This window comes from Magnetococcales bacterium (genome assembly GCA_015231755.1).
In the GTDB taxonomy this organism is placed as follows: Bacteria; Pseudomonadota; Magnetococcia; order Magnetococcales; family Magnetaquicoccaceae; genus Magnetaquiglobus.
Genome location: JADGAZ010000024.1, coordinates 1 through 57,671, shown reverse-complemented (window position 1 = coordinate 57,671; position 57,671 = coordinate 1). Strand labels below are relative to the sequence as shown.

Genomic DNA, 57,671 nt, shown 5'->3' with positions numbered 1-57,671 from the left:
TCGGTCCCGGCTTCGATCACCGCCCGGGCCACCACCCGGATGTCGGTGACATTGGGGGACAACTTGGTGATGATCGGCTTGTTCGTGGCCCGCCGTACCCCTGCCACCACCCGTGCCGCCATCACCGGATCCGAACCGAAGGCCACCCCTCCCTCTTTCACATTGGGACAGGAGATGTTGATCTCGATGGCCGCCACTCCCGTGGCGTCGAACACCCGCGCCACCTCGGCGTACTCCTCCACCGTGGAACCGGCGATGTTGGCGATGAAACGGGTGGGCCAATGCTGAATGCGGGGCCAGATCACCTCCGCCACATGCCGCGCGCCGGGATTTTGCAAACCGATGGCGTTGAGCATGCCCGCGGGAGTTTCCGCCACCCGCGGGGGAGGATTGCCTTCTTTGGGATTGAGGGTGGTCCCCTTCAGACAGATGGCCCCCACCTGGGAGAAATCGAAACCCTCCACCCCCGCCAGTTCTTCTCCGAACCCTGCGCAGCCGGACAGCAACACCACCGGATTGGCCAGGGTCAGACCCGCCAGCGTCACCTCCAGACCGGACATCACCCCCCCGCCTCGATTCACGCGGGTTTCCATGCCGGGAAAGCGACCCCTTCCGCGGCCAGCAGACCCGCCAGATCTGTCAGAATGGCCATCAGCCGCTCCTGACTTTGCGCTTCGGCCCGGGCCACCAGAATCGGTTGCGTGTTGGAAACACGCAGCAACCACCAGCCGTCCGCCACCCGTACCCGGGCGCCGTCGATGTCGTTCAGATCCGCCCCCGCATCCCGCAACCGGACCAGAATCCGCTCCATGATGGCGAATTTCTGTTCGTCGGGGCAGGGAATGCGCAACTCCGGCGAGGCGAAGGTCTCCGGCAGGTCCGCCAGTTCGTCCATCAACGCCCCGTTCCGGGCCACGGCCAACTCCAAAAGCCGCATGGCCGCATACAAGGCGTCGTCGAATCCATGATAGCGATCCGCGAAAAACAGATGGCCGCTCATCTCACCCGCCAGCGGCGCGCCGGTTTCCCGCATTTTGTTCTTGATCAGGGAGTGACCGGTCTTCCACATGATCGGCTCGCCCCCGGCCTTGGCCACCGCGTCGAACAGCCGTTGGGAACATTTCACATCCCCGATCACCGCCGCTCCCGGATCCTTCGCCAGAATGTCCCGGGCGAACAGGATCATCAGCATGTCCCCCCACAGAATGCGACCCTTGGCATCCATGGCCCCGATCCGATCCCCGTCACCGTCGAAGGCGATGCCCAGTTCCGCCCCCGTGGCCCGCATGCGCTCCGCCATGGCCACCAGATTTTTCGGCTCCGTGGGATCCGGATGATGATTAGGAAAGGTGCCGTCGATTTCCGCGAACAGCACTTCCCCATGCACCCCGGGAAGACGTCGCAAAATTTCTTCGGCCACCACGCCGGTGGCACCGTTGCCACAGTCCAGAATCACCTTCAAGGGACGACCCGGCTGGAAATCCCCGGTGATCCGCTCCACATAGGTGGCCAGAACATCATGTTTTTCCTGGCTTCCTCCCGGCAGAACCGGATGATCCCCGGCCTCCAGACGCCGTTTCAACGCCTGGATTTCCGCCCCGAACACCGCCTTTCCGGCCCGCATCATCTTGATGCCGTTATGATCCGACGGATTGTGACTGCCGGTGATCATGATGCCCGCGTCGGTTTTCAGGTGATAGGTGGCGAAATACAGCGCCGGCGTGGGCGCCAACCCGATGTCGATGGCCCGCATGCCGCCTTCCACCAATCCCTCAATCAATCCCTGCGCCAAGGCGGGAGACGACAGACGTCCATCCCGTCCCACCGCCACGGACAGCCCTTCCCGATGGCTTTCTGCCCGCAGATGGGCCGCGAACGTGCGACCGAGATCCCGGAACAGCGCCACCGACAGATCCCGGCCCATGACGCCCCGAATGTCGTATTCCCGAAAAATGAACGGATTGATCGTGCTCATGCTCAACGCCCCACACAGACGTAATGAAATCCCGCCCGGCGCATCGGCTCGGGATCGTAGATGTTGCGAAAATCGCAAAACAGATACCGTCCATCCGGTCGCGCCCGCATGCCGGAACGGATGGACGCCAGATCCAGATTGCGGAACTGGTTCCACTCGGTGAGAATCAACACCAAATCGACCTCGCGACAGGCGGTATAGGCGTCGGTGGCGAAGGTGACTCCCGCGGGGAAGTGGTCCTTGGCCTGACCACGGATTTCCGGATCAAAGGCGATCACCGTGGCTCCCAGCCGTACCAGCTCCGGCAGGATCACCAGGGATGGGGCGTCCCGCATGTCGTCGGTATTGGGTTTGAAGGTCAGACCCAGCACGCCGACCGTCAAGCCTGTCAGGTCGCCTCCCGCGGCCCGGAGAATTTTTTCCACCATGCGTCTTTTTTGACGGGCGTTGGCCGCCACCACCGCCTCGACGATGGTGATCGGCTCCTGGTGTTCTTCGGAGGTGTGGACCAGGGCCTGGGTATCCTTGGGAAAACACGATCCCCCGTATCCCGGACCCGGATGCAGGAACTTGCCACCGATGCGCCGGTCCAGCCCCATGCCCCGCGCCACGTGATGCACATCCGCGCCCACGGATTCGCACAGATTGGCGATCTGGTTGATGAACATGATCTTGGTGGCCAGAAAGGCGTTGGAGGCGTATTTGGTCAGTTCGGCGGTGGGAATGTTGGTGATCAGGATCGGGGTTTCGATCAGGTAGAGGGGACGGTAGAGGCTTTTGAGCACCTCGATGGCCCGTGAATCCTCCACACCGATCACCACCCGGTCCGGTCGCATGAAATCCTCGATGGCGGACCCTTCCCGCAGAAACTCCGGATTGGAGGCCATGGCGAAATCGGCCTCGGGGTTTTCCGCCCGGATGGTTTCGGCGATACGGGCTCCGGTGCCCACCGGCACCGTGGATTTGGTCACCACCACGGTGAATCCTTTGAGGTGACGTGCGATCTGACGGGCCGCCGCAAAGACATATTGCAGATCCGCCGCGCCATCGCCACGCCGTTCCGGGGTGCCCACGGCGATGAAGACCGCTTCGCTCTTTTCGACCGCGGAGGCCAGATCGGTGGTGAACTCCAACCGACCCGCCTGGGCGTTGCGCAGCACCAGTCGATCCAGTCCCGGTTCGTAAATCGGGATGATTCCCTGGCGCAGACGGTTGATCTTCTCTTCGTCGGAATCGACGCAGATGACCTGCACCCCGAACTCGGAAAAGCAGGCTCCGGAAACCAAGCCCACATATCCGGCACCGATCATGGTGATGCGCATGTGTGTGTGAATCCTTTTTTATGGCCGAGGGGATGAACGCTCTTGGGCAAGCAGTTCGCCAAGAAAGGGCAACAGACGTTCCCGGATCTGGGGGCGTTGCAAGGAGAGGGCGACATTGGCCATCTGGAAGCCCACCTTGTCTCCGCAGTCGAAGCGGGTGCCCTGGAAACGATAGGCGTATACCGCCTGTTTTTCCAGCAGCGCGGCGATGGCGTCGGTCAACTGCACCTCGCCTCCCACCCCCTGATGACGGCGTTCCAGGTAGTGGAAGATTTCCGGCATCAGGATGTAGCGACCGATCACCGCCAGATTGGACGGGGCGGCTTCCGCCAGGGGTTTTTCCACCAGTCCTTCCACTTGAATGCAGCGACTGGCTTCGGCGGTGGTATCCACATCCCGGTTCAAAGGTGCCACGATGCCGTATTTGCTGGTCTGTTCCGCGTCCACGGGCATCACCGCCACGATGGAGGCCTGACGCCGCTCGAATTCCCGGGCCATCTGGGCCAGAACCGGTTCGTGGTTGCCGGTATCGATCAGGTCGTCCGGCAGGATCACCGCGAAGGGTTCATCTCCCACCACGTTGCGACCGCACCACACCGCGTGACCCAATCCCAGGGGCCGGTTCTGACGGGTATACAGCAAGGTGCCTGCCGCCTCCGGAATGGTGGAACGGGCTTCGGCCAGCAGATCGTCCTTGCCCCGGGAGATGAGGGTCTCCTCCAGTTCCGGAGAGTGATCAAAATGATCTTCGAGGATTTTCTTGCCCCGTCCGGTGACAAAGACGATCCGTTCCATTCCGGCTGCCCAGGCCTCTTCCACCGCATACTGGATGAGGGGTTTGTCCACCACCGGAAGCATTTCTTTGGGAAGGGTCTTGGTGGCGGGCAGAAAACGGGTTCCCAGGCCCGCCACGGGAATGACGACCGTGCGCAGTTTCATTAGTCGTTTTTGGCTCCCTGGTTGACCCAATTGCGCAGAATTTCGATTTCGCAGGCGGTGAGCCGTTTACGGTTGTGGGGCATGCGGATGCCGGCCCGACCTTCCACCAACACGTTCAGATTGCTGACCATGGCATTGCCCGGCACCACCACCGGTCCGAAACGGGTACCCCGCATCAAACCTTCATAGTTTTCCAGGTTCAGGCCGGAGAAGGCCACACCCGGGGCGCCGGTCTTGTGACATTCCAGGCAACGGTTTTGCAGAATGGGGAACACATCCTCCGAGAAGGTCACGCGTCCAGCAGGAGCGGGAGCGGGGTTGGCTGCCCATCCCTGGTCCGCGGCCAGCGTCAGACCAATCCCCAGCAGGGCACCGACCGACCAGAGGGTGAATCGAGAACGATTGCGCATGTTTTTTGTCCCTTTCTTTGCTGTTGTTGAGGTGCCTCTGTTGGCCCTTGTGTCGGGTTTCGTTTCAAGCATGTGATCCGGATTTTAGCAGGTTTTCCGCCCGCGCGCGACGGCAATCATGCGTATGCGGCAGGTGAATTCCTGTCGGTGCGGATTCACGGATCGTCGAGTCGGGGAGCCTCCTGCAACAGTCGGGTGAAGGCTTCGGTTTCCAGCGGACGGCTGAACAGATACCCCTGAAACTGGTCACACCCCTCCCGACGCAGAAAAGCCAACTGGTCCGGGGTTTCCACCCCTTCCGCCACCACTTTCAGACGCAGACTGCGGCCCAGTGCCAGAATTGCCGTGACAATGGCGGCATCGTCGGAGTCCAGGGTCAGATCCCGCACGAACGATTGGTCGATCTTCAACACATCGATGGGGAGTTTTTTCAGATAGGTCAAGGAGGAGTGACCCACCCCGAAGTCGTCCACCGCCACGCTCGGTCCCATGGCCTTCAGACGGGTCAGAATGGCGACGATGTCGTCGAGATTTTCCATCATCAGGGTTTCGGTCACTTCCAGTTCCAGGGCGTTCGGGTGCAATCCGCTCTCTTCCAGGGCGGTTTGCACCTCCTTGAGCAGATCGGCCTGGCGGAACTGCCGGATGGAGAGATTTACCGCCACCTTCAGTTCGGCAAAGCCCGCGTCGTGCCATTTGCGGGTTTGCAGGCAGGCCATTTTGAGGATCCGCGCCCCCAGGGGCAGAATCAGACCACTCTCTTCCGCCACGGGGATGAACTCCACCGGCGACACCATCCCGTCCCGGGGATGACGCCAGCGCACCAGCGCCTCCATGCCGGTGATTCGACCGGTGCGCAGTTCCACCTTGGGCTGGTAGAACAGCAGAAATTCATCCCGTTCCAGTCCCTGTCTCAGATCGTGTTCCAGCAGCAGTCGGCGTTCCGCCTCCGCGCCCATGGCCGGCGCGTAGTAGTGACAGGTATCCCGACCCGCCAGTTTGGCCCGGGAGACCGCCATGTCGGCGTTGCGGATCAGCAGATCCGCGTCCTCTCCGTCATCCGGATACAGGGTCACCCCCATGCTGGCGCTGACGAACAGTTCCTGGTCGTCCACGTAGAACGGCTTGGACAAGGCGTCCGCCAGCTTGCGCACCACCACCCCCACATCCTGGGAGGAACGGATCTCCCGCAGGATGAAACCGAAGGTGTCCCCCCCCAGACGGCTCACCGTATCCCCTTCCCGCACGAAGTGGCGCAACCGGTCGGCCACCCCCTTGAGGATCCGGTCTCCCACGGTGTGGCCCAAGCTGTTGTTGACGTTCTTGAACAGATCCAGGTCGAAGATCAACACCAGCACCTTGTCGTCGGTGCGTCCCGCCTGTCCGATGGCCTGACGCAGACGGTCTTGAAACAGCGCCCGGTTGGGCAGTCCGGTGAGACTGTCGTGATAGGTGCGGAACAGCAAAGCCTCTTCGCTGCGCTTGATGGCGGTCAGATCCTGAAACACCGCGACAAAATGGATGATGGCGTTGTTGCGGTCCCGGATCGTGGTGATGGTCTCCCATACCGGATGGGCTTCACCGTTTTTGCGCCGGTTCCAGATTTCCCCCCGCCAGGCGCCGACTTCCCCGAGAATGTCGTTCCAGATGGCGGAGTAGAAGGTCTCGTCGTGAATGCCGGAGCGCAGAATGCCCGGAGTCTTCCCCAACGCCTCTTCGGATTCGTAGCCGGTGATCACCGAGAAGGCCGGATTGATGGAGTGGATTACCCCTTTGCGATCCGTGACCATCACCCCTTCCACGGCGTTTTCAAACACCTTGGTGGTGAGCAGCATGCGGGCTTCCGCTTCTTCCATGGCGCCCTCAAAGACCGTGGCGGCGATCTTCAGACGGGTTTCCGCCTCCCGTTGCTCGGTGAGATCGTGCATGGTGCCCACCACCCGCAGGGTCTTGCCATTGGGATCCTTCACCACTTCGCCCATTTCGTGGATCCAGCGCACCTGACCATCGGGACGGGTCACCCGGTGATCGAACTCGAAGGGCAGATGATCCGACAAGGCTTTCCGGATGGCCTGTTCCACCTTGTCCCGGTCTTCGGGATGGGTGATGGCCAGAAAGGTCGCCAGCGCCCCGTTGATGTCGGTCTCTTCCGAGTGTCCGGCGATGCGTCGCGCCTCTTCCGAACAGATCATCCGGTCCTGGAGAATGTCCCACTCCCAGTTGCCCAGATGGGCGATGCGTTGCGCCCGGGCCAGACTTTCCCGTTCCCGGCGCAGGCTGGTGACCAGATGCTCGATGGTTTTCAGATCCCGCCAAGCCCTCAGCGCCACCGTGACGGCGGTGATGAGTTTTTGGCTGGTGAGGTCGCTTTTGTCCCGGTAGTCGTTGATGTCGTATTCGGTGATGACCCGGGGTTCCGGCGCCTGTCCCGCCTGTCCGGTGCGCAGAATGATGCGCACGAAGCGGTTGTGCATGGTATCGCGTACCTGACGCACCAGATCGAGTCCGGCCTGATCGGTCTCCATGACCACGTCGAGGAGCATCACGGCGATGTCGGGGTTGGCGGCGAGTATCGGGATGGCTTCCGCCGCCGAATAGGCGCTCAGAAAGGTCACCCCCATGCCGGCGAACACCAGATCCCGCAACACCATGCGGGTGAGGGTGTGGACATCCTGGTCGTCGTCCACGATCAAAATGGTCCAGGGGCCGGCGGTCGGACAGGTGCCATGTTCTTCGGCGCAGGGCGCGTCGTGGTGGTTGGCCGCGACGGAATCCGACGTAAAAAGAAGGGGATGCCGGTTGCTCATGGGTTTTTGGTCAACCTTGAGACAGGTGCGCCCCGTGGTGCGGCTTGCGGGCCATGCCAGAGCGTGAATGGGAGAAACCGTTCACAACCAAAATAATGTTCATGTGTGACAATTTGATGAATGTACATTCCGTCATCGTCCATGACAAGTTATTTTGATTGGGTCATGCAATTTCGTCTCGGATTTCAAGAGCTTCTCTTGACCGACCGTTGCTGTTTTTTACAAATTTCGTTTGACTTTGGCAAGAGTTTGCGGGATGATTTCCGATAATTCCCAAGATCAAACGATCTTTCCCTTCAGGTGCCGACTCGATTTCATCGTTTGGAGAATCTTCCATGACCAGCTCTTGTTCTGTCAAGCACGGCTTTCGTCGTTGCGTTCGTTCGTGGTCTGTTTCCCTTCTGGCCGCGCTTGTGATCACGCCTCTGGTCTCCGGATGCATGGAGAACCGGGCGCAGCAGGGGGCCGGCATCGGCGCCCTGGGGGGTGGATTGGCGGGCAGTCTGCTTGGTCCTTCCAAAAACAAGGAACAAAACGCCCTGATCGGTGCCGCCATCGGTGGCGTGATCGGCTACACCGTCGGCAACGAAATGGACAAGAACGACCGGGCCAGACTCAACAACGCCTTCGAGACCGTGCCGTCCCGCCAGACCACCACCTGGGTCAACCCCGATACCCGCGCCGAATACGCCGTCACCCCCCAACCGGTCTATCAGTCCGAGGGTCGGGAGTGCCGTCAGGCCGAGATCGCCTCGGTGATCAACGGCAGACGCGAAACCGTGATGAAAACCGCCTGCCGTCGCTCGGATGGACGCTGGGAGATGTAACCGCCGTTTGTGTGATCGGCCACAAAAAAACCGTGTCTTCCCAAGGAAGGCACGGTTTTTTTGTGGGGATGAAACCGGATGCAAAGCGAACGGCTACCGGGAGGAGGCGATGCGGCAGGTCTCCGAGCAGAACAGACGTTCTCCCCGGGTGATGGCGGAGTCGGGGGGAATCAGGGTGGCGCATTGGGCGCAACGCACCAACGGGGTGGCGGATCCTCCCCGGGGCAACTCCTGCGACCGGGGACGGGGCAGCAGGCTCCGGACCAGTCGATAGAACAGGTAGGCTGTGGCCAGCAGCAGAAGCAGTCGGAGCAGGAACATGGAACCTCTTGGCAATCGTCTGGAATGCTTTAAAACACCATGAAGCGGGGAGGGGCTGTGGCGGATTGATGCGGGACCGGATCCGGCAGGGCGGGGGGCGCGTCTGATCCGGCCCTGCGCCCCCTGCCAACCATCCGGAATTTAGCGCCAGCCCGCCCGTTTTTCGCACTCTCTCACCACATGGGGGTGAGCGCTTTCCCACGCGCTGAGGGAGCGTCTTTCGTTGTCGGGCATTTTATCGCTCACACATTCGCAATAAAGTTCCACGGTTCTGCGGGGTTGTCCCTCCCGTTTGTTTTCCCGGACGCACTGTTTGTACTGGGCGCGATCATTGGCGCGGTTTTCCCGCACTTCGGGGGGAGGCGTGTCACGATCCCGCCGTGGTTGGTCACCCCGCACGCGACCTTCGTTTTCGTAGCGCGCTTGATCGTGGCGCAGTGGAGGGGTGTCGTATTGGGTGCAGCCTGCGGTCAGAACGAGCGCGCCAAGCAGCAGAGGGAAGATTTTATTCATGGTTGTCTCTCCGGACCGTGGGTCAATGGAGCGTGAATAATAAACAAAAATTGCATGGGAGTCGAATCAAAAAAAAAGGGGAGCCGCATGTCCGGTTCCCCCTTTTTTTGATGCATCAGGCGCGCATCCACCAGGATCGGTGGATGCGACTGGCTTACTTCCAGCCCGCTTCCTTCTCGCACTGGGCCATTTCTTTCGGATGCGACTTCTCCCACGCGGTGATGGAGAGGGTTTCGCCTTCCGACATCTGATTGTTCATGCAGGAACAATAGATGGCCACGGTCGCTTCGGATTGGCCTTCACGATTGTTGTCTTTAATGCACTTCGACACCCATGCCACATCATCGGCACCGGCCATTGCCGATCCACTGGCGAAAGTCAAAGCCATGGTCATGGCACCAAGAACCATTGCAGCGCGCAGCATTTTCATGAATTGGGATCTCCTTGACGGTTTTTATGGGTGATAGGGTTGTGTTGTACTGAGGGATGGATGATCCGCTCGTGTGATACAGGCATGATTTCTTTTGATGGCTTGCAATCAGAGTCAAACGATCAAACCGGCATGAACGTCAGAAAGTTCTGACAGCATCCGATTTTTTTAAAAGTGGAACTCTGTGCCTGAACACGAAAGGGAAGATAATGTTACAGGCTGGCAAAGTCAACCGTGTGAAACGATGTTGGAGTGTTTTTTGTTAAGTCGGAGTTAAGGGCGGTGTGTGTGGCGTTCTTTGTCGTCATGCCGCGAATTATGGCGTGGGCACATTGCCGGGAAAGCAACAGGGTGAATGATTGTCCATTTTTACGACACCCCGTTTTTTTCAGGGAAGGATCCGATCCGGGGCGTGTGATGCGGCCCCGGATCGGGATGGGTGTCATTCGTTCGGTTTGGTCTTCGGCTCCTGGCGGGGTTGGAAATCCTCTGCCAGCACCGCCACCAGGGAGTCGGCGAGCTGGTTCATGGCTTCGGTTTCGGCGCGCATGCGGGCGGCGCGGCTGGCGGTGCCGGAACTGGGTTCGTAATAGGTGGCCATTCCCTTGACCAAAGGATAACCCGGCTTCTGGGGCTTGCCATCCACTTCCAGTTCGGGACGGGCGGTGATGGTCACCCGATACTGGTTGGCGCGACCGGAACTGTCCTCCAGGATCAGATCCCGGGTGATCGCATTCAGACGCACCCGCAAACGTCGGGGATCCGTCACCGAACGTCCGGTGGCGAAGGGACCCATCCGGGTCACCAGGATTTCGTCGAGCAGGCGGGTCAGCACCGCGTCTGCTCGCACCCCTTTTTGCACCCCTTCGACGGTCAGTACCGTCTTTCCCCAGCGGCCATGTTCCTGGTTGTCGGACATCCGGTCGGCGGGAAAACGATAGCCGCAGCCGGAGACCAGCAAAAGCAGCAACACCCCGCTCAGGCCGGCACGGGTCATCAGTCGATGGGTGGTCATGGGCGCTCCCGGATTGTCAAGAGGAAGGGGGTCATGTTACGAACGGACCACGATGTTGACCAGTTTGCCAGGAATGGTCACCATCTTGACCACGCTCTTGTCCGCCAGATGCTGCTGAATGTTGGCGTCGTTCAGGGCCATCTGCTCCTGCATGGCCGCCGGGGCGTCGGCGGGCACGGTGATCCGCGCTCGGAGCTTGCCGTTGACCTGCACCACCACCGTCAGCTCCGCCCGTACCAAAGCCGCGGGATCGGCCTGGGGCCAGCGGGCCGCGTGCAGCCGGTCCGGCATGCCGAGCGCCTCTTGCCACAACTCCGCCGTGATGTGGGGGGCAAAGGGATTCATCACCACCACCACGGTTTCCGCCAGCTCCCGCAGGGTGGCCGCCTCCTCGCCGCTCAACACCTCGGTTTGCGCCTGATTCAAATGGGCGCTGGCCGCGTTGATCAGCTCCATGACTGCCGAAATGGCGGTGTTGAACTGATGGCGGGTCATGTCCCGGGTCAGCTTGTCGATGGTTTCGTGGGTCTTGCCCCGCAGCGTCCGCAAGGCGGGAGCCTCCGGCATGGAGCAAGCCGCCGCCGCGCCGGGAGTCCGTTCGACGATCTGATGGACCAGACGCCACAACCGGTTGAGAAAACGCCACGCCCCGTCCACTCCGGTGTCGCTCCACTCCAGATCCTGTTCCGGCGGGGCCGCGAACAGCATGAAGACGCGGGCGGTATCCGCCCCGTATCCCTGGATGATCTCGTTGGGATCCACCACGTTGTGTTTGCTTTTGGACATCTTTTCGTTGCGGCCCACCTGGATGGGCGATCCGCAGTCGGCGCAGAGCAGTTTGCCGTCTCGTTCCGTGCTTTCATAAGGATAGCGCCAGCCGTGTTGCGGGCAGCGGTGGGTATCCTTGCGCACCATGCCCTGGGTCAGCAGACGGGTGAACGGTTCGTCGCAGCCCACCTGATCCACATCCCGCAGCGCCTTGTGAAAGAAGCGCGCGTACAAAAGATGCAGGACCGCGTGTTCCACTCCGCCGACATATTGATCCACCGGCATCCAGTGATCCACCCGCTCCCGGTCCAGGGGAGCGGTTTTCAGATCCGGAGAGCAGTAACGCAGAAAATACCACGACGACTCCATGAAGGTGTCCATGGTGTCGGTTTCCCGTCGGGCCGGCTCCCGGCACACCGGGCAGGAGACGGTTTTCCAGGTGGGATGGCGGTCCAGAGGGTTGCCCGGCTGACCGAACAACTCCAGCACATCCTCCGGCAGCCGTACCGGCAGATCCGGGACCGGCACCGGCACCACGCCGCAGTGGGGACAGTGGATGAAGGGAATCGGATTGCCCCAGTAACGTTGCCGGGAGATGCCCCAGTCCCGCAACCGGTACTGGATTTTGGCTTGACCGATCCCCAGAGAGGCGAAACGTTCCGCCACCTGTTTTTTGGCGGTTTCGTTGTCCAGACCGTTGAAGGGGCCGGAGGCGGTCAGGATGCCGGGGCCGGTGTAGGCTTCGTTCATGGTGGCCGGATCAAGGGTCGTCCCGGCGGGCTGAATCACCACCCGGATGGGCAATCCATGGGAGCGGGCAAACTCGAAATCCCGTTGATCGTGGGCCGGTACCGCCATCACCGCGCCGGTTCCGTAGCTCATCAGCACGAAGTTGGCGATGAAGATGGGAATCTGCTCTCCGGTCAGAGGATGGATGGCCAGCAGACCGGTGGGATATCCTTTTTTTTCCAGCCGTTCCAGGGTCTCTTCGCTGGTGCCGCTCTGTTGGCATTCCCGGATGAAGGCCTCGGCCGCCGGATCCCGGGCCGCCACCTGGGTGGCCAGGGGATGCTCCGGGGCGATGGAACAAAACGTCACCCCCATGATGGTGTCGGGGCGGGTGGTGTAGACCGGCAGGGTGGCGCTTTCCCCCTCGATGGCGAACGCGAACTCCACCCCGTGGCTTTTGCCGATCCAGTGGGTCTGCATGGTGCGCACCGTATCCGGCCAGCCCGTGAGGGTGTCGATTCCAGCCAGCAGTTCATCCGCGTAGTGGGTGATCTTGAGAAACCATTGGGACAGCTCTTTGCGTTGCACCGTTGCGCCGCTGCGCCATCCCTTGCCGTCGATGACCTGCTCGTTGGCCAGCACGGTATGATCCACCGGATCCCAGTTGACCAGGGACTGCTTGCGGTAGATGAGTCCCTTTTCGTACAGCTTGAGAAACAGCATCTGCTCCCAGTGGGCGTAATCCGGATCGCAGGTGGCAAACTCCCGCGTCCAGTCGTAGGCTAGTCCCATGGACTTGAGTTCCCGCCGCATGGCGGCGATGTTGTCGTAGGTCCAGGATTGGGGATGTTTCTTTTGAGAGATGGCGGCATTTTCCGCCGGCATGCCGAAGGCGTCCCACCCCATGGGTTGCAGCACGGCGTGTCCCAGCAGCCGCTTCTGACGGGCGATGGCGTCGCCGATGGCGTAGTTGCGCACATGCCCCATATGGATCCGCCCCGAAGGGTAGGGAAACATCACCAGAAGGTAGAATTTTTCACCGCTTCCGTTTTCGTCAGCCCGGAAGCTCTGCTCTTCCTCCCAGATCCGTTGCCATTTGGCTTCCACTGCTTGGGGATTGTATTTTTTCATCGTTTCCATTCCATCCGAAGACAAGGGCGCGGGTTTCAACCCGTCATTTGGTCAGCAATACTTCCAGGGATTCGGCATCCAGAATGCGTTCGCTCCAGTCGTGCAGACGCTCCAGATCCGCCTGTTCGACCTGTTGCGCCGCCCACTCCGGCACCAGACCATAACGTCGCCTCATCTGGCGCAACAGAATCGATACCGCCGCTTCTCGGCGTCCTTCTTGGAGCCCTTCTTTGAGTCCTGTGTGGCGTCCTTCTTGGAGCCCTTTTTGGAGCCCTTCTTGGCGTCCTTCTTGGAGCCCTTTTTGGAGCCCTTCTTGGCGTCCTTCTTGGCGTCCTTCCTGACGCGCTTTCTGGTTTTGTCGTCGTTGTTCTTTCAGGAGCATGGGACCCAGGACTTCATTTTCCATCACATTGAATGTCAGTGCCATCTCGGTAGCCTCCGTTTGAATGGTGTGTTCCAGTTTGCGCAGTCGGGAGAGCAGCAACAATCGTGTCAGGGCGTCGGAGCGGGCCTTGGGTGGCCGTTCGCTGATGCGCAACAAAATTTTGCGGATTGTGCGGCGGGGTTGATCCATGCGACACAAGACCGCCAGTATATTCTCCTCCAACGTCGGACTGGCCAGCAGTTCACGACAGTCGATGTCGCGAATATCCACCACCTCAAAACGAAACGACAAATCCGGTTCATCGATGACACCCCGGGTGCGCCATTTTTTCTCGCCGACATAAAGCACCTTCTGGAACAATGGACTCTCCGGATATCTTTGCCGGATCAAGGCGCGGTAGATCAACATGCGCCATTCCATCGGTTCCGGGTTGCCCTGCAATTCCAGGTGGAACAGCGCCTGGTCTTCCAGCAGAAACAGGCAGTCCGGAATGCGTTTTTGCGTGGAGGCGAACTCCACCGGCAGTTGGCCCACGGCCCGGCGACCGATCAAAAGGTGCAACAGGTGCTGGGGCGGCTGCTCGAACAGATCCTTGAAGGTGGTATCGTATTGCGACCGGTTGGTGGTCGGTGGATGGGCCTTCATTCGTTTTTTCGCCGTATTTTCTCAAGAAATGCACGCTGTCGTGGATACCGATTGACGGGTTTGCAACCCTTTTGTTAGGGTATCACGAATGCAGGCAAGGCGGCAAACGGCTTTATCGGTGTTGCGCCACGGGACCGTGAGGGATCGGTCGTTCGGTTCGCTGTCCGATGGGGAGGGGGAAATGAAACGTTCTGGCATGGGAGCGCGGGTTCGATGGATCGGGATGGTGGGGCTGCTGTGTCTGGTGGTGGCCGGATCGATGGGCCTGTCGTCCGCCGGGGAGAAACGGGAACTGGTGTTGCTCAACTGGCCCAATTACATGGATCCATCCCTGGCGCGGCGTTTTGAGGAGCAGACCGGCATCCATCTGCGCACCGTGGAGTTTGAAACCGACGAGACCCGTGACGAACTCCTCGCCCGTACCCAGGGCAAGGGATTCGATCTGTTCGTGGTCAGTGGCGAGCGGGTGCAAGGTTATGTGAAGAAAAACTGGCTCGCGCCCCTTGGACCCGCAGAGGTCGGGCATCTGCAACATGTCCCGTCCCGTTGGCTCGACTCGTATCCCGGTGTGCGAGGGTTTGCCGCGCCGGTGTTGTGGGGCACGTTCGGCATCGCCTATCGGCAGGATCTGGTTCCGGATCCCCCCACCACCTGGAAAGGGTTGATGCAGCCCGAGGAACGCTTTCGTAAGCGCATCATCTTGGAAAAAGAGTCCGTGGATTTGATGGGCATGGCCATGAAGGCCATGGGACACTCCTGGAATCATTACGAGGAGTCGGCCATCGAGGAGGCTAGGCGCATGCTGATGGCGCAAAAACCTTTCGTGCGTGCCTATGGTTATCCATCGTTTGACAGCAAGTCGGCGTTGGTGACCGGCGAGGCGTGGCTGGCTTCGGTGTTCAACGGCGACGCTTTGACTCTGAAGGATCTGGATGATCGCATCGGATTCATCGTGCCGGAGGAAGGCAGTGTCTTGTGGGTGGATTGTTTGGTGGTGGCGGCGGGTTCGACCCGCAAGTCTGACGCCTACGCCTTGATTCAGTTTCTCCACGAACCGGCCCACGCGGCCCAGTTGGCGCAGCATCTGCATTTTGCCACCGTCAACCAGGAGGCCGAACCGTTGTTGCGCCCCGAACACCGGAACAATCCGGTGATTTATCCTCCAGAGACGGTGTTGACCCGTTCCGAGTTCGTCGCCAAGCCTCCTCCCCGGATCGACCGGCGCTACAAGGAGATCCTGCGGGCTTTGCTCAATTGAAGGTTTGACCTTTTAGGTCAAAGAACAAAGGGAAAAAAGGTAAAGAATGGTCCTCCTGTGGAGACGTTTGTTTCCGAACGGGTTGGCCCTGCGCAGTTATCTGATTCTGGTGTTGCTGCCCCTGGTGAGCGTACCGTTGCTGACCGTGGGGTGGATCGCCGCAGAACAGGTGACCCGTACCGCCACCCAGCACGCCTTCAATACGGTGCGACAACTGTTGCGCGATACCCGTGGGGAGGTGTCGGCCCGTTTGGCCACGGTCGGGGCCAATGTGGCGTTGTTCGCCGGCAATCCGTTGTTGAAAGACTATCTCGCCACCGAAGATGAAGAAAGCCGCTACGGCATTTTGCAACTGCCTTTGCTCAATCTGTTCGCCAGTTACGCCAAGGTTTATCCCGATTATTACGAAATGCGCGTGTTGTTGCCCGATGGTACCGAAGAGGCCCGCCACGCGGTGGTCGGTCTGCCCAACCGGGCGGAACATGAAGGCAATACCCCCTGGTTCAACCGGTTTGCGGCGGTCAATCGGCAGTCTGTGTTCATGGAGTTGTTCCGCAATCCGGATAACGGGGAATGGGCCTTTCTGGTGGCCCGGAAGGTGTTTGGGCGCGGCGCGAGCCAGGATCCCACCGAGCCGGAAACCTGGCGGGGAGGAGTGGCCATCACCACGCGGCCCGATTTTCTGCACGACCGGATCCATTCGACCCGGATTGGCGCGGGGGGATTCCTGTTGGTCACCAACGAGACGGGAGAGGTGGTGTTCGCCCCCGGTTGGGCGGATTTGCCTTTTGGTCTGCTCGCTCCGGCGCTTTGGACCCGGCTGGCGGCGGGATCGCAGGAGGAGGAGCCGGGGGTGGAACCGCTGCGGGTGGAGTGGTCCGGGGGGGAGGCTTTGGTGATGGGCATTCGTTTGCCCCAGGGATTGCGTCTGTTCGCGGTGACCCGGGCCGAGGAGTTTGCCGCCACGGCCCGTCCCATGGGGTGGGCCGTGGCGGCGGTGATGCTGGTGAGCGCCCTGCTGGTGTTGCTGCTGGTGCAAGCCGCTTTGAAACGGATTGTCTTCGATCCACTGGTCAAGCTGTCGGGGGCGGTCCGGGATGTGGGGGCCGGATCGCTGGATACCTCCATCGATCTGGGATGGGTGCGGGAATTTGTTTTTCTGGCGGAGAGTTTCAATGTCATGGTGGAGGATCTGCGTCTTTCCCGAGAGCGGATCCGGCAGCAAAGCGAACAGTTGGAGCGGGATCGGGTGAAAGGGGAGTTTCTGGCCCGCATGAGCCATGAGATCCGTACCCCCTTGAACGCCATCATCGGATTGGGGGATCTGGTGCGTCAGACCGCGCTGGATGCCAAACAGCGGGACTATCTGGTCCGGATGGAAGGGGCCTCCCGGCAGTTGTTGGGGATCATCAACGATATTCTCGACTACTCCCGGATCGAGGCGGGTGGTTTGACCCTGGACGCCATTCCCTTGTCGGTGGACGATGTGCTGCAGCGGGTGATCGATCTGATTAACGTCTCCATGATGGAAAAGCGGCTGGAATGGTGGCTGGATCGCCCGTTCGCCTTTCCGGCGGGATTGCGGGGGGATCCGCTGCGGCTGGCCCAGATTCTGATCAACCTGTTGGGCAATGCGGTCAAGTTTACCCATCGGGGCGGCGAGGTGATTCTGGGGGTGTCGGTGGTCCGGGAGGAGCGCACGGCGGTTCAGATGCGTTTTTCCGTGCGGGATACCGGCATCGGCATGACCCAGGAGCAGTGTGCCCGTCTGTTTCGGCCCTTTTCCCAGGCGGATGGTTCCATCACCCGTCAATACGGCGGGACCGGTCTGGGGTTGGCCATCAGCAAGCGGCTGGTGGAACGGATGGGGGGAGGCATTCGGGTGGTGAGCGCCCCGGGGGTGGGCAGCGAGTTCATTTGCGAATTGTCGTTGGCCCGTGATCCGGCGGTGGGGGAATGGGGTCACAGGGGGGCGGCGTTGACGGATGTGGAGGTGTTGATTCTCTCCGAACGCATGACCGCTCGACGGTTCCTGGCCCGGATGACCACGGAACTGGGCATGGCGGTGCGGGTGTTCGCCACGTCGGAAGCGGCGCTGGAGTCGTTTGGCAGTCAGCCGTGCGCCCGGGTGATTCTGGATGTGGAGCAGGGGGAGCGGATTCGGGTGTGCGGGGCGTTGCGGGGGGTGTTTTCCGGGGTGCGGATTGTGGCGCCTGTGCCGCTGGATCCGGAGGAGGAGCGGAAACCGGTGGAGGTGGATGCGTGGCTGGACAGGCCGATTCTGCCGAAGTCTTTGCAAGTCGAGCTGTTGGGGAGTGGGCGTGTCGGGGAGGAAGAGGCCTGCAACTCCCAGGACGGACCGGTGCTGGAGTCCTCCGGTGGGGAGCGGGTGTGCGATCCTTTTTTTGCCGGAGTCCGTTTGCTTTTGGTGGAGGACAACCTGCTCAACCAGATGGTGGCCCGGGAGATCCTGGCGGATTTTGGCCTGAAGGTGGAGATCGCCGGCAACGGGGTGGAAGCGGTGGAGCGGGTGGCGCGGGAGGCGTTCGACGGGGTGTTGATGGATCTGCAGATGCCGGTGATGGATGGTTTGACCGCCACCCGTCGCATCCGTTCGATGCCTGATTGCGCCACGTTGCCGATTGTGGCCATGACCGCCCAGGCCATGCCCGGAGACCGGGAGCGTTGCCTGGATGCGGGGATGAACGATTATCTCGCCAAGCCTATCGAGCGTCGGGCGTTGGGTGTGGTGTTGGCCCGGTGGCTCTCCCCCCGGACCGGACCGGTTTTTGCCGGGGAGGTGGCGACTTCGGGTATGGCGGCACCGGTCGGAGTCGATCCCTTTCCCCCCGATGGGGTGGAGGGGGTGGATCTGGAGGAGGCTTTGGAACGTCTGGGGGGCAAGCGTCTGGTATTGCGTCGGCTGCTGGAATCGTTTTGCCGGGACCATGGGGATGTCACCACGCAGTTGCGCACCCTGCTGGCCGGATCCGGGCCTGCCGCGTTGGTGGAGGCCGGGGCGTTGCTGCATGGCGTCAAGGGTATGGCCGGCAATCTGGGAGCGCGTTTGATCCGGGGGCTGGCGGGGGAGATGGAAGAGACCATCCATGCCGGGGAGATCCCCTCGGAAGAGGCGTTGGGTTATTTCGAGGCGGCTTGCGCACGGTTGTGCCGGTCTGTGGCTGCCTTGCCCGAGGTGCTGGAGCCGGAGACGGAATCTGTCGATCCCTTGTCAGCGGGGGCCGAGGGGCCGGAGGGGACGATTCCGGAGTGGATCGAGGCGTTGCGGGAACGGTTGAGTCACAACGATCTGGATGCGGAGCGTTGTCTGAAGGGGTTGGAAACGGTGTTGAGTGCCGGGAACGGGGAGTGTCGGGAGTGGTTGCCTGCCGTCGGGGAGTGCATGGACCGGTATGACTTTGAAGGTGCCCTCAAGGCGCTGGAGAAACTGGCCGAACGGCTCGGCGTGACGGAATCGGAGGGGAGAGTCTGAACGGATATGGAAATCAACGCCAGGCGTGCCGCGATGGGATTGGTGGTGTTTGTTGTCGGGGTGATCGGTGTCGGCGGGTTGGTGTTGGATCGCATGCAGCGGTTGTCGGGATTGACGGAGCAGATCCATCATCATCCTTTCGCCGTTTCCAATGCTGTCTTGCGGGTTCGGGAGCAGGCGGCGGCCATGCGTCTGGGGGTGATGGAGTCGTTGCAGGAGCAGGAGATGGATTGGGAGCGGCTCTCCACGCGTCTGGAAGGGCAGGAGCAGAAGGCGCGGGAGGATTGGCATCAGGTTCAGGAGCGTTATCTGGGGGATCCGGCCCAGGTGCGGGCTTTCGGGGAGGCCTTGACGGGCTGGATCGCGTTGAATCGCGACATCCTGGTGGCCCGGCGGGATCGGGGGGTGGAGACGGCTCTCCAAGTCATGCGTTTGGAAACTGACAGACGATTTCAGCGGATGGTTGAAACCAGCGACACGATTTTGTTTTTTGCCAATAACAAGGCCATCGAACTGCGCCAGCAGGCCGATCAGCAGTTGCGCTGGGTGACCTGGGTGGGTTTGGGACTGATTGCGGGCCTGTTCGGCATCGGGGGTTGGCTGGCGTGGCGCATGAGCGGTCGTTTGCGGATTGCGGAGCAGGCGCGGCGACACAGCCAGAATGCGTTCCAGGAACAGGCCACCATGCTGGAAAATTTGGTGTTCACGGCGTCGGATCTGGCGATCGTGGCCACGGATGAGGCGCTGGTGGTACGGATTTTCAATCCGGCGGCGGAACGGTTGTTCCACTTGCGGGTGGATGAGGTGGTGGGCCGTCGGGTGTGGGATCTCCATGACCGTCTGGGGGTGAGCCGGGAACAACTGGAGGCCGGTTTGACCCGGGTGGGCCGGGTGGGTCACGAACAGTTCGAGTCCCATGATCCCTTGGCCCATGGGGGACGGATTCTGGAGGTGCGTGTCTCCTTGATTCTGGATCGGGAGCGGCGTCCGGTGGGACATCTGCTGCTGGCCCGGGATGTGACCGAGGCCCGGCGCGCCGCGGAACGGCTTACCCGTTCCGAAGAGAAGTTCCGTCTGCTGATGGAGTCGGCCCGGGATGCCATCATCGTGGCCGACGCGGACACCGGTCTGATCCTCGATGCCAACCGACAGGCGGAAACTCTGTTGAAAATGCCGATGGCCGAGATCGTCGGCATGCACCAAAGCCGGCTGCATCCCCCCGAGGATCGGGCGCGCTATCAGGAGACTTTCCGCAGTCAGGTGGAAAGCGGCGGCGGTTTTGTCGCCAATGTCCAGGTGGTGAACCGTATCGGGGAACGGATTCCGGTGGAGATCAATGCCGGGGTGATCCGTCTGGGGGGACGGCGGGTGATCCAGGGGATCTTCCGGGACGTGACCGAACGCCATCACGCCGAACAGGCGTTGCGCTGGGCCATGGAGTCCCTCACCGCCAGTCAGAGCCGTTTGCAGGGGATTTTGGACCACTCCCGCACCGTGATCACCCTCAAGGATCCCCGGGGTCGGTATCTGCTGATCAACCGGCGTTTTGAAGAGTTGTTCGGGGTGCGGGAGGCGGCGTGTCTGGGGCGGATGGACGAGGATCTCTTTCCGGTGGAAATGGCGGAGCGCGCCCGTGTCAGCGACGCCCAGGCTCTGGGGGAGGGGCCTTGCGAAGTGGAGGAGAACTGGATCCATCCCGATGGGGTGCGCACCTACATCGTGGTGAAATTCCCTCTGATCGATCCTCGGGGCCTGACCACGGCGGTGTGCGCCATTGCCACGGAGATCACCGAGCGCAAGCGCATGGAAGAGGAATTACGGCAGCTCAACGTCTTTCTGGAAAAACGGGTGGCGGAGCGCACCTTGGAACTGGAGCGTTCCAACCGGGATTTGCAGCAGTTCGCCCATGTGGCTTCCCACGATCTACAAGAGCCGTTGCGGCAGGTGAGCGGCTTCGCGCAACTGCTTTCCCGGCGCTATCGGGGCCAGTTGGACGAAAAAGCCGATCAGTTCATCGATTACATGGTCGATGGCACCCGCCACATGCAGGAGTTGATCGAAGCCTTGTTGAGTTTTTCCCGGGTCAACACCCACGGCGCCCCCCTGACGCTGATCTCGGTGGAACGGGTGGTGGATCAGGTGTTGCGCAATCTGGCTACGTCCATCACCCAGTCCGGCGCGGTGATCACCCGGGAGCCCTTGCCCGAATTGTTGGGGGATTCGTTCCTGTTGGTGCGCATGTTCCAAAACCTGATTGCCAATGCCCTCAAGTTTCACGGCGAAGAGGCGCCTCGGGTGCATATCGGGGTGGAGGCGTTGGAATCCTTCTGGCGTTTTTCGGTGCGGGACAACGGCATCGGCATCGAGGAGCGTCATCAGGAGCGTATTTTCGTGATCTTCCAAAGGCTGCATACCCGAAGTACCCATCCGGGTACCGGTATCGGCTTGGCCATCTGCAAACGGATCGCCGAGCGTCACGGAGGAGAGGTCTGGGTGGAGTCCGAAGTGGGAAAGGGCAGCACCTTTTATTTCACCATGGCCCGTTGATTCTGTTTTTTTCCCCCTGGATGCGTTGTTGTCACGGTCACACGGATCCGTTGCGTTCAAGCGGTTTTCTCCTTTTACAGGAGAGGGTGCTTTTTGATATTCTCCGCGTCCAATAGTCGGCATGGAATGTTTGTCATGCCGACCAGCTCCGTTGTTGCTGCTCTTTGGCGTGTCATCTTTCAGGATCGTTGTCAGTCAATCTGGTCTTTAAACCATCAGGAATGGGGCAAAAATGAATAAATTGTTGAAATGGTTGCTGCCATTGGTCATGGTGGTGGTGATGTTTCCCGGCGGCACCGCAATGGCCAAGACGTTCAAGATTGGTGTGTTGGCCCCGTTGACTGGTCACAGCGCGGAAAAAGGGATTCCGATCCAGCGTGCGGCGGAGTTGTTTGTGGAGCAATACAATCAATCTTCTGGGCGGGATGGCGACAAACTGGAACTGTTGGTCCGGGATGATTTCGATGATCCTGAAAAGGCCACAGCCGTTGCCAATGAGTTGGTCAAGGATGAGGCCCTGCTTGCCGTCATGGGGCACTACTATCCGGCCACGGCCTTGGCGACCGCGAAAGTCTTCAACGCCGCCAAGATCCCTTTTCTTTCCCCCTATGTGACGGGTGAAGAGCTGTTGGAGGCCAATCAGTCGGCATTCGCCCTGAATGTGACGGAAGAGGAACAGGGGGCTTTTCTGGCGGTCTATACCAAGGAAGTCCTGAAAAAAGATAACATCCTGTTGGTCCACAATACGGGTCACATGGGATTGAATCTGAAAAAGGCCTTTATGGACAAAGCGGCCCACATCAACTTGACCGTCACCAAAATCGTTCCTGCCGAACGGGAGTTGAGTGACAAGGATTGGGCAGCCAAGAATTTGTCCGATGCCGCCATGAATAAACAATTTGGCGCGGTGGTCGTGCTGGCCCGTTCCGAGACCGGGTTGGTGGTCCTGCCGCAGTTGCGTGAGCAGGGCATCAAGCAGCCGGTGGTGGCGACAGCCAACTGGACCAATGACAAATTCCTCGAAATGTCGGAAGAATACACGGATGGCGTGTATGTGACCTCGCCCTTTTTGTGGGACATCGCCAACGAAAGCGCTTCGATGTTCGCCAGGGATTACGAGAAGAAATATCACAAGAAACCCACGTTCGCGGCGGCCATGACCTGGGACTCGCTCCTGTTGCTTTCCAAAACCATCGAAGGGTTGGAAAAGCCGGATTCCGGGAAGGCGGTCAGTCGTGCCAGCGTTCGGGAATTTCTGAGCAATATTGATTGGCAGGATGCCATCAACGGCGTTACCGGCATGCTTTATTTCAAGAACAAGCATGACAAAACAAAGGAGTATGTTGACCAGTACCTGGCAAAAACCAGCAAGCGCCCGGAAGGAGCCCAGGAAACAGGAGAGGCGGCGGGATCCAAGCTGGCTGACAAACCCATGCCGCATGCGACCTCCGATGCGAAAGCAGGCGTGACAGGCAATCGCAGTGTCCCCCGTGATATTTATGTCTCAAAAATCGAGAAGGGCCGCTACAAGGTGGCGCCTTTGCAACTTGTCAAGCCCCGGGAGGAGTATGTCCTCAAGGAGTTGGATGAGCGGATACATAAAGGCTATGTCGCGATTTTTGATCGTGTCCCCTATCATCTGGTCGATGTGGTGTTTGTCGGGGTGGATATCGTCAGAATCACCGATGTCAACATCAAGGATATGATGTGGAATGTGGACCTGTTCATGTGGTTCAAGTGGACCTCCAGTCAATTGGCGGTGCAGGATATTGAAAAAATTGTTTCCATCAACGCCTCCAATGAAAAATCCGTCCTGTTCATGGAGGATCTGTCCCATGCGACCAAATTTCGCTCCTACAACAAACGCCTGACCCTCAACACGCCGTTCAATCTGGCCGCTTTTCCTTTTGATTCTCAGACGTTGCGTTTGAGTATCGGCCATATGAACAAGAATTCAACCCATCTCATGCTGGTGCCGGACTCGCGCCATATGGATGATACGCCCATCAAGGATATCAAACCACAGGAGTGGGACTATCAAGGGCGTGAAGTCTTCTCCAATCTGTTTCGTTATGCCTCCACCTTCGGGAATCCGGATTACCGTTTGTTCAAGGGGTACAAAAGCCCGGTCTACTATTCGACGGTCAATCTTGAAATTGACATCAAGCGCATCCTGCAACCCTACCTCTACACCTTCTTCCTGCCTTTGCTGATTATCCTGGGGATCAATCTGTTGATCCTGTGGGTGCCTGTGGATCAGTTCGCCCCCCGGATCAATGCGTCCCTTTCCGGTTTGGTGGGTATTCTGGTGTATCACATGTCGCAGAAGAACACCTTCCCGAAGGTGGGCTATACGATGTTTGCCGATTACTACTTCCTGCTGGCCTACGCCTTTGTGGTGACGATGATTTTCTCCAACATCGTCGTGCAAAGAATGATTTCGGAAGGTCAGAAGGATCAAGCCAAAATGTGGAATCGCAAACTTAGCATCGGCGCCAATTTTGTCTCCGTGATTGTCTATGGACTCATGACTGCCTTTGGAATCTATTTCGCCGAATAAAAAACCATCCGCGGGGTTGCCGGAAGTCCGGTTGGACCGGCAACCATTGAATCGAAAAGGAGAAAATGGCATGTTTTTTCAGACTTGGGCTGCACTGGAGTCGGGCAAGAAGAGCCTCGTCTTGCTGGTGGCGATCATCACGTTGGCGGTCTATGCCTACGTGATTCATCTGAGTGCATCGGTGCTGTCCGTCAACAAGAACGACGCGAGTTCCCACCATCTGACGCGCATGGATCCCACCAAGGTGGAACCCGGACATACCCCTCCGGATCCTTTGCCGGAACAAGGGGATTATGTGAAGGTCAAGATTGGCTCGTATGTGGACAGCATCGACAGTCTGTCGATCAAGGACTCCTCCTGGAGTGCCAATTTTTATCTCTGGTTCAGTTGGAACGGACCCAAAGAGATCGATCCGGGCAGCAAGTTCGTCATCGTGGATGGCACCATCGTCAAGAAGGATCTGCTGGAGGAGTATCACGGCAGTGATCAGACCCACTATCAGAAATTCCGGGTTTCCGCGAAATTTTTGAAATTTTTCGATACCATGCGGGTGCCGATCGAAAACCACATGCTCAACATCTTCATCGAAGACGGCGCCCGGGACGGGACCAAACTGCGTTATGTGGCGGACCCGACTTCCAACATCAGTTCCCGGGTGAAGATTCCGGGTTTCAATCTGATCAAGAACAGCAATACCTCCAAACCCCATACCTACAAGTCCTCCTATGGGGATCCGCGCAAGGGGGATACCGATAAGAAAACCTTTACCCAGTATGTGGTCGGGATCGAAATCCAGCGCAGCGGCATGGGGGTCTATGCCAAGATCTTCATCTCCTTGTTCGCGGCCCTGGCGTTGGCGCTTTCCAACTTTTTCGTCAAGCCGTCGGATGTGGGACCGCGTTTTTCCCTGCCATCGGCGGCCTTCTTCGGCGCGGTGGCCAACTCGTATGTGGCCAACTCCATCCTGCCCCCCTCCGGCTCCTTCGGGCTGGTGGACTATGTGGCGGGCTTCGGCATGGCCACCATCTTTCTGACCATCGCCCTCTCCTTGATCTCGAATTATATTTTCGTCAAAAAGGATGACAAGGCCATGGCCTTTGTATTGGATCGCATCATGTTCTTCGTGGTGGGCCTCTGCTGCGTGGCCGCCAACATCATTCTGCCGGTCAGCGCCTTCGGTTGAATTTTCCCCTCTGTTCTTTTGTCCCGGCGGTTTGCGGGGACCGGAAAGAGGCTGGATCCGTCACATTGTGACAGTCGGGAATGATTCCGGCCTTCGTGGCCTGGATCCTCTTCCCGACTGTTTGTTTTGGTGGAATTGGGGTGGTTTCTTGAGGATGGGTCAGGTGGGGATCCGACTCAAAACGATACCTTCACCCCCAGGGAGGCTTCCTGTTCATCCATGTCCTGGATCAGACCGTGCTGATCCACGCGGATGGCGTTGCGTTTGCCGCTTACCACGAGGCTCCAGGCGGGGTTGAGGGCATATTCACCCCGCAGTTCCCATTGATTTTCCCGCCAGTGGCTGGCGGTGGGGGAATGGCGATTGGGAAAGGCGGCCAGCAATGGTTCCCAACTGCCCGCGTCGGCGATGGCGGCGGTGGCCCGCACCCGGCCATGGCGCAGCTCCAGAGTGTGGCCGTCCCGTTGCATGCCCAGACGCAGATCCGTGCGTTGGCCGGTTTCGGTGAGGTCGTTGTTGCGGGTCAGGTAACTCTCCCGCCCCTCGCCTCCGACACGCTCCATCGAAAATTGCCAACTTTGTCCCGGCCCCGTTTCCAGGTGGAGATAAAATCCGAGGTTGTCCGTCACATCATCGAGCTGACGGGCGATGATGCTGCCGCTCTCCTCCCCCCGGTTGAGCATCAATCCCGTGGTGATGGCGGAAAATCCCAGAATGTCACCCCGTCGGATTCCTCCCTGCCAGGTCCACCGTTCCGCCACCAGGCGGCGCGCCGGAAAGGCGCCGGGGATGAAGGCCAGAACCTGCTCCTTGCCCGTGAAGGTGGTGCGTCCATCCACTGCCCAACCGGGGGCGAAAGGGAGGAGCAGGGTCAGGGTGCCTTGATTGTCATGGCGGTGGATCCGGGTCCGATAGCCGGTAAAGCCGGTTTCGGCGTCGATGTCGTTGGTCTTGAAGGATCCTCCCAGCTTCAGATCCCCGTGTTGCCAGTTGAGGCGACCACCGTATTCCAGGGAGTCGTTCTGCCGGCTGTCCCGACCGATGGGGTGATCCGTGGCCCCGTGGGAGGTGCCGATGGCCAATCCCCCTTCCACCACGCCGGAGGCCAATCGGCCACTGCTGCCCCAGGCGACACGATAACGCCAGGAGTCCCAGGGTTCCGCGGGGGTGCGCAGGGTGTTGCCGAAAAGCAGATGGCCCCGGTCCGCGGCAGGCAGAATTCTCGGACTGAAGTTCATGGACTCCCCGGATTCGTTGCCCGCCAGCAGGGAAAACTGTCCCAGACCGGTACGGGCTTCCCCCGCAAGGGTCAGAATCCGGGTATGGAAATCCAACGAGTCGCGGAAACCCAGTTCGCTGCGGATGGAATAGGGAAGGGGCGGATCGGTCTGGACGCTTTCTGCGGCCACACACCCGGGGACGAATCCCCAGGTTGCGACCAGACCGAGCACAGACAGGCAAGAGCGGCGATCACGGGGGTTCCAGAACGGCGGACTAGGCTTCACGTATCGGGCCTGTCAGGAGGCGCCGGTGGATGATTTGGCATCGCCACTGCTGTAGTTGAACACCACCAGTTCCGCCAGACGGGGAGGTGCGGAGATTTTGCACACGTCGGCCAATTTGTGATTCAACAGTTCGACACCCTCTTCGGTGTCGTCCACCACCACATCGGCTTGGATCCAGCAGGGGTCATCCGGCGGAATGCCGGTGAAATTGATGGTCTTCACATCCTTGCGTTCCCGTTCCAGGATGCCCAGGGCCAGCCGTTGCAGCCGTTCCAGGTCATCGTCCGACACGCCGAAACGTTCCAGCAGGGCGCCGCTTTTGGCGATGGAGTCCGCCTCTTCGATGGGGCGGGTCGGGTTGATGCGGCTCCACTCCCCCATCCAGCGCACCCCTTCTTGAATGCGTCCCGTGGCCAGGGTGGTGACGATCAACTCGGCCAACAGATCCAGATCGTCGGGATTGTCTTCGTACAAGAGCCGGTATTGTTCCCGGGCCTCGAAAAACAGACCCAGGCGCGCCAGACAGGCCCCGTATCCGTGCCGTACATCCGGATCGTTGCCGCTGTGCCATAGGGCATTCTTGAAATGTCCCCGCATCACATCGGACTTTTCTTGCAACGTGGCGATCAGGCCAAGCAGGTAGAAGGCCCGGATCGGCTCTTGGCGGCGGTGTTCCCCGATGATCCGCTCCAACCGCTTCAGTTCGAACTCGAAGCGTTCCGTCGCGATGGGGGAGGCCCATATGCCCTGCAAACGGGCCAGGATTCCATCCAGGATTTCGTCACGGTTTGAATCGATCATCATCATTATCATGCGCCTCCTTCGGCGGGGAGGGCTGTAAGGGGTGGCCCACCCGTTGACCGTTGCGGTCAATGAAAACATTCCCTGATCAATTTATCGAACATGCGCCGCTTTCTCTTGAGAGAAAAATAGATCCGAACCGAAAAAAAGCTGCGACCTCATTTCAGACCCTCCAAACGTCTGGCCAGCCAGGATTCCGCCTCCCCGGTCAAAGGCTCCGCTTCGGACTGTGCCGCCTCCAGGGCCGTGATCCGCCAGAACGCCTGCCTTGCTTCCGCATCGGGAATCCGTTCCACCACCCGGGGGCGCCAGCGACCGAACACCTCGGCCAACTCACTCCAGCCGGGTTCCAGCCAAGCGTCGATGCGCTCCTTCAACACCCGGGACAAAGCCGGACTGCGCCCCCCGCTGCCCACCGCCACCACCACCTCCCCCCGGCGCACCACCGCCGGCACCAATAATCCGCTGCTGCCCGGATCGTCCGCCGAATTGCACCACAGACCCCGTTGGGCGCACAGTCGGGCCACCTCCCGGTTGCGCTCCGCCAAATCCGTGGCCGCGAAGACCAGCCATGGTCTGGGTGGTCGATCCAGCATCGATTCTGCGAAAAGAGACGACCAGTGGGTGATCCTTCCCCCGAGTACCCATTCGCTCACCACCGGATCCAAAGCCGGCGCCACCACCGTCACCCGCGCCCCGCTGGCCAGCAATCCTTCGATTTTGCGCCGCGCCACCCGGCCCCCCCCCACCACCAGAGTCTCCTTGTCCTCCAAAACCAGTTCCGCCATGTAATGGGGCATGTTATGGTGATCCATTGGCTTGACCCTCTCCCGAAAGGTGCTTTGTGATGTCCGATACCCACATCATCATTCGCGGCGCCCGCGAACACAATCTGAAAAACGTTAATCTTGCGTTGGGTTCGGGACTGGTTGGGGAGTCTTGGCGGAAGGGGTTGGTTTTTCACTTGATCTTTTTTGAGATTTGTATATAATTTTTGCCATCATTGATTGGCAGATTTCTTGCATTTGTGTTTTTCGGAGAGTGTTGTGCATACGATTATCAAATTTGATGCGGGCATTCTTGAATGTACGCAACGGGAATGGAGGGAGTTTCTTGATCGTCAAATGGGTGTCATTCCTGCCAGTGATTACGAGGGATCATTGCTGAAAGCCGAACAGTTTGTACAAAAGAAATCCAGTCCGTATGAATTTATCTATTCGGTTCCAAAAGATCAGGACAGTTGTGTGGCGGATTTGATTTTAACTGTGATGTATGCCGCGCCGAATCGTCATGATGCCAATGATGCATGGTTGAAATTGTTGGATGTGCGACCTGCGCCTTGGTATAATTCTGGTGTCGAGTATGATGCGACCAGATTGCCTGAAGTGTTGCCTGAAGTGATTGTTGAAGTATTGTCTCTGACTTACGAAACACACCCTTCCAGTCGTTTGAAGATTTATGGCCATGAACCCATGGGTAGAGAATTCTTGCAAGCGATGGCTGGTACGTTAAGAAAAATCAGTGCATTGTCAATTTCTGCTCATGGAAATTGGCTGGTGATCGATAAAAAATGATACCATGAGTCTGCCGGGTCAAGCAGGACAGAATCACCCTTACCTATTGGAGAAATAAAAAATGATTTCCATCGACATTAGCACGAAAGAGAAATTCCTTGAAAACAGGGCACCTCTTGTCGATGTTTTCAAAATCGCCATTCGCGAGGCCATGGCGCAAATGGGAGAAGATATCCAGGGGGTGCCGTGGTTCAATCCTCGATGGGATGAATATGTGAAATCTTGTTATCAGATTGCATCCTGAGCAATCTTATGTATTCAGGAATCAAAAAACCCGCCTCTGGCGGGTTTTTTGATTCCGGATCGACGACTTTAGCCCAAATTATGCCGATGTCCGATACCCACATCATCATTCGCGGCGCCCGCGAACACAATCTGAAAAACGTTAATCTCGCATTGCCGCGTCACCGGCTCACGGTGATCACCGGGGTGTCGGGTTCCGGGAAATCCTCCCTGGCCTTCGATACCCTCTCCGCCGAAGGGCAGCGTCGGTATGTGGAGTCCCTGTCCGCCTATGCCCGGCAATTCTTGAGCCTTCAGGGCAAGCCGGATGTGGATGCCATCGAGGGACTTTCCCCCTCCATCTCCATCGAGCAGAAAGGCACCAGCAAGAATCCCCGCTCCACCGTGGGCACCGTGACCGAGATTCACGATTATCTGCGTCTGCTGTTCGCCCGGGTCGGTCGGCCCCACTGTCACGGCTGCGGTCAGCCGATCCAAAGCCAAAGCATCAGTCAGATGGTGGATACCCTCATGGCCCTGCCGGAAAAAACCCGTCTGCTGCTGCTGGCTCCCGTGGTCTACGACCGCAAGGGGGAGTACAAGAAGGAATTGGCCGCCCTGGCCCGTCAGGGATTCACCCGGGTGGTCATCGATGGGGAGACCTACGATTTGGATCAACTGCCCGTCTTGAACAAAATGGTGAAACACACCATCGACGCCCTGGTGGACCGGATCGTCATCAAGCCGGGGCTGGAGACCCGGCTGGCCGACTCCCTGGCCACGGCTCTGGGGGTGATGGAGGCGTTGGGACTCAAACATCAGGCCGGAGGGGTGGCCAAGGTGAAGGTGCTGGACGAACCGGTCCACGAAATGATCTTCAGCGAGCGGCACGCCTGTCCCACCTGCGGCATCTCCTATCCGGAGATCGAGCCGCGCATGTTTTCGTTCAACAGTCCCCACGGGGCCTGTCCGGAGTGTGACGGCCTGGGCAACAAGCCCTTTTTCGATCCCGAACTGGTGATCCCGGATCCCGACTGTTCCATCCACGACGGCGCCATCGCGCCTTGGAACAAACCCACCGCCCATATGGCCCGGGAGTCTCTCCAGACCTTGAGCGCCCATTACGGCTTTGACATCCACCTGCCCTGGAAGGATCTTCCCGAGACCGTCCGCGCCATTCTGCTCAACGGCTCGGGCAGCGAGAAGATCGTGTTCCGGTTTCGCGGACCCCGGGGATCCTTCACCACCTCCCGCCCCTGGGAAGGGATCTTGAAAAACCTCGAACGGCGTTTTCTGGAAACCGAATCCGACGAGGTGCGGGAGGAGTTGCATCCGTTCCGTTCTTCCGCGCCCTGTCCTTTGTGTCACGGCAAGCGGTTGCGCAAGGAGGCGTTGCACATCCTGATCGATGGGCACAACATCGCCGAGCTTTCCGCCTTGTCTTTGGATCGGGCCGCCGAACGTCTCGACACGTTGCCTCTCACCCCCATGGAACGGGCCATCGCCGATCGTATCCTCAAGGAGTTGTTGGAACGGTTGCAGTTCTTGCGCGCCCTGGGGCTGGACTATCTGACCCTGGACCGCTCCGCCGCCACTTTGTCCGGTGGAGAGGGGCAGCGTATCCGGCTGGCCAATCAGATCGGTTCCGGGTTGACCGGGGTGTTGTACATCCTGGACGAACCGAGCATCGGACTGCATCAGCGGGACAATCAACGGCTGTTGGACGCCTTGTTCCGGCTGCGGGATCTGGGCAATACCGTGGTCATGGTGGAACACGACGAAGAGGCGATCCGGCGCGCCGATCACGTGGTGGACATGGGACCGGGAGCCGGGGAACACGGAGGCCGGGTGGTCTCCGAGGGGACTCCGGCCCAGATCATCGCCGATCCCGCCTCGTTGACCGGGCGGTATCTGGGGGGATTTTTGTCGATTCCCATGCCGTCACGGCGGCGGGCGCCGGATCCGGAACGGCAGATCCGTCTGCACGGCGTCACCACCAACAATCTGCGACAGGTGTCGGCCTCGATCCCGTTGGGTCTGCTGGTTTGCGTCACCGGGGTGTCGGGTTCGGGCAAGTCCAGTCTGATCCTGGATACCCTGCTGCCGGCTTTGACCGCCCGGCTGGGACAGGGGCATCTGCCCGGAGGGGTGTTCGAGGAGATCACCGGCCTGGAATGGCTCGACAAGGTGATCCACATCGACCAGTCCCCCATTGGTCGTACACCCCGCTCCAATCCCGCCACCTATACCGGCTTGTTCACGCCGTTGCGGGAGTTGATGGCCAGTGTGCCCGAAGCCAGGGGACGGGGATATCAGGCGGGTCGGTTCAGTTTCAACGTGAAGGGGGGGCGGTGTCAGGCCTGTTCCGGGGATGGATTGATCAAGATCGAAATGCACTTTCTGCCCGACATCTTCGTGCAGTGCGATGTCTGCCGAGGCAGCCGCTACAACCGGGAGACCCTGGAGATTCAGTATCAGGGCAAGAACATCGCCCAGATTCTCGATTTGACCGTGGACGAGGCCGGGGAGATGTTTCAGGCCATTCCCGCCTTGAACACCCGTCTGAAGACCTTGAAGTCGGTGGGATTGGGCTATGTACGGCTGGGGCAGGCGGCCACAACCTTGTCAGGTGGCGAGGCGCAACGGGTGAAGATCGCCCGGGAATTGGCCAAACGGGCCACGGGGCGTACCCTCTACATTCTGGACGAACCCACCACCGGTCTGCATTTCGACGACATCCGCAAGCTGCTGGAGGTGCTGGGGCAGTTGGTGGAGGCGGGCAACACCGTGGTGGTGATCGAGCATAATCTGGATGTGATCAAGACTGCGGACTGGATTATCGACCTGGGCCCGGAGGGGGGGAGTCAGGGAGGGGATGTGGTGATGGAAGGTACACCGGAACAGTGCGCGCTCCAGGAACGCTCGTGGACCGGTCGTTTTCTCAAACCCATTCTGGACCCGATGTGTGCATGAAAAGGGCTTGCGCCCCGATCCCCCCCCTTGGAATCAACCCCCACTTCCCCTCGCCAACCCGAGATCACTCGGCGTCGTTGGTGCCTTTGCGACGCGAATCCCGCAGCTTGTCCCCCAGACCGGCTTCGATGGCCAGGGCGCGTCGTTTGTCCGAGTAGGAGGGAGCCACCATGGGAAAGCTCTTGTCCAGATCGAACATGCCCCGGTATTCATCGAAGTCGATTTTGTGCGACCGGGTCAGATGACCTTTGAGCGCTTTGCAAGCTTTGCCGCAGATCAGACAGATGACCGCGTCTTCGGTGACGGCTTGATCAATGGAAACAAACGGCACGGTTTTCTTTTTTTCAGTGCCGGACGTGGTGACCGGGGGTTGTTCTTCCTCTGTTTCCACAGTTTGAGCGGCCTCGCGCACCGTGGCCACGGTTCCACCCGATGACAGCACGGTCAAGGTTTCAAAGACCTGGGTGAGCAGCGTGGGTAATTCACGGGCCTGGACCTCATTATTGGATACGTATGCCTCAATGATTTCTGCGGCATGCTTGAGCAAATCAGATGACATCATGGGACTCCTTTAAACTTGTAAATGCCTTGTTGTAGATTTTTCGTATAATATTTTTCCTGGACCATGAACTGTCAAGACCTTTTTTGCAATTGATCCAAAAAACAGCTCAAAAAGGACCACACAGCCCATCCATCCGATCATACGTGGTCATTTCTCAGAGGGAATGGACTCCGGGCTGATTGTTTGGCCCACTGTTGGATCGGTTCACCATCGGCATTGTCCAGCCGGATGATGGGACCGCCTCCCCGGACCGCGTTGCCGATGCGGATCTCTTCGGCGTGATACAGGTCTGCCAGGGTCAGATGGGCGGTTGTGGCCTGGAGACGGGTCATGGTCTCGGCGCGCCACAGGCTGGGACAAAGACCATCCGTCTCCTTGGGCGCCAGCCAGCGTCCTTCCAGACGCGCCAGCAGGCCACTGATGGCCCCTTCGGTCACCCGGCCCTCCCGGTTGATGAAAATCACCTCGTCGTATCCTTCCCGACAGGCCGCCTGCCACTCCGCATCCGGGTGCAGCCGGCGGTTGGTCTTGTGGCGCGCCAGGGGATCCAGGGGATCCGGTCGCCAGGAGGCGATGCGCGCCCGGATCCCTGTCGGCCACGGAATCAGGGGGCGATGGGTGAGGGTCAGGTCTCCTCCGGCGGACAGGGCCAACCGTCCGGCGCGGGGTGTCCATCCGGCTGCGGCCCAGCCTTGGGCCGTGTCGCGCACCAGCCTTTCGGCTTTGGCCCGGTCCAGGGACAATCCCAGTGCCCGCGCCGAAGCGGCGAGTCGTTCCAGATGACGGGGCAGCCACGCCACCGCGCCGGACGCCTCCACCCGGAAGGTTTCGATCAGCTCCAGTTCTGCCGGAAGGGTGGTCAGAAAGCGGGATTTGTCCCCCACTTCGGCCCATTCCGCCTCGGGTCGGGAGTCGGCCACCACCCCTCCCCCCAGTCCGATGCGACAGCCCCGCGGCGTCTGGACCACGGTGCGAATGGCCACGTTCAGCCAGCAATCCCCGCCCGGCGCCATCAGCCCCATCACTCCGGTGTAGATCCCCCGGGGGCGCTGCTCCAGGGCGTGGATGATGCCCATGGTGGCCTTTTTTGGGGCGCCGGTGATCGAGGCCGCAGGAAAGGTCGCCGCCAGCACCGCCTCCAGATCCACCCCGTCCCGCCGTTCCCCCCGCACCCGGCTTTCCAGATGGTGGACCGTGGAAAACGAACGCCGCGCCGCCAACGATTCCACCACCACACTGCCGGTGCGGCAGATTTGTCCCAGATCGTTGCGGGCCATGTCTACGATCATGATGTGTTCCGCCCGGTCCTTGGGGGAGTGCTCCAGAAGGTCGGCCAGACGGCGATCCTGGTCCGCCGTGTCGCCCCGGGGACGGGTGCCCTTGATGGGTCCGGTCAACAGGGTGGTTCCCCGGCGTTCCAGAAACAGCTCCGGAGAAAACGAAGCCACGCACCAGGACTCCCCCTGGATCCACATCGCCTTGGGAAACCGATGCGCCCCTTGCAGCCGCAAAAACAGCGTTGCCGGATCCGTATCCGGATCCAGGGCGGCCTCCAGGGTATAGTTGACCTGATAACTCTCTCCGGCCCGGATGTGGGTGGCGACCGCCTCCAGATCCCGCTGGAACCGTTCCCGGGTGACCCGCGGCTGCGGCGGGGTCGGGGCGTGGGGGGGCAGGGTGGCGGGAGCCGGATACAGGACCGGGCGGGGCGGGTGGGAGAACAGGGCGCACCAAGCCAAGGGCAGATCGTCACCCGTCTCCCGGACCGGCAGCCCGAAGGCCGCTGCCGCTTCGTAGGCCAGCCAGATTCCCACCCATCCACCGGCTGCGGCGGCCTCTTCGGCGGCGCGGATCAAGGGACGCACCTCCTCGGGCCGTCGGGCGGTCAGGACGGTGGCGGGTTGGGAACCGTACAGCGGGGTTCCGAGTTCCGGAAAGTCGATCAGCAGGCATACTCCGTCCCGCAACCGCTCCGCTGTCACCGGGAGCGGTGCGTCCGGAGCGGGGTCAGGAGAGACCACGAGCCGCGAAGGCGGCCTGGGGCGGCACGTGCAGACGGTTCAATCCGGCGCTGTCGTTCAATCCCATGGCCACGGCGATCAGTTGGGCGAAATTCATCTCCGGCAGTTGGATCGACTGGCCGATGGCCTTTTCCGCCGGTCCCTGGAACGATCCCATGGACATGTCGCACAGGGTGCAGGGGGTGATCATCACCTCGGCTCCGGCATTTTTGGCGTTCAGGCAGTTTTTGGCCACCATGGCGCGCATTTCCTGTTTGTCCGAGAGCATCACATGAAAACCGCAACACTTGTCGTGACCGTCATAGGCCACCGGTTCCCCCCCCAGCAAGGTGATGAGCCGATCCAGGTGATCGGCTTTTTCTCCGGCGGCGGAGTCGAAGATCTCTTCCGGACGCAAATTGTGACAGCCGTAGAACGGGGCCACCCGCAACCCGTTGAGGGGCTTGACCACTTTGGCTTGCACCACCTTGGGATCAAGCTGGTCGGTGATCACCCACAGCAGGTGATACACCTGGATGGTGGCCTGATAGGGGCGCACCCCGGCTTGGACAATGACGTGATTGATCTTGTCCAGCAGCTCGGGTTCGTTCTTGAAACGGTGGTTGGCATGGGTGAGGGTCTGCAGACAGGTGTTGCAGATGGTGACCAGATGGCGTCCGGTCTCTTCGGCTTCGGAGAGGATGCGGGCGGCCACCGCCAGGGAAAAGGCCGGTTTGGTCTCCCGCAGGCTGACCGCGCCGCAACAGGTGGCCCGGGGCATGTCGTGCAGGGTGATGTTCAAGGCGTTGGCCACGGCGCGGGCCGCGACATCGGCCTCTTTTTGCACCTGCTTGGCGGCGCAACCGGGATAATAGGCAAAATCGAGTCTCATGGGGATCTCCTGTGCAATGGTCCGTCCCCTATTCGGGGACCACCTCCTTGGCCTTGGTTTCCACATCCAGGGGATGCTCTTCCAGGATTTCGTAGATTTTGGCCAGCTCTGCCAATCCTTTGGACTTGTGGGGAAGGGGAGAGGGGATCTTGCCTTTTTTCATCAGATGAAAGGCGGTGCCCAGTTCCTCCAGGGTGCCCAGGATGCCCACGGTGCGCATCATCAGGGTGAATTCGTTGAGGCTGCCCGCCTTCTGGATGTCGTGATGGAAGGCCAGGGCGTGTTTGGGTCCGGGTCCGTCCTTGAGTCCTTTGGCGATGCCGCGGGTACGCAGCTTGACGATGGCCTCCATGGGCTTGACATCCTTGGGACAGCTTTCCACGCACATGGCGCAACGGGCGCAGGTCCACATCATGTGGGGATGGGAGAGCTGTTCGAGGCGGCGTTCTTTTTGTCCCTCCCGGGGATCGGAGACGAACCGGAACGCCTTGGCCAGGGCCGCCGGACCGATGAACTCCGGACTGACTTCGGCCATGACGCAGTCGGAGTAGCAACTGCCGCACAAAATGCACTGGGTGACGTGGTTGACCTGATCGTAAGCCGACTGCTCCAAGACCAGATCGGTATCGGGTCCGTCCTCCAGATAGGGCCGGATCGCGTGGATCCGGTCGAAGAAGGGGCCGATGTCGATGGCCAGATCCTTGAGCACCGGTTGATTGGCCTGGGGGGCGATCTCCACCACGCCGTTTTGGGCCACGGACTCCACATGGGTCTTGCAGGCTAGGCGGGTGCGTCCGCCGATCTTCATGGCGCAGGAGCCGCAAATGGCCGAACGGCAGGATTGACGGAAGGTCAGGGAGCCATCCTGCTCTCCCTTGATCTCTTCGAGCAGGGTCAGAATCGTGGTGGTGGGGGTGGCGGAGACCGGATACTCCACCCAGCGGCTGTCGATGCGCCCGTCCGCGGCTTTGCGATTGCGCTGGATGCGAAAGGTGTAATGGTTGGCGCTCATCTTTCGTCTCCTTGGAATCAGTAGGTGCGGACCTTGGGGGTATAGTCGCTCTTGCCCACGGTGCGCACGGCTTCGCGGGAGAGTACCACAGCGCCTTTGGCCCCATCCCAGTGGCTCAAGGTGTGCTGGCGCCAGTTGGCGTCGTCGCGCTCCGGGAAGTCGGTGCGGGAGTGGGCCCCACGGGACTCCTCCCGGGCCAGGGCGCCTCGCAGGATGCACTCCGCCAAATCGATGAGATGACCCAACTCCACGGCCCGCAACAAGTCGATGTTGAAGTCGTCCGAGTGGTCGTCCAGATGGATTTTCAAGTAATCCTCCCGCAGTCCGGGGATGGATTCGACCCCGGCGCGCATCCCTTCGGGGGTGCGGAACACCCCGCAATGGAGGTTCATGCCCTCAGCCATGCGGTGGTGCAGGGCGATGGGGCGCACCCCCTGGTTGGTGCGGGCTTTCAGCGCGGTCAGGTTGCTTTTCACCGCTGTCACCTCGGAGGCGGGAAAGTCACGCAGGGATTCCCCCTTGATGAACCCGGCGCAGTGCCGGCCCGTGATCTTGCCAAAGACGATGGTGTCCAGGAGCGAATTGCCCCCCAGTCGGTTGGCGCCGTGGACCGAGACGCAGGCCGCCTCCCCGGCGGCGAACAGGCCCCGCAGGGGAGAGGCGCCGAACTTGTCGGTGCGGATGCCCCCCATGGAGTAGTGGGCTGTGGGCCGCACCGGAATGGGCGCGTGGATGGCGTCCACCCCTTCCAGATCCAAGGAGAGTTGACGGATCTGGGGCAGGCGGTCGAGGATCTTGTCGGCTCCCAGGTGGCGCAGATCCAGAAAGATCGCTCCATCCTTGCCCCGTCCTTCGATGATTTCGGTCTGTTCGGCGCGGGAGACCACATCCCGGGAGGCCAGTTCCAGCTTGTTGGGAGCGTAGCGGCTCATGAACCGTTCTCCCAGGGCGTTGATCAGAAAACCCCCTTCTCCCCGTGCCCCTTCGGTGACCAGCACCCCGGAAGTCCGCAGGCCGGTGGGATGGAACTGGACGAACTCCATGTCCGCCAGGGGCGCGCCGGCCCGCAGGGCCAGAGCCATGCCGTCGCCGGTATTGGTGGTGGCGTTGGTGTTGGACAAAAAGACCCGGCCATAGCCGCCGGTGGCCATCAGCACCGCCTTGGCCCGCAAGGGAAACACGGCTCCGGTTTTGATGTCGTAGGCGACCACCCCGGCGATCGCCGGTTCGGCGTCCGTGACCAGTCGCATCACGCTGCACTCTTCGTAGACCTTGACCCGGGCCTTGACCAGTTGTTCCCACAGGGTGTGGAGCAAGACTTGTCCGGTGCGGTCGGCGGCGTAGCAGGTACGGTTGAAGCTCGCCCCCCCGAAGGCCCGTTGGGCGATCAGTCCGCCTTCGACGCGGGAGAAGGGTGTGCCCATGCGATCCATTTCCAGGATGGCTTCCGGGGCTTCGTCGCACATCAGGTCGATGGCGTCTTCGTCTCCGATGTAGTCCGCTCCTTTGACGGTGTCGTAGGCGTGGGAGTTGCGGGAGTCTTGGGGATTGATGGCGGCGTTGATGCCACCCTGGGCCGCGCAGGAGTGGCTGCGCAAGGGATGGATCTTGGTGACGATGGCCACATCGATGCCCGCCTTGACGCCTTCCAGCGCGGCGCGCATGCCGGCCAGCCCGGCTCCGATGATGAGCAGGTCATGACTTTGCATGATATTTTCCCTCCACGCACGTCCCCTCGGGAGGCCGGGACGGCCCCAACGCGCGTCTTTTGAAGTGGAAACGAATGGATATCCATATACAGCAGGATGAGAGTACTTTATCCGCGGGGCCGGGGGGTTGTCAAAAGGAAATCGGCAGGCGTTTTCGGGGAATGCGTGAAGAAAATAACGCCAGGCCACGGCCCGGCGTTATCGAGTGCAGCACCAACGCCAATGAATGGTCGTTTGCTCCCTATGAAATCTGTACCACGATGTCGTGCAGCACGTCGCCCGCCTTGGCTACTTGGTCAGCGGAGTTGGACAGGTGGCGATACAGTTCCCGGCGTTTGAATGTTTCCATCACCTGGATCATGGCTTTGGATTTTGCGCCGGCTTCTTGATTGTCCAGGGATTGCAGCATCGCGTCATCGGCTTGGAACAATGCGGAGATGGCACGGCGGTAGGTTTTCTCGGTAGTGCGTTCCGCCTTGCTCGCGGCTTCTGCATCTGCGTCCGCCAGGGTGGGGGTGGTGCCGAGCTTTCTGAAGCCGCTTTGCAAGGCGGCAACCCCTTCTTGCAGCAGTGTTGCCATCTCCAGGGTATAGATATCGGGGGTCAGGGAGAGTACTTCCATTTCCCGGACCGTGGTCTTGGCATAATTGATGATTTGGTCGATGGCGGTGATGGCGCGGTAGATGTCTTCACGGTCCATGGGGGTGGCGAAGGCCTGATTCAAGACGCCCATGTTGCGGGCCTTGATCGTGTCACCTTTTTTTTCCAGTTCACGCACCAGGGTGCCTTTTTCCGGATCATGGGTTTCCATGAAAGCCACCATGGCTTCCATGGCTTGTGCGCAGATGTCGCACTGTTCATTGAGCATGCCGTAAAAATCGGGAACCCGCGGAAAGACGTTGTTGAGAATCTTGGATGACAACGAATTGGAACTGTCACTCATGTTCGGAAGCTCCTGGTTGTTTCTGGCCAATCCGGCCAAATCTGTGTGATGTTACTGTGTGGTCGTCATGCTCCAATGGGTATGACGTGTGACCTGTCTGATCAAAAAGTGCAAGAAATGCAGTCCGTACCATACCGGAAAGACGCGATGTTCCGATGGATCTTAAGGAAAGATCGGATTTGACGATGGGTCGATATCATAATGGATGATTGTGAGAATAGGATGAATTCCGGATGAAGCCTGTGTTAAGGGTGTGTTAAATGTGCCTTTTGCCCGGAAAGATGGGCAGTATTGACATCTTTGTGTTGAACGACTGGCGGGAATGGTGTTGGAATGGGATCGAACCGGGCGAAGCGGGTGGCATGAATCCGGGGTGGAAAGCGGGGCGTGGGGGTGTTTTTCGGGACGGATGGGGGGGTCAGTCCGGTGATGGGGGAGCCGGGAGTCTGGATTCCTCCCTCAGCCACCGTCCCAGCATGGCCTTCAGGTCGTTCATGCGGGTGGGCTTGGAGAGAAAATCGTTCATGCCCACCTCCAGACAGCGCAGCCGGTCGCTTTCAAAGGTGGAGGCGGTGAAGGCCACCAGCACCGCAGGGGACAGAGCCAGGGTCCGTTCCCGTTTGCGCAGCCAGATGGCCAGATCGTGACCCGAGGCGTCCGGCAACTCCAGATCCAGAAAGATCAGGTCGTAGCGCTGTTCTTCCACCCGCTCTTGCACCTGGGCGCCGCTGATTGCCAGCTCCGGAGTGACCCCCAGACGCCGGAACATTTTCAAGATGACCATTTGATTGAGGGTGTTGTCTTCCGCCAGCAGGATGCGGGCCTGGGCCAGACGTTCCGGAGAGGCGAAAGCGGACGGAACCGTGGCGGGTGATGGCCTCTGGAGCGCCTCCCCGGGAGCCAGGGTGACCGGCACCTCCAGAAAAAAACAACTGCCCCGATCCGGTTCGCTCTCCACCCACAGCCGTCCGTCCAGCATGCGGGCCAGGCGCACGCTGATGGCCAACCCCAGACCCGTGCCCCCGAAGCGGCGGGCGATGGTGGAATCGGCCTGGGCGAAGGCGTCGAAGATCACTTGTTGTTTATCGTGGGGAATGCCGATGCCGGTATCCTCCACCGAAAAGCGCAACACCACCTTCTCGTATTGGCAGGATTGCACCCCGACGCCGATGCGTACCGCGCCGGTCCGGGTGAACTTGATGGCATTGCCGGTCAGGTTGATCAACACCTGACGGATGCGGCGCACATCGCCGATGACCAGCGGAGGGACCTCCTCATCCACGCAGACGGTGAGGGCGAGTCGTTTTTGTTCCACCGCCGGCAGACGCATGATGCGATAGACCCCATCCAGCAGTTCGCCGGGAGAAAAGCGTTCGTCCTGACGCTCCTCGGCGCCGGATTCGATCTTGGCCAGATCCAGCACGTCGTTGATCAAGGTGAGCAGCGCCCGACCCGACTCCTGGATCACGTCCATCGCCTCCCGCCACTCCTCCGGAGAGTCGGAGCCTTCCATCCATTCACTGGTGCCGATGATGGCGTTGAGGGGGGTGCGGATTTCGTGGCTCATGGTGGCCAGAAAGACGCTTTTGGCGTGATTGGCCCGTTCCGCCGCCTCCTTGGCCCGGGAGAGTTCGATTTCCACCCCCTTGCGGTCGGTGATGTCCCGCAGCGAGGCCAGAAAGGCGGGATGACCACGCCAAGTGATGGCGCTGACCCGCATCTCCAGCACCCCGGATATCCCCCCCGGCAGCCAGGTATCCAGTTCCGTGGTCTCGCCGGCGGAAACCGGAAAACCGAACAGATCCCCCACATCCAGCCGTTTTCCGCCGAACAGGGAGGATACCGCCGGATTGGCGAAACAGACCACACCATGATGATCCACCACTAAAATACCGTCGCTGTTCATGGCCACCAGATGGCGCCAATCATCGGCGTCGGCCTGATTTTCCGAGGGGTGTTGCCCGTGCGCCATGGTTGCCCTCCCGATTGTCGGCATCACTTCAACGGTAGCCACACCAGGAAACGACTGCCCTGATCCACGCCCCGGCTGCTCGCCTCCACGTGGCCTCCCAGCAACTCGACCCACTGACGGGCCAGGGTCAATCCCACCCCCGCCCCGGAAAAAACCCGGCCATTGGTCAGATCCGCCTGTTCGAACGGCAGAAAAATGCGCTCCAGGTCGTCGGCCTCGATGCCGATGCCGCTGTCGGTGATCAGCAGTTCCAGACCCGCCTTGCCGGTGGCGTTGGCGGCCTTGCGGGCGATCAGGTCGATGCGTCCGTCGGAAGGGGAAAATTTCATGGCGTTGTCCAGCAACACATCCAGCACCCGGCCCAGCAGGGTTGGATCGGTGCGCAACAGTTCCGGAGCCTCCATCCATTCGGCGTGAATCCGCTGTCCCCGCATGGCGGCCAACTCCCGGGCGTGGGAGAGATGGGTGGCCAGAAAGACCTTCAGGTCGAACAGTCGCATGCGGGTGGTGGTCTGACCCGAAACCGCGTCCGCCAGATCCAGCAGATTGTTCACCAGTCCCAGCAGTTCCCGACCGCTTTTGAGTACCCCTTTGAGAAATTCCTCCTGGGTTTCGGTCAAGGCTCCCATCTCTTTTTCCAGCAGCAGCCCGGAAAATCCGATCACCGCGTTGAGAGGGGTGCGCAACTCATGACTCATATTGACCAGAAAACGGTTTTTGGTGGCATGGGCCGCCTCGGCGGCCTGTTTGGCCTCACGCAGTTCCTCTTCCAGCCGTTTGCGTTCCGTGATGTCCCGCAAGGAGACCAAAAATACCGTGGATTTTTTGGGCCAGGGAATTTCCACGGCCCGCATTTCCGCCACCCGCGCCTCTCCGTCGCGGCGTACCAGATCCACTTCGCTGTTTTCGCCCACCACCACCGGAAAACCCAGTTCCCGGTTGACCAGTTCGTCCCGGTCTTTGGAAAACAGCCGCTCCGCCGCATGGTTGGCGTAACGGATCCGGCCCGAACGATCCACCACCAGCATGGCGTCGACATTCTTGTCCAGCAGGGTTTGACGCAGGGAACGGCTCAACATGATGGGATCCTGTCAGTTGCAAAGGGGGCCGAAGCCGCAGCATGGCCCCAGGGTGGTCAATCCTCGAACATGGCCCCGAGTTGTTCGACCTCCGAGGGCATGGTGGCCGAGGGAATGCCCAGGATGATGTTTTGGACATTGGTGAAGGGCTTGCCGATGTGCAAACCCTGATCGTCGATGGTGAACTCCCGGATCTGCTTGTCGTGCTGGGAGCCGCGCATTTTGATCACCGCCACACCGCGCCGCAGGATTCCGTTGATCTCCACATAACGCAACAACAAAATGGCGTCGGTGATGGTGGAGATGTGGGCCTCGGTGACCGAATCCCCCCCCGACAGCTTGGGGGTGGTGCTGGTGAACAGGGAGCACACCTCCTCCTGTTTGGCAAAGGAGGTCAGACCGATGACGAACTCCCGGAAAAAGCGCACATGGGCCATCCGTTCCATGGCGGATACGCTGTCCATGATCAACCGTTTGGGGCGGAACTGTTCGATTTCCCGTTGGATCAACAGCAGATGGTCTTCCAGTCCCATGGATTCGGGATATTGGCACATGACCCGCAACAGGCCATCCTCCTCCCATTTCTGGAAGTCCAGCCCCCAGGACTGGGCATTGCGCAGCAGTTGGGCATGGGACTCCTCGTAGGCCAAAAGCAGCACCTTTTCTCCCCGGCGGCACCCTTCGGCGGCGAAGGTGGTGGCCAGCAGGGTTTTGCCTCCTCCGGTGGGACCACTGACCAGAAAGATCGAATCCCGGAACAGTCCGCCTCCGGCCATCTGATCGAGGATCTGATTGCCGAAGCTGATGCGGGTGGTGGAGGAGGACTGTTTGAGTTCCCGGGCCGACAAGGGCAGAATGCTGATGCCGGTGGGGGCGTTGATGGTGAAGGGGTATTCCCCTTTGTAATGGGTATCCCCGCGCATTTTCAGCACCTGGATGGTGCGGCGGCATTTTTCTTCCTTGAGCACGTTGCGCAGGATGATCACCGTGTCGGAGACGAACTCCTCCACCCCGTGACGGGAGATGCGACCGTATTCGTCCAGCCGTTCGGCGGTGAGAATGGCGGTGATGCCCATGTTGCGCAGGGCGTCGATGATGCGGAAAATCTCCCGGCGCACCACGGCGGCGTTGTCGAACTGGTCGAACAGCGAACCGATGGAGTCCAGCACCAGCAGTTCGGCGCCGGTCTGTTCCACGGCGTGCTCGATGCGTACCAGCAGACCGGAAAGATCATAGACACCGGACTCTTCGATGGGAATCGGATCCGGGCCCGCATCCACCAGTCTGAGCTGTCCGTTGGCGACCATGGTGTGCAATCCCCAGCCCATGCGACTGACATTGCGCATGATATCCGGGGCGCGTTCCTCCATGCTGACAAACACCCCCTTGCGTCCGAAACGGGAGATGCCCCGATACAGAAACTCCATGCCTAAAATGGTCTTGCCGGACCCCGAACTGCCGGAGATCAGGCAGGTGCGTCCTTTGGGCAATCCCCCCATGGTGAGGTGGTCGAAGCCTTCGATGCCGGTGGGCATTTTCACCAGTGCGTCGGTATTTTCGCGCATTTTTCCATACCTTTCATTGTGATGGTTCCGGATTGCCTCCTGCTGGAAGCCCCGGGATCTGACGCAGGCGCGTCTCGGCGGAGAGGTCTCCGACGATTGTGAGGGGGGAACCGCAGAAAAGACGCACCAGGGTGGTTTGCAGTCCGTTTCCCGATGGGGGATCCGGCGGTGACGCACAATAAAAACGGGACGCGGCCAGCGTGACCATGCAGGCGATCAGTTCTGGCTCCGTTCCCGATAGAAATCGGTCAAATGACCCAACAGTTCCAGCAGCACCAGTCGGGCGTCCTGGGAAAAGGCCCGTTCTTCGGCCACGGTGGCCCAATGGCCGGTACCCCGCAGCATTTTCAGATGCAACAGCACCACATCCCGGGCGCCGGCGTTCATGGCCACCAGACGGGTCGCCAGGGCGCGCACCTCTTCTCTGGGGGGATCCCGGCGTTCCCGGGTGGTGATCACATAGTGTCGCACCAACTCCCCGTAGACCCGTTCCAGGGACAAAGCCCGCAGACCATCTCCCGGTGTCCGGTCCGACAGGCGTTCCAGGGATTGGATTTCTTGTTCCTGACGCAACCGTTGCCGGGTCCGTTCCAGTTCGTTGAGCAGCCGTTGCCGTTCCACCGCGTAGCGGATCGCCCGGGTCAACAGGGTGCCGTCCAGATTGCCTTTGCTCAGGTAGTCCTGGGCGCCGTGACGGATGGTGTCGGCCCCCAGGGCGTCGTCGTCCAGCCCGGTCAGCACCACCACCGCCAGATCCGGTGCCTGACGCCGGAAACGGTGAAAGGTCTCCAGGCCGACGCTGTCCGGCAGATTGAGATCCAGCAAGGCCGCGTCGAACCGTTCCCGGGCCAGCAGGGTCATGGCCTGACGCAGTTCCCATGCCGGAGTCAGGGAGAGGGAGGGCAGATGGCCATAACCGATGGCGTCTGCCGACAGCGCGTTTTCTTGCACCAGCAAACGATCCGCTTCCGAATCCTCCACCAGCAGGATGCGCAAAGGATCGATGGAACCACCGTTACGCTTGGTGTCGCTCATGCGACCATCTCGTGTCACTCCGCCGGGCAGGAAAGGGGGTCTGTGGGCAAGGGCAACAGATCCAGTCCGAGCAGTACCTTTTCCTTGTCGGTCAGATCACCGATGATGCGCCGCAAAGGCAGGGGCAGTGCCTTGATCAGGGTCGGCGTGGCGAGAATTTTTTCGTCCTCGGCGGACTGGGGGTGTTCCAGAATGTCGATCACCACCATTTCGTAACGACCCTCCAATTCCCGTTCGCAGATCCGGCGCAGGTTGTGGATGGCGCGTTCGGAACGGGGCGTGTGGCCGGTGACGAAGAGTTTGAGGACGTACATTCCGTAGTCGGTCATGGACATGGCGATCCTTTCGCGGGCATCATGGACGATCCTGTCGCGGGATCAGGCGGACCGGCGTTTCGTTGCGACTGGGCAGTTTGACCACCGTGAACCAGAAATCCTCGATGGCCTTGACCACCTGGATGAACTGATCCAGATCCACCGGCTTGGTGATGTAGCAGTTGGCGTGATGCTGGTAGGTCTTGACCACATCCTCTTCGGCGCGGGAGGTGGTCAGGATCACCACCGGAATGGTGCGCAACGCAGGATGGGATTTGATCTCCTCCAGCACCTCCCGGCCATCCTTGCGGGGGAGGTTCAGATCCAGCAGGATCAGATCCGGTTTGGGAGCGCCGGCGTGAATGCCGTGTCCCAGCAGATAGTCCATGGCCGCCTCTCCGTCGGTGGCCACCACCAGATGGTTGGCCACCTTGCTGTCGGTGAGTACCTCGCGGGTCAGGTCCACATCTCCGGGATTGTCCTCCACCAAGAGGATTTCGATGGGTGCGCCCCACTGTTCCGCCGACATGGTCCTTTCTCCCCCCTGGTTTGGTGCCTGAGGTCTGGTTTTTTTGTGCCATTGCGATAGATGGCCATCTTGACACACTCCCGCCACGATTGCCATCCCAACGTGGCCGTCAGACGCAATCGTGGTGATTTTATCCGCAGGGTATGGGCGGAACGGGAGAAGTCATCCCGTCTCGTTGCCGCGGAAACGGACAATGGCCCGGCGATCTTTTTTGGTGGGACGGCCCACACCCGGCAGAAGACGGGGCTCGGCGCGTAAATTTTCGGCAATGCGCTCCCGTTCCAGCCGGCTCGCTTCGCTCTCTTCGTAGAGCAGGCGGGCCGCGGTCGCCGGTCCCCGCTGTCGGGACAATCCCACCACCACCACGGCGTGCAAAAACACCTCCTTGCGGATTTCCAGGGTGTCTCCCACCCGTATATCCCGGCCCGGCTTGGCTCGCAGACCGTTGACGTGGATTTTTCCCCCGTTGGCCGCCTCGATGGCCAGGGAACGGGTCTTGAAAAAACGGGCGGCCCAGAGCCATTTGTCGAGCCGTTCGGACTCCTCTTCCGTGTCGGCAGCCGGTGGTTCCCGGCCCCGGGTGGCGCTCATGACAGGCTGGGAGCGGTCAGCTCCCGACGCAGTTCGTCCAGGGTGGCGGCCATGTTGGCCACATCGCGCATCGCCTGATCCAGGAGAGGATCCTCCTGGGTCAGACCCTCCAGCAAGACGAGCAGCTCCCCTTGTCCCTGGAGGATGCCCGCGAGGCGGGTTTCCAGCGCGGTGGCATCCGTCTCCCCGAGGTTGTGTCGATCCTGGGTCAACCGCTCGGACAACCGGTTGGCGGTCCGGGTTATCTCCGCCAGGGCGGGCAGGGAGCCGTTCCAACCTTCGATTCCGGCTTGCAGGGTGTTGCGGGCCGCTCCGGCCAGTTCCGCCACCCCATGGCTTTCGTCCGCCAGGGTGCGCATCCGGCTGGCGGTGGCCGTCACCATCTCCCCTTGTTCGTTCAAGGCGATGAGCATGTCGTCGTTGACCTCACCGATGCGCCGGACGCCTTCTCGCACCCGCCGTGCCCGTTCCCGCACCTCGTCGGTGTTGGTCCAGATCTCTTCGGTGCGGTCGAAAATCAGTTGCGTGGCTTCGGCGGTCTTGCGGGCCAGGGCCTTGACCTCGTTGGCCACCACCGCGAAACCCTTGCCCGCGTCCCCGGCTCCCGCCGCCTCGATGGAGGCGTTCAAGGCGAGCATGTTGGTCTGCTCGGCGATGTGGTTGATCAACTCCACCACCGAACCGATGGCCCGGGCCGAGGTGGTGAGGCGTTCCAATACCTCCCGGTCGTCTTCCGAAAAGGCGATCAGATCCCGGGACTCCTGGTTGGCGTCCAGACAACGGGCGCGTGCCCCTTCCAGGGCCAGCACCACCCGTTCGGTGGACTCCATGGCCGCCAGGGCGTGATGACCCACCCCTTCGGCCACCGGATGCAGCGTTTGCAGGTGTTCGGCGGCGCCTTGCACCGTGGCCAGCCAGACCATCATGGTTTCGTGGGTGGTGTTGGCGGCGTTGACCACCTGATTCACCCCGTCGATTCCCGCTTCCAGGGCGTGCAGGGCCACCTCTCGGGAATGGGCCTGTTGCCGACAGCCATCCAGCAGATCATCGGAATGGTCGTGTGTGCGACGCAACGTCTGGATGGCCTGGGTGCCTGTCTCTTGCAACCGGGTAACGCCGTCCGTCAGGTTGCGGGCCAGATCGGTCAGTCCCTCGCCGGCTGTGGCCAGCCTGGAGCCGACCGCCTCCCATGGGGCGGGATCGTGGCGCGGCGCCGGTTTGGCGGTGGTGGGCAGGGTGGGTTCGGTCTTTTCCGGCGCGATGGGCAAACGGGCTGCGGCTTTGGCCGGGGTGGTGGCGCCGCCACGCATCATCAGTCCGGAGAAAAATCCACCCCAAATGATCCCGAAGGTGGCCAGCCAGGGAGCCAGGCCCGCACCCGGCAGCGTCACCGGGGGTGCCATCACCGGAGTGGCGGCCTCCGCCGCGGCGATGAACAGCCCTTCCAGGCCCGTCGTCTCCAGGCCGGCGACGGGCCGGCTGGCGGCGGGGACGAGCCGGGATTGGGTCGGAAGGCGCTCCGGGGCGGGCGCCCGGGTGGTCGAAAGGGGGGTGCGGTTTTCCGGGACTCCCGCCATCTGTTGCATGGCCTGCTCGTAGCGTGTCAGATCGCTCAACACCGCGTCCTGTTCGGCTTTCGGGAGTTGGGAGTCTTGCACACTGGCCCGCATGGCCTCCAGATGGCGCTTGAAAGCGGTCAGACGGGCCGTGTTGCCGTCCAGCAGCAGTCCCGCCTCTTCCAGGCGCGCCTGGATGTAACCATCCCGGATGCCGGGCATCCGATTGGCGTGAATGAAAGTCTCCAGTTGTTCCGCCGCGTCGTTCATCCGGTCGATCTCTCGGATGCTGGGATTTTTCTTGCGGGGCAGATTGACCCGGACAAACTCCTGAAAAGAGTCCTGATAGGCGGTGGCCAGGGTGGCCAGTTGACTACAGGTGGCGGGCTTGAGGGGTGCGGCTCCCAGCTCCTGCTGGAATGTTTTCCAGGTCTGGGCGAACTGATCCCGGTATTTGGCCTTCCAGTGGAGGCGGTACTCTTTTTCGTGGCGTCTCAACGTGGTGACCAGGGTGGCGATCCGGTCCAGACTGTACAGGGAGATCCGTTGCTCCAGGGCGACAGCGGCGGCGGCCAGGGTGGTGCGGCCCGTGTCGGCGATCTTTTCCGCCCGTGGCGGTGCAGGGGGGGGCGGGGGGGCCGCCGTCACCACCGGGGGCTCTTTTTTGGATTCGGCCTGGGCGCGGGCCTGCTGGGCCAGAGTCTGTCGTTCCCGTTCCACCTCCGCCTCCCGGGCGGTCAGGGCCGCCTTGGCCCGGGCCAACTCCTGCTCCCGGATCGCCAGCGCGGCGTGATTTTTGTCCGGTTCCGCCAGGAGGCCGCTCAATTGACCGTAACGGGTGTGACTTTCTTCCAGAGCCCCATGATAGATCCAAAGGGCGGCAAGCAGCAGCAGCGCCGGCAGGCCATAGGCCAATCCGATCTGGGTGCCCATGGACAAACCATTGAAACGGTGCAGGATTCCCATGACTATCCCCTGTGTGGTTCGGGTCGCTTCCGGTGGAGCACGGCTCGTTCGTTCAAGCGGTAGATCAGCATAACAGATTTTGCGCCAGGAGACAGCCGGATGCAATTTTTCCTGGCAAGGCTTATGCTCCCAGACTTCAATGAGGATGGCCACCTGTTGGCATTCTGTCTGGACTGGATCGAGCCACGGATCATGAAACCATGAAATTGAACGCACGGGATGTGCCTCAACGTTTGAAACAGGAGGGTCCACCCCCGGTCCTGCTGCTGTATGGCCAGGAACAGGGGTTGGCGGCCCGTCAGGCCGCGCTGGTGCGCCGGGCGGTGCTGAGCGTCGAAGACGAGGATATGGATGCCGAAAGCCATCACGGGGCGGATTTGGATGTGGGGCGTTTCTTGAGTGGATGCAACGCCTTTCCGTTTTTGGCAGCGCGGCGTTTCGTGCTCCTCAAGGACGCGGATCAACTGGCTCCTCCGGCCCGGGAGGCGCTGTTGCGTTATCTGAAGTCGCCGTCGAAAAGTTCGGTGCTGGTGGTGCTGGCCGGTCCGCTGGAGGCCAAAAGTCCGTTGCGCAAAGCCTTCGAGTTCCACAAACTCGCTTGGTGCGTGCCCTGTTATCCCCTGGAAGGACGGGAGCTGGTGGGCTGGATCCGCACCACCTTGCGGGAGGCGGGTTTTTCCGCCGACGACGACGCGGTGCTGCTGTTGGCCGAACGGCTGGAGGGGGATGCCCGCAACGCCGAGTCGGAAATGGAAAAATTGTACCTGTTTCTCGGGGATCGGCGGCGCATCGCCTTGGAGGATGTATACGAATCCGTGGGAGGGTCCGGGAGCCAGAATGGATTCACTTTGGCGGCGGCGGTGTTCGCGGGTCGGGTCGGGCCGGCTTTGACCATTCTCGACGGACTGCTGGAGTCCGGGGATGAGCCCTTGGCGTTGCTGGGACTGTTGACCCAACGGTTGCGGCGTTTGATTCAGGGGGCGGCCATGCTGGACAAAGGGGACAACCCGGATGCGGTGGCCACCGCCTTGCAGGTGTTCTGGAAAGAAAAGGCGGAATTTTTTACTCAGGTACGGGTGTTGTCGTCCCGGCGTCTGGCCAATGCGCTGTTGCGCTGTCAGGAGGCGGACCGCTCCTTGAAGAGCGGAGGGGAGCCCCGTCGGGTCATGGAGCGTCTGGTGATGGGCCTGTCCCGTCTATTGAGCGCAGATCCCGCATCCGGTGGCGTGTCAGCACGAAACCCACCAGCACCCCGGCAATCCCCGTGGCCGTGAGGGCGAAAATGCCTCCTTGCAACGCGTTGTAGCTTGCCCCTCCCAGCACCGGTCCCAGGCAGCGACCCAGGGCGCTCATGGACTGGAACAGTCCCAGCATGCTCCCCTGGGAGGCGGGATCGGTGTTGAGGCTGGTCAGACCCGACAGGGAGGGATGGATCAAGCCGCTGCCCACGGAGATCAGGGCCAAGGCCCCGAGCAGGAGCGGCCAGCCATCGGCGCGCAGGGTGAACAGTCCCGCCACCACCAGCAGCAGACCAGCCATGGCGGCCCGTTTTTCGCCGATGCGGGGCATGAGCCGACGCACCAATCCGCCCTGGGTGGCCACCGCGATCACGCCGACGAAGGTGAAGATCCAACCGGTGGTGGTCATGTCCCAGTGTCGCGCATCCTTGCCCCATAACGGCAGCGTCACCTCGAAGGCGGAAAACAGGGTGATGAATCCCCCCATGATCAGACTGGAGATCCAGGCGCCGGGAAACCGTCGCGCCAGACGCCAGGGATTGGCGGACAACAGGGGGTGTCCGGAGCGGGGTGGCTGCTGTCCGGATGGGGATGGGGTGCCGGTAGGTGTCGGGGAGCGGGTTTCCGGCAGATAATAAAACGCCGCCAGGGCGTTGAGGCCGGTGATCAGCGCCGCCACCAGAGGAGCCGCCGCCACGCCGAATTCCGCCAGCCAGCCGCCGAAGGCCGGTCCGATGACGAATCCCAGTCCGAAGGCCGCGCCGATCAGGCCCATGGCCTTGGAACGCTCTCCGGGAGGGGAGAGGTCCGCCAGGGCCGCCTGGGCCACGGCGATGTTGGCTCCCATCACGCCGGCGGCGGCCCGGGCCGCGAACAGGATCCACAACGCGTTGGCCAGCCCATAGGCCAGATAGGACAGGGCCGAGCCCATCAATCCCAGCAGCAGGGTCGGGCGTCGGCCGATGCGGTCGGAAAGCTGTCCCCAGTAGGGGGCGCACAGAAACTGCATGATCGAATAGATCGCCATCAGCCAGCCGATCTGGGCCGGGGTGGCGGCAAAACGGGGATCGGCCGCATACAACGGCATGAGTGGCAGGACCATGCCGAATCCCAGCAGATCCAGAAAAACCGCGACGAAAATGATGCCGGTGGTGGTTTTGGGTTTCATGGGGGGGTGTGGGTGATCCCGTTTCGAGCCATGGATGAAGGGGGAACGTGCTGCCGTCCGAACATGAACCTTATATCCTGAATGTGAGGTTTTGTACACGTTCCACCTGGACTCTCAAGGCAAACGCCTCCAGGCCAGATGGTGAATGGTGCGTCCGGCGTGGACGCCCTTGGTCTCGAAGCGGGTTTCGTGCCAGAACGCCGGACGGGGAGCGAACCGTTCCGGGGCCGCGAGGTTTTCAAAGCCGCTGTGGGCTTCCAGCACCTCCGCCATCCACCAGGCGTACTCCTCCCAGTCCGTGGCCAGGGTGAGCAGTCCGCCGGGGACCATGCGTTGGGTCAGCAGATCCAGCAGTTCCGCCTGGACGATGCGCCGCTTGTGATGTCGCTTTTTGGGCCAGGGGTCCGGAAAGTTGATCACCACCCAGTCCAGGGAGCAGGGAGGAATCAGCTCTTGCAGGGCAAGCCGGGCATCTTCTTGGATGATGCGGGTATTGGTGGTCTGGTCCCGTTGCAGACGTCGGATCAGGGCCGCCATCCCCTCCTGGAACACCTCCACGCCGATGAACCGGTCCTCGGGATGCGCGGCGGCCAGGGGGGCGAGAAATTGACCATTGCCGAATCCGATCTCCAATATCAGCCGTCCCCGTTCGGGATCGGCCCCGAGGGCGGCGAGCAGAGCGGCGCGGCTGTCGGCCTGGGGAGGCTGGAAGTCGGGGAGGGTGGCATCCAGCCAGATTTTTTCCTTCGGGGTGAGAAAACCGCGCTTGCGTCCGTGAACCTTGGGTTTCCAGGCGGGCGAGGTGTCGGATGCGGGGGCGGGCGGGGTGTCGTGGGTCATGGAGATTCCTTAACATGCATGACAATGAAAGGCGTCGGAACAAGAGGCACCCGCTGCAAGCCCGGGGCCGGAATGGTGGAACCTGGAATCGAAAGAGGGGTTCACGCATGCATCCACTCTCCGGTTGACGGATCGGGTTTTCCTTTCATAATAAAGGGAGAGGTGTGAACTCTTTCGCATGGACAAAACAAGGGAGAGGCGCGGATGAAACTGCCCAGAAAATTGGATCTGCAGGAAGCCAAGCGGATTCTCGACTGGTTTGAATCCCCGGATGTGGATGTGGGGGAGCAGCTGGTGCAGGTCATGCAGAAGGCATGGATGCCCATCGGTGAGCGTCATCCCCGGCCCAACTCGGTGGTGCTGGTGAGCGATGGGCAGGATCTGGCTTTGGGACGGGTCAATGCCCAGGGTCTGGTGATGGTGGATCGTGCCCAGTTGATCCCGACCCATTGGCTCCCGTTGCCTCCGCCTCCGGCACCGGTCGAAAACAATAATGGGCAGTCGATTTTCAGGCATAACAAGGTCTGGAGAAAGTATTGAACCGCTGAAACCAAGGGTGGTGGGACCGGTGTGATGTTTGGCATCGATGCCGGACCGGATCCCGGGCATGACCGGTTTCTTGTGCGGATGCGGGACTTAAGCCGCGCTCAAAAAAATGCCGCGCCAGGGAAACTTCCCCGGCGCGGCGGCATGGCACTCACAGGGTGGCGGCGGTGTGTTCGACCAGCATGGCGGCCATGGCATCCTTGATGCGGAGCTTTTCCTTTTTGAGGCGCTCCAGGTCGAACTGATTGCGCACATGGCGGGTTTCGTCGATTTCGTTGCGCAGGGATTCGTGACGCTCGTACATCTCGCGAAATTTCGGATTGGATTTCAGAAGTTCGTTCACGGCCTGCAATTGATCTTCAAACATGTCATGCCTCCTCGTGCGATGGTTGCTTTGGACACGATCGCTTCCGCCCGGATGTGCCGGTTGGTCACGTTGGGTGAAACCGTTTGGGTTCGTGCCTTTTTGGGATGAATAGTGGACTGAAACCGAAATGTGTGACCTTTGATCCTTGAGGTGTTTGCCTTCAACCGGCGGGATCCGGGGGCAGTGCGCCGGCGCGGCCCGAAACAATGGCTTCCCGGGCCAACTGGTCGGCGGCTTCGTTGCCCGGATCCCCCGCGTGTCCCTTGACCCAGCGCCATTCCACGTCGTGTTTCAGACAGGCAGCATCCAGCCTGCGCCACAACTCGGCGTTGAGTACGGGTTTGCCGTCGCTCTTTTTCCAACCCCGCAGCTTCCATCCGGGCAGCCACTGGGTGATCCCGTTTTTGACGTAACTCGAATCGGTGTTGAGAATCACACGGCATGGGCGGGTCAACGCCTCCAGGGCGTGGATCGCGGCCAGCATCTCCATGCGATTGTTGGTGGTCTGGGGCGCAAAACCGGACAGGTTCTTTTCGTGGGGGCCGTAACGCAGCAAAGCCCCCCATCCCCCGGGACCAGGATTGCCGCTACAGGCACCATCCGTGTGAATGCGCACCGCGCCGGGTGACGGCTGTGGGTATGCCTGGGCTGCGGTTTCCGAGTCCATGGAGTCCATCGTTGTGGGCGGTTCCGTTCCGGGTTGATGTCGTTTATAGTTCATTCTCGTGGGTCACTCACCGAGAGTCTAAAGGAAAGGAAAACGCATGGGCAAGGTTCTCGTTACGGGAGCGGCGGGTTTCATTGGTTCCCACCTCTCTCTCAGGCTGCTGGAGCGGGGTGATCGGGTGGTGGGATTGGACAATCTCAACGACTATTACGATGTCAATCTCAAGCGCGCCCGCCTGTCCCGCCTCACCGACCGGGAGGAATTCTCCTTTGTCCGGATGGATCTGGCGGATCGCGCCGGCATGGAAGAGCTGTTCCAGCAGGAACGGTTCGATGGCGTGGTCAATCTCGCCGCCCAGGCCGGAGTACGCTACTCCCTGCAAAATCCCATGTCCTACGTGGAAAGCAATCTGGTCGGCTTTGTCCATCTGTTGGAGGGATGTCGCCACTCCGGAGTGAAACATCTGGTGTTCGCCTCGTCCTCATCGGTTTACGGGGCCAACGAGACCATGCCGTTTTCCGTGCATCAGAACGTCGATCATCCCCTCTCGCTGTACGCCGCCTCCAAGAAATCCAATGAACTGATGGCCCATACCTATGCCCATCTGTTCCGTCTGCCGGTCACCGGCCTGCGTTTCTTCACGGTCTACGGACCCTGGGGACGGCCCGACATGGCGTTGTTCCTGTTCACCCGCGCCATTCTGGAGGGGCGGCCCATCGACGTGTTCAACGGGGGCCGCATGCGGCGGGATTTCACCTATGTGGACGACATCGTGGAAGGGGTGGTGCGGGTCTTGGACCGGATCCCGACACCGGATCCCGCTTGGTCCGGTCAACATCCCGATCCGTGTTCCAGTTCCGCGCCCTATCGGATCTACAACATCGGCAACAATCAGCCGGTGGAGTTGATGGAGTACATCGCCGCCCTGGAAGAGGCTCTGGGCAAAAGCGCCATCAAGAATCTGTTGCCCATGCAGCCCGGCGACGTGCCGGCCACCTGGGCCGATGTGGATGACTTGATCCGGGATGTGGGCTTTCGTCCCGAAACTCCGGTGCGTGAAGGCATACGCCGTTTCGTGGCTTGGTATCGGGCCTATCACGGGGTGTGAGGCCCGCCAGTCGGCGGGATCACTCCTTGACCGACAGCATCTCCTCCGGGGCGCCCTGATAGTCGGCCCGCAGAATCTTGATCCCCAGCTTGCTCCCGTGGACACTCACCACGCTACAGGGATAATCCGTGGGACGTCCGAAAAAGACCACCCGCAGTTTCCCCATGCTTCCGGACGGGATCTCGGGGGGATCCCCACTGACCATCATGGACGCGCCGCCAAAGCCCATGTTGTCCACGGTTCCCTGGAACTGGCGTCCGTCCTCCAGGGTCAGGGTCACGGCGTTGTGGAACGAAAAACGTTCGTGACGGCGTCGTTGTTCGGTTTTTGAGTCGGGCATGGCGCAAGATCCTCATCCGGTCGGTGCGTACTTTTCCAAGTGAGTCTTTCAGACTATCAAGTCATGGGGGCGCGGTAAATGGTTTTTGACAGATCATACCCCCCTCCCGCTCAATCCCGACGCCCCAGCAGGACCACGGCCTGGGCCGCGATCCCTTCCCGGCGTCCGGTGAACCCCAGATGCTCGGTGGTGGTCGCCTTGACATTCACCTGTCCGGCGGGAATGGCCAGGATTTTGGCCATCACCGCCACCATGTCGGGAATGTAAGCCGCCACCCGGGGCGCTTGACAGATGATCGTGGCATCCACGTTGATCACCGTGAATCCCTGGTCGGTGATCGCCTTTTGGACCGCACGCAGCAGTTCCCGGCTGTCGGCTCCCCGATAGGCCGGATCGGTGTCGGGAAAATGGTGACCGATATCCCGCAGCGCCGCGGCTCCGAGCAGGGCATCCATCACCGCGTGCAACAAGACATCCGCGTCGGAATGGCCCAGCAAGCCTTGATCGTGGGGAATGGTCACCCCTCCCAGAATCAAGGGTCTGTCGGGGGTGAAACGGTGTACGTCAAAACCTTGTCCGATGCGCATGTCCATGGTGGCTCTCCTTTGATGCAAGTGATGTCGGGCCAGGAACCAGTCTTCGGGGCGGGTGACCTTGAGATTGGCTTCGTCTCCTGGAACCGTCAGCACGGCCACGTCGCTTCTTTCTATTAAAGAGGCGTCATCCGTGGCCACGATTCCCAGGCGGGCCGCCTCCCGATGGCAGTGGTGCAACAGTCCGAAACGAAAGATCTGGGGCGTCTGGACGCGGCGCAATACCGAGCGATCCAGGGTCTCCGTGACCCGCTCCGAGTCATCTATCCTTTTGATGGTGTCATGGATTACAATGGCAGGAATAATGGCCTCCCCATGGCGGCGGGCCAACAGCAGCCGGTCGAGGAGCGCCCGGCCCGGAAACGGCCTGGCCCCATCGTGAACACCCACCCAGGCGGATTCCGGCAGCATCAGGCTTGCGAGCCCCTTGAAGACCGATTCCTGCCGTTCGGCCCCGCCTGCCACCGGAGCCAGCAGTTTGGGCCAGGAAACCAGATGCCGGCCCATGACGGCCTGCCAGAGTTCCTCCCCATCCGGGGCGATCACCGGCAGAATCGCCGCAATCCGAGGATCGGCGTGCAGGTGATCCAGGGTATGGGCCAACAGGGGGCGACCGTCGAGATCCTGGTATTGCTTGGGCAACGCGCCACCGCACCGTTTGCCCTGTCCGGCGGCAACGACGATCAGGGTGAGGGGTTCGGTGCCGGGGTCCGGAGTCTGCTGAAGCGGCATGATGGCCTTTTCCTCTTCTATATATAGAGTGGAAGGGGGGAGGGAACCGGATCATTGGGTAGGGGAAAAGTTCGGCGACGTCAAGCGGGAAAACTTGGACCACGAGGAGGTCACTTCAATATGGATCTGCATTTGCTGGCGGCCACAGGACTGTATGCCATGGGAGCGGTCTGGTGTACCTATCATCAGTTGCGGGGCAGCCGTCACGAGTCGGGAGTGGTCTGGTGGCTGGTGGCCGCCGGCTGGGTGATGCAGGCGGTTCCCATCATTCGCGGTGTGGTGGCTTCCGGGGGAGGGCTGGGGATGAATCTGGCCCTTTCCTTGGAGTGGTCCGCCGGGGTGATGGGATTGCTGTATCTGGTGGGCTGGCGGCTGGTGAACCGGGAAACCCGTGCGGCGGCTGTACTGCTGCTGCCGTTGATGGTGATCACCCTGGGCAGCTCCCAGTTCGTCAACTCCGCGGTGCCCGAAGTGCGGGGGGTGACCGGCCCCTGGCTGATCGCCCACCTGGTGCTGTCCCTGCTGGCTTATGGACTGTTCACCATCGCGGCGGTGTTCGCGTTGATGGATGCCTTTCAGGAGCGCGCCCTGAAGAGCAAACATCTGGGGGGACTGTTCGAGATGCTGCCGCCTTTGCATGCCCTGGAGACGACTCTCTTCTTGATGGTGCGCATGGGCTTTCTGCTGTTGACCATGAGCATTGCCACCGGGGCGATCCATGCCCACGAGGTGCGGGGGGTCTACTTTGCCTGGAGCCACAAGGTGCTGTTCACCCTGGCCACTTGGCTGGTGTTCGGCGTACTGCTTTTGGGGCGTCACTATCAGGGGTGGCGTGGGCGCAAAGCGGTGCGTTTGACCCTCTGGGGCTACCTGTTGCTGGTGCTGGCCTTTCTGGGAGTGAAGTTCGTAAAGGAAATTTTGTTGCATATCAATTGATTGCTAAAAAACGTCCAAAAAAAGCAATCGTCTTTCATTTTCCTCTTGACCCGCACCACCGGATCGTCTATATTCGTT

General features: G+C 60.7%; 49 protein-coding genes (1 of these 49 running past the window's edge). 13 read left to right on the top strand and 36 right to left on the bottom strand.

The window, feature by feature from the left end; all coding sequences use genetic code 11:
- The 7 genes from HQL98_14290 to HQL98_14260 all read right to left on the bottom strand — a co-directional run.
- Nucleotides 1-560, bottom strand: partial view of a dihydroorotate dehydrogenase gene (locus tag HQL98_14290; GenBank protein MBF0273216.1) — the 5' portion only. Its footprint begins 373 nt before the window's first position; only the first 560 of its 933 coding nucleotides appear in the window; its start codon is at nt 558-560; its stop codon lies beyond the left edge, outside the window.
- Between the two features lie 17 nt (nt 561-577).
- Entirely contained in the window at nt 578-1,975 is a 1,398-nt protein-coding gene (locus HQL98_14285; GenBank protein ID MBF0273215.1) for a phosphomannomutase/phosphoglucomutase, read from the bottom strand.
- Nucleotides 1,976-1,977: 2 nt separating this feature from the next.
- Nucleotides 1,978-3,297, bottom strand: coding sequence for a UDP-glucose/GDP-mannose dehydrogenase family protein (locus HQL98_14280; GenBank protein ID MBF0273214.1), 1,320 nt, complete (start codon nt 3,295-3,297; stop codon nt 1,978-1,980).
- 18 nt (nt 3,298-3,315) lie between these two features.
- Nucleotides 3,316-4,236 (bottom strand): UTP--glucose-1-phosphate uridylyltransferase GalU, encoded by a 921-nt coding sequence (gene galU / locus HQL98_14275; GenBank protein MBF0273213.1) that lies wholly within the window; start codon nt 4,234-4,236, stop codon nt 3,316-3,318.
- Nucleotides 4,236-4,646: a hypothetical protein gene (locus HQL98_14270; GenBank protein ID MBF0273212.1), complete on the bottom strand. Its 411-nt coding sequence runs from the start codon at nt 4,644-4,646 to the stop codon at nt 4,236-4,238. Before HQL98_14270 ends, galU begins: the two co-directional genes overlap by 1 nt.
- A gap of 155 nt (nt 4,647-4,801) precedes the next feature.
- On the bottom strand, nt 4,802-7,453 hold the full coding sequence (locus tag HQL98_14265) for an EAL domain-containing protein (protein ID MBF0273211.1): 2,652 nt from the start codon (nt 7,451-7,453) through the stop codon (nt 4,802-4,804).
- Nucleotides 7,454-7,616: 163 nt separating this feature from the next.
- The gene (locus HQL98_14260; GenBank protein ID MBF0273210.1) at nt 7,617-7,790 is read right to left on the bottom strand and encodes a hypothetical protein; all 174 of its coding nucleotides are present in this window, start codon (nt 7,788-7,790) and stop codon (nt 7,617-7,619) included.
- Here HQL98_14260 and HQL98_14255 point away from each other — a divergent pair.
- Nucleotides 7,789-8,280 carry a glycine zipper 2TM domain-containing protein gene (locus HQL98_14255; protein ID MBF0273209.1) on the top strand — a complete coding sequence of 164 codons (492 nt, stop codon included), beginning with the start codon at nt 7,789-7,791 and terminating at the stop codon, nt 8,278-8,280. The genes HQL98_14260 and HQL98_14255 overlap by 2 nt on opposite strands.
- A 93-nt stretch (nt 8,281-8,373) precedes the next feature.
- Here the strand turns inward: HQL98_14255 and HQL98_14250 are convergent, their stop codons facing one another.
- The 6 genes from HQL98_14250 to HQL98_14225 all read right to left on the bottom strand — a co-directional run bounded on the left by HQL98_14250 (nt 8,374) and on the right by HQL98_14225 (nt 14,217).
- Nucleotides 8,374-8,601 carry a hypothetical protein gene (locus tag HQL98_14250; GenBank protein ID MBF0273208.1) on the bottom strand — a complete coding sequence of 76 codons (228 nt, stop codon included), beginning with the start codon at nt 8,599-8,601 and terminating at the stop codon, nt 8,374-8,376.
- Nucleotides 8,602-8,742: 141 nt separating this feature from the next.
- Nucleotides 8,743-9,114, bottom strand: coding sequence for a hypothetical protein (locus HQL98_14245; GenBank protein MBF0273207.1), 372 nt, complete (start codon nt 9,112-9,114; stop codon nt 8,743-8,745).
- Between the two features lie 154 nt (nt 9,115-9,268).
- Nucleotides 9,269-9,544, bottom strand: coding sequence for a hypothetical protein (locus HQL98_14240; protein ID MBF0273206.1), 276 nt, complete (start codon nt 9,542-9,544; stop codon nt 9,269-9,271).
- Nucleotides 9,545-9,986: 442 nt separating this feature from the next.
- A complete protein-coding gene (locus tag HQL98_14235) occupies nt 9,987-10,559 on the bottom strand; it encodes a hypothetical protein (GenBank protein ID MBF0273205.1) in 573 nt (190 codons plus the stop codon).
- Between the two features lie 36 nt (nt 10,560-10,595).
- Nucleotides 10,596-13,196 (bottom strand): leucine--tRNA ligase, encoded by a 2,601-nt coding sequence (locus HQL98_14230; GenBank protein MBF0273204.1) that lies wholly within the window; start codon nt 13,194-13,196, stop codon nt 10,596-10,598.
- A gap of 34 nt (nt 13,197-13,230) precedes the next feature.
- A complete protein-coding gene (locus HQL98_14225) occupies nt 13,231-14,217 on the bottom strand; it encodes a DUF4351 domain-containing protein (GenBank protein ID MBF0273203.1) in 987 nt (328 codons plus the stop codon).
- A gap of 181 nt (nt 14,218-14,398) precedes the next feature.
- Between HQL98_14225 and HQL98_14220 the strand changes: the two genes are divergently transcribed.
- The 5 genes from HQL98_14220 to HQL98_14200 all read left to right on the top strand — a co-directional run bounded on the left by HQL98_14220 (nt 14,399) and on the right by HQL98_14200 (nt 25,258).
- Nucleotides 14,399-15,475, top strand: a complete 1,077-nt coding sequence (locus tag HQL98_14220) for a spermidine/putrescine ABC transporter substrate-binding protein (GenBank protein ID MBF0273202.1) — start codon at nt 14,399-14,401, stop codon at nt 15,473-15,475.
- Between the two features lie 46 nt (nt 15,476-15,521).
- Nucleotides 15,522-18,968, top strand: a complete 3,447-nt coding sequence (locus HQL98_14215; GenBank protein ID MBF0273201.1) for a response regulator — start codon at nt 15,522-15,524, stop codon at nt 18,966-18,968.
- 6 nt (nt 18,969-18,974) lie between these two features.
- Entirely contained in the window at nt 18,975-21,515 is a 2,541-nt protein-coding gene (locus HQL98_14210; GenBank protein ID MBF0273200.1) for a PAS domain S-box protein, read from the top strand.
- Nucleotides 21,516-21,747: 232 nt separating this feature from the next.
- The gene (locus HQL98_14205) at nt 21,748-24,075 is read left to right on the top strand and encodes an ABC transporter substrate-binding protein (GenBank protein MBF0273199.1); all 2,328 of its coding nucleotides are present in this window, start codon (nt 21,748-21,750) and stop codon (nt 24,073-24,075) included.
- 70 nt (nt 24,076-24,145) lie between these two features.
- Nucleotides 24,146-25,258, top strand: a complete 1,113-nt coding sequence (locus HQL98_14200; protein ID MBF0273198.1) for a hypothetical protein — start codon at nt 24,146-24,148, stop codon at nt 25,256-25,258.
- Between the two features lie 176 nt (nt 25,259-25,434).
- On the opposite strand, the gene HQL98_14195 is transcribed toward HQL98_14200, so the two are convergent.
- From HQL98_14195 to HQL98_14185, 3 genes are all read right to left on the bottom strand, one after another.
- Nucleotides 25,435-26,667: a hypothetical protein gene (locus HQL98_14195; protein ID MBF0273197.1), complete on the bottom strand. Its 1,233-nt coding sequence runs from the start codon at nt 26,665-26,667 to the stop codon at nt 25,435-25,437.
- 108 nt (nt 26,668-26,775) lie between these two features.
- Nucleotides 26,776-27,576 (bottom strand): hypothetical protein, encoded by an 801-nt coding sequence (locus HQL98_14190; GenBank protein MBF0273196.1) that lies wholly within the window; start codon nt 27,574-27,576, stop codon nt 26,776-26,778.
- Between the two features lie 146 nt (nt 27,577-27,722).
- Entirely contained in the window at nt 27,723-28,364 is a 642-nt protein-coding gene (locus HQL98_14185) for a bifunctional precorrin-2 dehydrogenase/sirohydrochlorin ferrochelatase (protein ID MBF0273195.1), read from the bottom strand.
- A gap of 246 nt (nt 28,365-28,610) precedes the next feature.
- Here HQL98_14185 and HQL98_14180 point away from each other — a divergent pair, with 246 nt between their 5' ends.
- From HQL98_14180 to uvrA, 3 genes are all read left to right on the top strand, one after another.
- A complete protein-coding gene (locus tag HQL98_14180) occupies nt 28,611-29,138 on the top strand; it encodes a hypothetical protein (protein ID MBF0273194.1) in 528 nt (175 codons plus the stop codon).
- A gap of 61 nt (nt 29,139-29,199) precedes the next feature.
- Nucleotides 29,200-29,382: a hypothetical protein gene (locus tag HQL98_14175; GenBank protein MBF0273193.1), complete on the top strand. Its 183-nt coding sequence runs from the start codon at nt 29,200-29,202 to the stop codon at nt 29,380-29,382.
- A gap of 86 nt (nt 29,383-29,468) precedes the next feature.
- Complete coding sequence (gene uvrA / locus HQL98_14170; GenBank protein MBF0273192.1) at nt 29,469-32,333, top strand: excinuclease ABC subunit UvrA; 2,865 nt, start codon at nt 29,469-29,471, stop codon at nt 32,331-32,333.
- Between the two features lie 64 nt (nt 32,334-32,397).
- Here the strand turns inward: uvrA and HQL98_14165 are convergent, their stop codons facing one another.
- The 14 genes from HQL98_14165 to HQL98_14100 all read right to left on the bottom strand — a co-directional run bounded on the left by HQL98_14165 (nt 32,398) and on the right by HQL98_14100 (nt 49,058).
- Nucleotides 32,398-32,895 carry a MucR family transcriptional regulator gene (locus HQL98_14165; GenBank protein MBF0273191.1) on the bottom strand — a complete coding sequence of 166 codons (498 nt, stop codon included), beginning with the start codon at nt 32,893-32,895 and terminating at the stop codon, nt 32,398-32,400.
- 137 nt (nt 32,896-33,032) lie between these two features.
- Nucleotides 33,033-34,916: a bifunctional anthranilate synthase component I family protein/class IV aminotransferase gene (locus tag HQL98_14160; GenBank protein MBF0273190.1), complete on the bottom strand. Its 1,884-nt coding sequence runs from the start codon at nt 34,914-34,916 to the stop codon at nt 33,033-33,035.
- Nucleotides 34,903-35,787: a CoB--CoM heterodisulfide reductase iron-sulfur subunit B family protein gene (locus HQL98_14155; GenBank protein MBF0273189.1), complete on the bottom strand. Its 885-nt coding sequence runs from the start codon at nt 35,785-35,787 to the stop codon at nt 34,903-34,905. The genes HQL98_14160 and HQL98_14155 overlap by 14 nt, the downstream gene beginning before the upstream one ends.
- A 28-nt stretch (nt 35,788-35,815) precedes the next feature.
- Nucleotides 35,816-36,799 (bottom strand): 4Fe-4S dicluster domain-containing protein, encoded by a 984-nt coding sequence (locus HQL98_14150; GenBank protein MBF0273188.1) that lies wholly within the window; start codon nt 36,797-36,799, stop codon nt 35,816-35,818.
- Nucleotides 36,800-36,816: 17 nt separating this feature from the next.
- Nucleotides 36,817-38,508 carry an FAD-binding protein gene (locus HQL98_14145; protein ID MBF0273187.1) on the bottom strand — a complete coding sequence of 564 codons (1,692 nt, stop codon included), beginning with the start codon at nt 38,506-38,508 and terminating at the stop codon, nt 36,817-36,819.
- A 241-nt stretch (nt 38,509-38,749) separates the two neighbouring features.
- Nucleotides 38,750-39,451, bottom strand: coding sequence for a DUF47 family protein (locus HQL98_14140; protein ID MBF0273186.1), 702 nt, complete (start codon nt 39,449-39,451; stop codon nt 38,750-38,752).
- 418 nt (nt 39,452-39,869) lie between these two features.
- A complete protein-coding gene (locus HQL98_14135; GenBank protein ID MBF0273185.1) occupies nt 39,870-41,423 on the bottom strand; it encodes a response regulator in 1,554 nt (517 codons plus the stop codon).
- 23 nt (nt 41,424-41,446) lie between these two features.
- On the bottom strand, nt 41,447-42,502 hold the full coding sequence (locus HQL98_14130) for a PAS domain S-box protein (protein MBF0273184.1): 1,056 nt from the start codon (nt 42,500-42,502) through the stop codon (nt 41,447-41,449).
- 56 nt (nt 42,503-42,558) lie between these two features.
- Entirely contained in the window at nt 42,559-44,067 is a 1,509-nt protein-coding gene (gene kaiC, locus HQL98_14125; protein ID MBF0273183.1) for a circadian clock protein KaiC, read from the bottom strand.
- Between the two features lie 216 nt (nt 44,068-44,283).
- The gene (locus HQL98_14120) at nt 44,284-45,102 is read right to left on the bottom strand and encodes a response regulator (GenBank protein MBF0273182.1); all 819 of its coding nucleotides are present in this window, start codon (nt 45,100-45,102) and stop codon (nt 44,284-44,286) included.
- Between the two features lie 14 nt (nt 45,103-45,116).
- Entirely contained in the window at nt 45,117-45,416 is a 300-nt protein-coding gene (kaiB, locus tag HQL98_14115) for a circadian clock protein KaiB (protein MBF0273181.1), read from the bottom strand.
- A 40-nt stretch (nt 45,417-45,456) separates the two neighbouring features.
- The gene (locus HQL98_14110; protein MBF0273180.1) at nt 45,457-45,945 is read right to left on the bottom strand and encodes a response regulator; all 489 of its coding nucleotides are present in this window, start codon (nt 45,943-45,945) and stop codon (nt 45,457-45,459) included.
- Between the two features lie 162 nt (nt 45,946-46,107).
- Nucleotides 46,108-46,536 carry an RNA-binding S4 domain-containing protein gene (locus HQL98_14105; GenBank protein MBF0273179.1) on the bottom strand — a complete coding sequence of 143 codons (429 nt, stop codon included), beginning with the start codon at nt 46,534-46,536 and terminating at the stop codon, nt 46,108-46,110.
- Nucleotides 46,533-49,058: a hypothetical protein gene (locus HQL98_14100; protein MBF0273178.1), complete on the bottom strand. Its 2,526-nt coding sequence runs from the start codon at nt 49,056-49,058 to the stop codon at nt 46,533-46,535. The genes HQL98_14105 and HQL98_14100 overlap by 4 nt, the downstream gene beginning before the upstream one ends.
- A gap of 200 nt (nt 49,059-49,258) precedes the next feature.
- On the opposite strand from HQL98_14100, the gene holA reads away from it, so the two are divergent.
- Nucleotides 49,259-50,332, top strand: coding sequence for a DNA polymerase III subunit delta (gene holA, locus HQL98_14095; GenBank protein MBF0273177.1), 1,074 nt, complete (start codon nt 49,259-49,261; stop codon nt 50,330-50,332).
- On the opposite strand, the gene HQL98_14090 is transcribed toward holA, so the two are convergent.
- Nucleotides 50,223-51,464 carry an MFS transporter gene (locus HQL98_14090; GenBank protein ID MBF0273176.1) on the bottom strand — a complete coding sequence of 414 codons (1,242 nt, stop codon included), beginning with the start codon at nt 51,462-51,464 and terminating at the stop codon, nt 50,223-50,225. The genes holA and HQL98_14090 overlap by 110 nt on opposite strands.
- Before the next feature lie 114 nt (nt 51,465-51,578).
- Entirely contained in the window at nt 51,579-52,304 is a 726-nt protein-coding gene (trmB, locus tag HQL98_14085; protein MBF0273175.1) for a tRNA (guanosine(46)-N7)-methyltransferase TrmB, read from the bottom strand.
- A 204-nt stretch (nt 52,305-52,508) separates the two neighbouring features.
- Here trmB and HQL98_14080 point away from each other — a divergent pair, with 204 nt between their 5' ends.
- On the top strand, nt 52,509-52,844 hold the full coding sequence (locus HQL98_14080; GenBank protein ID MBF0273174.1) for a hypothetical protein: 336 nt from the start codon (nt 52,509-52,511) through the stop codon (nt 52,842-52,844).
- A 157-nt stretch (nt 52,845-53,001) separates the two neighbouring features.
- Here the strand turns inward: HQL98_14080 and HQL98_14075 are convergent, their stop codons facing one another.
- Together HQL98_14075 and rnhA are read right to left on the bottom strand one after the other, a co-directional pair.
- Nucleotides 53,002-53,217 (bottom strand): DUF465 domain-containing protein, encoded by a 216-nt coding sequence (locus HQL98_14075; protein MBF0273173.1) that lies wholly within the window; start codon nt 53,215-53,217, stop codon nt 53,002-53,004.
- A gap of 160 nt (nt 53,218-53,377) precedes the next feature.
- Entirely contained in the window at nt 53,378-53,884 is a 507-nt protein-coding gene (gene rnhA, locus HQL98_14070; protein ID MBF0273172.1) for a ribonuclease HI, read from the bottom strand.
- Nucleotides 53,885-53,981: 97 nt separating this feature from the next.
- Between rnhA and HQL98_14065 the strand changes: the two genes are divergently transcribed.
- Entirely contained in the window at nt 53,982-54,992 is a 1,011-nt protein-coding gene (locus HQL98_14065) for an NAD-dependent epimerase (GenBank protein MBF0273171.1), read from the top strand.
- Between the two features lie 19 nt (nt 54,993-55,011).
- Here the strand turns inward: HQL98_14065 and HQL98_14060 are convergent, their stop codons facing one another.
- Complete coding sequence (locus HQL98_14060; GenBank protein MBF0273170.1) at nt 55,012-55,332, bottom strand: PilZ domain-containing protein; 321 nt, start codon at nt 55,330-55,332, stop codon at nt 55,012-55,014.
- Between the two features lie 110 nt (nt 55,333-55,442).
- Nucleotides 55,443-56,657 carry a 2-C-methyl-D-erythritol 2,4-cyclodiphosphate synthase gene (locus HQL98_14055; GenBank protein MBF0273169.1) on the bottom strand — a complete coding sequence of 405 codons (1,215 nt, stop codon included), beginning with the start codon at nt 56,655-56,657 and terminating at the stop codon, nt 55,443-55,445.
- Between the two features lie 120 nt (nt 56,658-56,777).
- On the opposite strand from HQL98_14055, the gene ccsA reads away from it, so the two are divergent.
- Nucleotides 56,778-57,593: a cytochrome c biogenesis protein CcsA gene (gene ccsA / locus HQL98_14050; GenBank protein MBF0273168.1), complete on the top strand. Its 816-nt coding sequence runs from the start codon at nt 56,778-56,780 to the stop codon at nt 57,591-57,593.
- The last annotated feature ends 78 nt before the right edge of the window (nt 57,594-57,671 follow it).

What these genes read in the sequence shown, in the direction of transcription:
- HQL98_14135 (MBF0273185.1), bottom strand. Translation starts at nt 41,423, where the DNA reads ATGGCGCACGGGCAACACCCCTCGGAAAATCAGGCCGACGCCGATGAT.
- rnhA (MBF0273172.1), bottom strand. Translation starts at nt 53,884, where the DNA reads ATGGACTCGGAAACCGCAGCCCAGGCATACCCACAGCCGTCACCCGGC.
- trmB (MBF0273175.1), bottom strand. Translation starts at nt 52,304, where the DNA reads ATGACCCACGACACCCCGCCCGCCCCCGCATCCGACACCTCGCCCGCC.
- HQL98_14270 (MBF0273212.1), bottom strand. Translation starts at nt 4,646, where the DNA reads ATGCGCAATCGTTCTCGATTCACCCTCTGGTCGGTCGGTGCCCTGCTG.
- HQL98_14210 (MBF0273200.1), top strand. Translation starts at nt 18,975, where the DNA reads ATGGAAATCAACGCCAGGCGTGCCGCGATGGGATTGGTGGTGTTTGTT.
- HQL98_14235 (MBF0273205.1), bottom strand. Translation starts at nt 10,559, where the DNA reads ATGACCACCCATCGACTGATGACCCGTGCCGGCCTGAGCGGGGTGTTG.
- HQL98_14255 (MBF0273209.1), top strand. Translation starts at nt 7,789, where the DNA reads ATGACCAGCTCTTGTTCTGTCAAGCACGGCTTTCGTCGTTGCGTTCGT.
- HQL98_14250 (MBF0273208.1), bottom strand. Translation starts at nt 8,601, where the DNA reads ATGTTCCTGCTCCGACTGCTTCTGCTGCTGGCCACAGCCTACCTGTTC.
- HQL98_14190 (MBF0273196.1), bottom strand. Translation starts at nt 27,576, where the DNA reads ATGATAATGATGATGATCGATTCAAACCGTGACGAAATCCTGGATGGA.
- HQL98_14110 (MBF0273180.1), bottom strand. Translation starts at nt 45,945, where the DNA reads ATGTCGGCGGAACAGTGGGGCGCACCCATCGAAATCCTCTTGGTGGAG.
- HQL98_14145 (MBF0273187.1), bottom strand. Translation starts at nt 38,508, where the DNA reads ATGCAAAGTCATGACCTGCTCATCATCGGAGCCGGGCTGGCCGGCATG.
- HQL98_14165 (MBF0273191.1), bottom strand. Translation starts at nt 32,895, where the DNA reads ATGATGTCATCTGATTTGCTCAAGCATGCCGCAGAAATCATTGAGGCA.
- HQL98_14105 (MBF0273179.1), bottom strand. Translation starts at nt 46,536, where the DNA reads ATGAGCGCCACCCGGGGCCGGGAACCACCGGCTGCCGACACGGAAGAG.
- HQL98_14100 (MBF0273178.1), bottom strand. Translation starts at nt 49,058, where the DNA reads ATGGGAATCCTGCACCGTTTCAATGGTTTGTCCATGGGCACCCAGATC.
- HQL98_14200 (MBF0273198.1), top strand. Translation starts at nt 24,146, where the DNA reads ATGTTTTTTCAGACTTGGGCTGCACTGGAGTCGGGCAAGAAGAGCCTC.
- HQL98_14120 (MBF0273182.1), bottom strand. Translation starts at nt 45,102, where the DNA reads ATGAGCGACACCAAGCGTAACGGTGGTTCCATCGATCCTTTGCGCATC.
- HQL98_14205 (MBF0273199.1), top strand. Translation starts at nt 21,748, where the DNA reads ATGAATAAATTGTTGAAATGGTTGCTGCCATTGGTCATGGTGGTGGTG.
- HQL98_14260 (MBF0273210.1), bottom strand. Translation starts at nt 7,790, where the DNA reads ATGGAAGATTCTCCAAACGATGAAATCGAGTCGGCACCTGAAGGGAAA.
- HQL98_14280 (MBF0273214.1), bottom strand. Translation starts at nt 3,297, where the DNA reads ATGCGCATCACCATGATCGGTGCCGGATATGTGGGCTTGGTTTCCGGA.
- HQL98_14090 (MBF0273176.1), bottom strand. Translation starts at nt 51,464, where the DNA reads ATGAAACCCAAAACCACCACCGGCATCATTTTCGTCGCGGTTTTTCTG.
- HQL98_14215 (MBF0273201.1), top strand. Translation starts at nt 15,522, where the DNA reads ATGGTCCTCCTGTGGAGACGTTTGTTTCCGAACGGGTTGGCCCTGCGC.
- HQL98_14060 (MBF0273170.1), bottom strand. Translation starts at nt 55,332, where the DNA reads ATGCCCGACTCAAAAACCGAACAACGACGCCGTCACGAACGTTTTTCG.
- HQL98_14130 (MBF0273184.1), bottom strand. Translation starts at nt 42,502, where the DNA reads ATGTTGAGCCGTTCCCTGCGTCAAACCCTGCTGGACAAGAATGTCGAC.
- HQL98_14155 (MBF0273189.1), bottom strand. Translation starts at nt 35,787, where the DNA reads ATGAGACTCGATTTTGCCTATTATCCCGGTTGCGCCGCCAAGCAGGTG.
- HQL98_14140 (MBF0273186.1), bottom strand. Translation starts at nt 39,451, where the DNA reads ATGAGTGACAGTTCCAATTCGTTGTCATCCAAGATTCTCAACAACGTC.
- HQL98_14285 (MBF0273215.1), bottom strand. Translation starts at nt 1,975, where the DNA reads ATGAGCACGATCAATCCGTTCATTTTTCGGGAATACGACATTCGGGGC.
- HQL98_14230 (MBF0273204.1), bottom strand. Translation starts at nt 13,196, where the DNA reads ATGGAAACGATGAAAAAATACAATCCCCAAGCAGTGGAAGCCAAATGG.
- HQL98_14220 (MBF0273202.1), top strand. Translation starts at nt 14,399, where the DNA reads ATGAAACGTTCTGGCATGGGAGCGCGGGTTCGATGGATCGGGATGGTG.
- HQL98_14225 (MBF0273203.1), bottom strand. Translation starts at nt 14,217, where the DNA reads ATGAAGGCCCATCCACCGACCACCAACCGGTCGCAATACGATACCACC.
- HQL98_14185 (MBF0273195.1), bottom strand. Translation starts at nt 28,364, where the DNA reads ATGCCCCATTACATGGCGGAACTGGTTTTGGAGGACAAGGAGACTCTG.
- uvrA (MBF0273192.1), top strand. Translation starts at nt 29,469, where the DNA reads ATGTCCGATACCCACATCATCATTCGCGGCGCCCGCGAACACAATCTG.
- HQL98_14080 (MBF0273174.1), top strand. Translation starts at nt 52,509, where the DNA reads ATGAAACTGCCCAGAAAATTGGATCTGCAGGAAGCCAAGCGGATTCTC.
- HQL98_14150 (MBF0273188.1), bottom strand. Translation starts at nt 36,799, where the DNA reads ATGAGCGCCAACCATTACACCTTTCGCATCCAGCGCAATCGCAAAGCC.
- HQL98_14245 (MBF0273207.1), bottom strand. Translation starts at nt 9,114, where the DNA reads ATGAATAAAATCTTCCCTCTGCTGCTTGGCGCGCTCGTTCTGACCGCA.
- galU (MBF0273213.1), bottom strand. Translation starts at nt 4,236, where the DNA reads ATGAAACTGCGCACGGTCGTCATTCCCGTGGCGGGCCTGGGAACCCGT.
- ccsA (MBF0273168.1), top strand. Translation starts at nt 56,778, where the DNA reads ATGGATCTGCATTTGCTGGCGGCCACAGGACTGTATGCCATGGGAGCG.
- HQL98_14240 (MBF0273206.1), bottom strand. Translation starts at nt 9,544, where the DNA reads ATGAAAATGCTGCGCGCTGCAATGGTTCTTGGTGCCATGACCATGGCT.
- HQL98_14075 (MBF0273173.1), bottom strand. Translation starts at nt 53,217, where the DNA reads ATGTTTGAAGATCAATTGCAGGCCGTGAACGAACTTCTGAAATCCAAT.
- holA (MBF0273177.1), top strand. Translation starts at nt 49,259, where the DNA reads ATGAAATTGAACGCACGGGATGTGCCTCAACGTTTGAAACAGGAGGGT.
- kaiB (MBF0273181.1), bottom strand. Translation starts at nt 45,416, where the DNA reads ATGTACGTCCTCAAACTCTTCGTCACCGGCCACACGCCCCGTTCCGAA.
- kaiC (MBF0273183.1), bottom strand. Translation starts at nt 44,067, where the DNA reads ATGCGCGAAAATACCGACGCACTGGTGAAAATGCCCACCGGCATCGAA.
- HQL98_14265 (MBF0273211.1), bottom strand. Translation starts at nt 7,453, where the DNA reads ATGAGCAACCGGCATCCCCTTCTTTTTACGTCGGATTCCGTCGCGGCC.
- HQL98_14175 (MBF0273193.1), top strand. Translation starts at nt 29,200, where the DNA reads ATGATTTCCATCGACATTAGCACGAAAGAGAAATTCCTTGAAAACAGG.
- HQL98_14055 (MBF0273169.1), bottom strand. Translation starts at nt 56,657, where the DNA reads ATGCCGCTTCAGCAGACTCCGGACCCCGGCACCGAACCCCTCACCCTG.
- HQL98_14065 (MBF0273171.1), top strand. Translation starts at nt 53,982, where the DNA reads ATGGGCAAGGTTCTCGTTACGGGAGCGGCGGGTTTCATTGGTTCCCAC.